Origin of the sequence: Pseudoxanthomonas daejeonensis (genome assembly GCF_010093205.1) — a bacterium.
Taxonomy (GTDB): Bacteria; Pseudomonadota; Gammaproteobacteria; order Xanthomonadales; family Xanthomonadaceae; genus Pseudoxanthomonas; species Pseudoxanthomonas daejeonensis.
Map to the genome: position 1 here is coordinate 56936 of NZ_PDWN01000001.1, position 56349 is coordinate 113284.

At 69.6% G+C, this 56349-nt stretch carries 52 protein-coding genes (2 of these 52 only partly in view); 29 read left to right on the top strand and 23 right to left on the bottom strand.

All coding sequences use genetic code 11. From position 1 onward, the window contains the following. On the bottom strand, positions 1-456 hold the 5' portion of the coding sequence (fmt, locus tag CSC65_RS00250) for a methionyl-tRNA formyltransferase (RefSeq protein WP_162407964.1). It extends 474 nt beyond the left edge of the window; the window shows 456 of its 930 coding nt (coding positions 1-456); it begins with the start codon at positions 454-456; its stop codon lies off the left edge, out of view. Positions 457-575: 119 nt separating this feature from the next. Then, on the bottom strand, positions 576-1088 hold the full coding sequence (gene def, locus CSC65_RS00255) for a peptide deformylase (protein WP_162407965.1): 513 nt from the start codon (positions 1086-1088) through the stop codon (positions 576-578). Positions 1089-1221: 133 nt separating this feature from the next. Here def and CSC65_RS00260 point away from each other — a divergent pair, with 133 nt between their 5' ends. The 9 genes from CSC65_RS00260 (at position 1222) to CSC65_RS00300 (ending at position 10990) form a co-directional block, all read left to right on the top strand. Continuing rightward, a complete protein-coding gene (locus CSC65_RS00260; RefSeq protein ID WP_162407966.1) occupies positions 1222-2343 on the top strand; it encodes a LysM peptidoglycan-binding domain-containing protein in 1122 nt (373 codons plus the stop codon). Between the two features lie 75 nt (positions 2344-2418). Then, positions 2419-3534 carry a DNA-processing protein DprA gene (gene dprA, locus CSC65_RS00265; protein WP_162407967.1) on the top strand — a complete coding sequence of 372 codons (1116 nt, stop codon included), beginning with the start codon at positions 2419-2421 and terminating at the stop codon, positions 3532-3534. 77 nt (positions 3535-3611) lie between these two features. Beyond that, complete coding sequence (locus tag CSC65_RS00270) at positions 3612-4085, top strand: DUF494 family protein (protein WP_162407968.1); 474 nt, start codon at positions 3612-3614, stop codon at positions 4083-4085. Between the two features lie 101 nt (positions 4086-4186). Continuing rightward, positions 4187-4864, top strand: a complete 678-nt coding sequence (locus CSC65_RS16285) for a pilin (protein WP_162407969.1) — start codon at positions 4187-4189, stop codon at positions 4862-4864. 39 nt (positions 4865-4903) lie between these two features. After that, positions 4904-5878, top strand: coding sequence for an RDD family protein (locus tag CSC65_RS00280; RefSeq protein ID WP_162407970.1), 975 nt, complete (start codon positions 4904-4906; stop codon positions 5876-5878). Positions 5879-6079: 201 nt separating this feature from the next. Next, on the top strand, positions 6080-8593 hold the full coding sequence (locus CSC65_RS00285; RefSeq protein WP_162407971.1) for a DNA topoisomerase I: 2514 nt from the start codon (positions 6080-6082) through the stop codon (positions 8591-8593). A gap of 61 nt (positions 8594-8654) precedes the next feature. Then, positions 8655-9218 (top strand): L-threonylcarbamoyladenylate synthase type 1 TsaC, encoded by a 564-nt coding sequence (tsaC, locus tag CSC65_RS00290; RefSeq protein WP_162407972.1) that lies wholly within the window; start codon positions 8655-8657, stop codon positions 9216-9218. Between the two features lie 130 nt (positions 9219-9348). Then, positions 9349-10071, top strand: a complete 723-nt coding sequence (locus tag CSC65_RS00295) for a DUF4124 domain-containing protein (RefSeq protein WP_162407973.1) — start codon at positions 9349-9351, stop codon at positions 10069-10071. 4 nt (positions 10072-10075) lie between these two features. After that, positions 10076-10990, top strand: coding sequence for a DUF4124 domain-containing protein (locus CSC65_RS00300; RefSeq protein ID WP_162407974.1), 915 nt, complete (start codon positions 10076-10078; stop codon positions 10988-10990). A 195-nt stretch (positions 10991-11185) separates the two neighbouring features. Here CSC65_RS00300 and CSC65_RS00305 read toward each other — a convergent pair whose 3' ends face one another. Beyond that, the gene (locus tag CSC65_RS00305) at positions 11186-11992 is read right to left on the bottom strand and encodes a sulfite exporter TauE/SafE family protein (protein WP_238390214.1); all 807 of its coding nucleotides are present in this window, start codon (positions 11990-11992) and stop codon (positions 11186-11188) included. Positions 11993-12086: 94 nt separating this feature from the next. Between CSC65_RS00305 and CSC65_RS00310 the strand changes: the two genes are divergently transcribed. The 3 genes from CSC65_RS00310 (at position 12087) to CSC65_RS00320 (ending at position 17072) form a co-directional block, all read left to right on the top strand. Then, a complete protein-coding gene (locus CSC65_RS00310) occupies positions 12087-14069 on the top strand; it encodes a transglycosylase SLT domain-containing protein (RefSeq protein WP_162407975.1) in 1983 nt (660 codons plus the stop codon). 31 nt (positions 14070-14100) lie between these two features. Further along, a complete protein-coding gene (locus tag CSC65_RS00315) occupies positions 14101-15354 on the top strand; it encodes a multifunctional CCA addition/repair protein (RefSeq protein ID WP_162407976.1) in 1254 nt (417 codons plus the stop codon). A gap of 77 nt (positions 15355-15431) precedes the next feature. Beyond that, on the top strand, positions 15432-17072 hold the full coding sequence (locus CSC65_RS00320; RefSeq protein WP_202922798.1) for a glycoside hydrolase family 43 protein: 1641 nt from the start codon (positions 15432-15434) through the stop codon (positions 17070-17072). A gap of 81 nt (positions 17073-17153) precedes the next feature. On the opposite strand, the gene CSC65_RS00325 is transcribed toward CSC65_RS00320, so the two are convergent. Continuing rightward, entirely contained in the window at positions 17154-17546 is a 393-nt protein-coding gene (locus CSC65_RS00325) for a DUF1801 domain-containing protein (protein ID WP_162407977.1), read from the bottom strand. 94 nt (positions 17547-17640) lie between these two features. Further along, positions 17641-17973: a hypothetical protein gene (locus CSC65_RS00330; RefSeq protein ID WP_338015080.1), complete on the bottom strand. Its 333-nt coding sequence runs from the start codon at positions 17971-17973 to the stop codon at positions 17641-17643. A gap of 297 nt (positions 17974-18270) precedes the next feature. Between CSC65_RS00330 and CSC65_RS00335 the strand changes: the two genes are divergently transcribed. From CSC65_RS00335 to CSC65_RS00350, 4 genes are read left to right on the top strand one after another with little or no spacing between them, the layout of a single operon-like run. Next, positions 18271-18696: a YciI family protein gene (locus tag CSC65_RS00335; protein ID WP_162407978.1), complete on the top strand. Its 426-nt coding sequence runs from the start codon at positions 18271-18273 to the stop codon at positions 18694-18696. Positions 18697-18721: 25 nt separating this feature from the next. Continuing rightward, positions 18722-19156 carry a VOC family protein gene (locus CSC65_RS00340; protein WP_162407979.1) on the top strand — a complete coding sequence of 145 codons (435 nt, stop codon included), beginning with the start codon at positions 18722-18724 and terminating at the stop codon, positions 19154-19156. Between the two features lie 36 nt (positions 19157-19192). Next, the gene (locus CSC65_RS00345; RefSeq protein WP_162407980.1) at positions 19193-19603 is read left to right on the top strand and encodes a VOC family protein; all 411 of its coding nucleotides are present in this window, start codon (positions 19193-19195) and stop codon (positions 19601-19603) included. A 49-nt stretch (positions 19604-19652) separates the two neighbouring features. Next, on the top strand, positions 19653-20927 hold the full coding sequence (locus tag CSC65_RS00350) for an RNA polymerase sigma factor (RefSeq protein ID WP_162407981.1): 1275 nt from the start codon (positions 19653-19655) through the stop codon (positions 20925-20927). A gap of 126 nt (positions 20928-21053) precedes the next feature. On the opposite strand, the gene CSC65_RS00355 is transcribed toward CSC65_RS00350, so the two are convergent. The 5 genes from CSC65_RS00355 to CSC65_RS00375 are packed head-to-tail and all read right to left on the bottom strand — an operon-like array spanning position 21054 to position 26780. After that, positions 21054-22166, bottom strand: coding sequence for an acyltransferase family protein (locus CSC65_RS00355; RefSeq protein ID WP_162407982.1), 1113 nt, complete (start codon positions 22164-22166; stop codon positions 21054-21056). Continuing rightward, positions 22156-23310 (bottom strand): N-acetylglucosamine-6-phosphate deacetylase, encoded by a 1155-nt coding sequence (gene nagA, locus CSC65_RS00360; RefSeq protein WP_162407983.1) that lies wholly within the window; start codon positions 23308-23310, stop codon positions 22156-22158. Before nagA ends, CSC65_RS00355 begins: the two co-directional genes overlap by 11 nt. After that, positions 23310-24377, bottom strand: coding sequence for an SIS domain-containing protein (locus CSC65_RS00365; protein WP_425501281.1), 1068 nt, complete (start codon positions 24375-24377; stop codon positions 23310-23312). Before CSC65_RS00365 ends, nagA begins: the two co-directional genes overlap by 1 nt. Beyond that, on the bottom strand, positions 24374-25447 hold the full coding sequence (locus CSC65_RS00370; protein ID WP_162407984.1) for a LacI family DNA-binding transcriptional regulator: 1074 nt from the start codon (positions 25445-25447) through the stop codon (positions 24374-24376). The genes CSC65_RS00365 and CSC65_RS00370 overlap by 4 nt, the downstream gene beginning before the upstream one ends. A gap of 46 nt (positions 25448-25493) precedes the next feature. Continuing rightward, positions 25494-26780, bottom strand: coding sequence for a sugar MFS transporter (locus CSC65_RS00375; RefSeq protein ID WP_162407985.1), 1287 nt, complete (start codon positions 26778-26780; stop codon positions 25494-25496). A gap of 396 nt (positions 26781-27176) precedes the next feature. Between CSC65_RS00375 and CSC65_RS00380 the strand changes: the two genes are divergently transcribed. The 3 genes from CSC65_RS00380 to CSC65_RS00390 all read left to right on the top strand — a co-directional run bounded on the left by CSC65_RS00380 (position 27177) and on the right by CSC65_RS00390 (position 33655). Next, positions 27177-28214 carry a glucokinase family protein gene (locus CSC65_RS00380; protein ID WP_162407986.1) on the top strand — a complete coding sequence of 346 codons (1038 nt, stop codon included), beginning with the start codon at positions 27177-27179 and terminating at the stop codon, positions 28212-28214. Between the two features lie 127 nt (positions 28215-28341). Continuing rightward, positions 28342-31164, top strand: a complete 2823-nt coding sequence (locus CSC65_RS00385) for a TonB-dependent receptor (RefSeq protein WP_162407987.1) — start codon at positions 28342-28344, stop codon at positions 31162-31164. Between the two features lie 118 nt (positions 31165-31282). Then, positions 31283-33655: a family 20 glycosylhydrolase gene (locus CSC65_RS00390; RefSeq protein ID WP_162407988.1), complete on the top strand. Its 2373-nt coding sequence runs from the start codon at positions 31283-31285 to the stop codon at positions 33653-33655. Positions 33656-33710: 55 nt separating this feature from the next. On the opposite strand, the gene CSC65_RS00395 is transcribed toward CSC65_RS00390, so the two are convergent. From CSC65_RS00395 to CSC65_RS00405, 3 genes are read right to left on the bottom strand one after another with little or no spacing between them, the layout of a single operon-like run. Next, entirely contained in the window at positions 33711-35501 is a 1791-nt protein-coding gene (locus CSC65_RS00395; protein WP_162407989.1) for an O-linked N-acetylglucosamine transferase, SPINDLY family protein, read from the bottom strand. Between the two features lie 42 nt (positions 35502-35543). After that, entirely contained in the window at positions 35544-35933 is a 390-nt protein-coding gene (locus CSC65_RS00400) for a VanZ family protein (protein ID WP_162407990.1), read from the bottom strand. Then, positions 35930-37114 (bottom strand): class I SAM-dependent methyltransferase, encoded by a 1185-nt coding sequence (locus CSC65_RS00405; protein WP_202922799.1) that lies wholly within the window; start codon positions 37112-37114, stop codon positions 35930-35932. Before CSC65_RS00405 ends, CSC65_RS00400 begins: the two co-directional genes overlap by 4 nt. Positions 37115-37164: 50 nt before the next feature. Between CSC65_RS00405 and CSC65_RS00410 the strand changes: the two genes are divergently transcribed. Continuing rightward, entirely contained in the window at positions 37165-37902 is a 738-nt protein-coding gene (locus CSC65_RS00410) for a pteridine reductase (RefSeq protein ID WP_162407992.1), read from the top strand. 195 nt (positions 37903-38097) lie between these two features. Here CSC65_RS00410 and folK read toward each other — a convergent pair whose 3' ends face one another. The 6 genes from folK to tsaD form a co-directional block, all read right to left on the bottom strand. Further along, complete coding sequence (gene folK, locus CSC65_RS00415; protein WP_162407993.1) at positions 38098-38601, bottom strand: 2-amino-4-hydroxy-6-hydroxymethyldihydropteridine diphosphokinase; 504 nt, start codon at positions 38599-38601, stop codon at positions 38098-38100. A 39-nt stretch (positions 38602-38640) separates the two neighbouring features. After that, the gene (locus CSC65_RS00420) at positions 38641-39471 is read right to left on the bottom strand and encodes a proteasome-type protease (protein WP_162407994.1); all 831 of its coding nucleotides are present in this window, start codon (positions 39469-39471) and stop codon (positions 38641-38643) included. 82 nt (positions 39472-39553) lie between these two features. After that, the gene (locus CSC65_RS00425) at positions 39554-40483 is read right to left on the bottom strand and encodes an alpha-E domain-containing protein (protein WP_162407995.1); all 930 of its coding nucleotides are present in this window, start codon (positions 40481-40483) and stop codon (positions 39554-39556) included. Continuing rightward, a complete protein-coding gene (locus CSC65_RS00430) occupies positions 40483-41928 on the bottom strand; it encodes a circularly permuted type 2 ATP-grasp protein (protein WP_162407996.1) in 1446 nt (481 codons plus the stop codon). Before CSC65_RS00430 ends, CSC65_RS00425 begins: the two co-directional genes overlap by 1 nt. A 110-nt stretch (positions 41929-42038) precedes the next feature. Then, positions 42039-42392, bottom strand: coding sequence for a dihydroneopterin aldolase (gene folB, locus CSC65_RS00435; RefSeq protein WP_162407997.1), 354 nt, complete (start codon positions 42390-42392; stop codon positions 42039-42041). Between the two features lie 7 nt (positions 42393-42399). After that, positions 42400-43437: a tRNA (adenosine(37)-N6)-threonylcarbamoyltransferase complex transferase subunit TsaD gene (gene tsaD, locus CSC65_RS00440; protein WP_162407998.1), complete on the bottom strand. Its 1038-nt coding sequence runs from the start codon at positions 43435-43437 to the stop codon at positions 42400-42402. Between the two features lie 126 nt (positions 43438-43563). Here tsaD and rpsU point away from each other — a divergent pair, with 126 nt between their 5' ends. The 9 genes from rpsU to CSC65_RS00485 all read left to right on the top strand — a co-directional run bounded on the left by rpsU (position 43564) and on the right by CSC65_RS00485 (position 53041). Further along, positions 43564-43779, top strand: a complete 216-nt coding sequence (rpsU, locus tag CSC65_RS00445; protein WP_052631395.1) for a 30S ribosomal protein S21 — start codon at positions 43564-43566, stop codon at positions 43777-43779. Positions 43780-43951: 172 nt separating this feature from the next. Further along, on the top strand, positions 43952-44398 hold the full coding sequence (locus CSC65_RS00450) for a GatB/YqeY domain-containing protein (RefSeq protein WP_162407999.1): 447 nt from the start codon (positions 43952-43954) through the stop codon (positions 44396-44398). Between the two features lie 112 nt (positions 44399-44510). Next, positions 44511-45896, top strand: a complete 1386-nt coding sequence (locus CSC65_RS00455) for a PQQ-dependent sugar dehydrogenase (protein WP_162408000.1) — start codon at positions 44511-44513, stop codon at positions 45894-45896. Positions 45897-45960: 64 nt separating this feature from the next. Further along, positions 45961-46461, top strand: a complete 501-nt coding sequence (locus CSC65_RS00460; RefSeq protein ID WP_162408001.1) for a GNAT family N-acetyltransferase — start codon at positions 45961-45963, stop codon at positions 46459-46461. A gap of 78 nt (positions 46462-46539) precedes the next feature. Next, positions 46540-47472, top strand: a complete 933-nt coding sequence (locus tag CSC65_RS00465; RefSeq protein WP_162408002.1) for a YihY/virulence factor BrkB family protein — start codon at positions 46540-46542, stop codon at positions 47470-47472. A 59-nt stretch (positions 47473-47531) separates the two neighbouring features. Continuing rightward, the gene (dnaG, locus tag CSC65_RS00470) at positions 47532-49253 is read left to right on the top strand and encodes a DNA primase (RefSeq protein WP_162408003.1); all 1722 of its coding nucleotides are present in this window, start codon (positions 47532-47534) and stop codon (positions 49251-49253) included. A gap of 39 nt (positions 49254-49292) precedes the next feature. After that, entirely contained in the window at positions 49293-51719 is a 2427-nt protein-coding gene (locus tag CSC65_RS00475; protein WP_162408004.1) for a prolyl oligopeptidase family serine peptidase, read from the top strand. Between the two features lie 211 nt (positions 51720-51930). After that, a complete protein-coding gene (locus CSC65_RS00480) occupies positions 51931-52203 on the top strand; it encodes a TFIIB-type zinc ribbon-containing protein (protein ID WP_162408005.1) in 273 nt (90 codons plus the stop codon). 91 nt (positions 52204-52294) lie between these two features. Then, on the top strand, positions 52295-53041 hold the full coding sequence (locus CSC65_RS00485) for a TerC family protein (RefSeq protein WP_162408006.1): 747 nt from the start codon (positions 52295-52297) through the stop codon (positions 53039-53041). Between the two features lie 141 nt (positions 53042-53182). Here CSC65_RS00485 and CSC65_RS00490 read toward each other — a convergent pair whose 3' ends face one another. The 4 genes in view from CSC65_RS00490 to CSC65_RS00505 are tightly spaced (at most 49 nt apart) and all read right to left on the bottom strand, a layout consistent with a single transcriptional unit that may run on beyond the window. Continuing rightward, positions 53183-54079 carry a heme o synthase gene (locus tag CSC65_RS00490; RefSeq protein ID WP_162408007.1) on the bottom strand — a complete coding sequence of 299 codons (897 nt, stop codon included), beginning with the start codon at positions 54077-54079 and terminating at the stop codon, positions 53183-53185. Next, positions 54076-55263 (bottom strand): COX15/CtaA family protein, encoded by a 1188-nt coding sequence (locus CSC65_RS00495; protein WP_162408008.1) that lies wholly within the window; start codon positions 55261-55263, stop codon positions 54076-54078. The genes CSC65_RS00490 and CSC65_RS00495 overlap by 4 nt, the downstream gene beginning before the upstream one ends. A 13-nt stretch (positions 55264-55276) precedes the next feature. Further along, positions 55277-55849: a hypothetical protein gene (locus CSC65_RS00500; protein ID WP_162408009.1), complete on the bottom strand. Its 573-nt coding sequence runs from the start codon at positions 55847-55849 to the stop codon at positions 55277-55279. Positions 55850-55898: 49 nt separating this feature from the next. Then, positions 55899-56349, bottom strand: partial view of an SURF1 family cytochrome oxidase biogenesis protein gene (locus tag CSC65_RS00505; RefSeq protein ID WP_162408010.1) — the 3' portion only. It continues 275 nt past the right edge of the window; only the last 451 of its 726 coding nucleotides appear in the window; its start codon lies beyond the right edge, outside the window — the gene reads right to left on this strand; its stop codon occupies positions 55899-55901.

A 56349-nucleotide genomic window follows, 5' to 3' on the forward strand; every position in this document is an offset into this window, starting at 1 on the left:
GGTGGACTGGTCGAGGAGCACAGGACCGGTATCCAGCCCGGCGTCCATCTGCATGAGGCATACGCCGGTGAGCGCGTCCCCGGCCTGGATGGCACGCTGGATCGGCGCGGCGCCGCGCCAGCGCGGCAACAGCGAGGCGTGGACGTTCCAGCAGCCGGCGACAGGAATATCGAGCACCGCCTGCGGCAGGATCAGACCATAGGCCACCACCACCATCAGATCCGGTGCGAGCTCGCGCAGGGCAGCCTGGGCGGAGCGCCGGCGCAGGCTCTCCGGCTGCAGCACCGGGATGCCGCGGGCGATCGCCTCCAGCTTGACCGGCGAAGCGGACAGGCCGCGGCCACGGCCGGCCGGCCGGTCCGGCTGGGTATAGACGGCTACCACCTCGTGGTGCCTGGCGGCGGCACGCAGCGAGGGCACGGCGAAATCCGGCGTGCCGGCGAAGACGATTTTCATGCGGAAGGGGTTCGAGGGAGCGGGAAGGAGGGGACGGAGCTGCGGACGAACGTCACCGGCCTGGGCCAGGACCCGGCCCGCACCCGATGCCGTCGCGGACGGCGCCGCACCCTTCGGTCTCAGGCCGCGTGCTTGCGCGCCTTCGCCAGCTTCTTGCGCACCATCTCGCGCTTGAGCGGCGAGAGGTAGTCGACGAACAGCTTGCCTTCCAGGTGGTCCATCTCGTGCTGGATGCACACCGCCAGCAGGCCATCGGTACTGAGCTCCTGCTCGCGGCCCTGGCGATCCAGGTGGCGCACGGTAATGGCATTGGCGCGGGTCACGTCGGCGAAAATCCCGGGTACCGACAGGCAGCCTTCCTGGTAGACCTGTTCGCCATCGCGGACGGTGATCTGCGGGTTGATGAAGACCATCGGCTGGTCCTTGCCCTCGCTGACGTCGATGACCATGAAACGCAGGTGGGTATCGACCTGGCTGGCGGCCAGGCCGATGCCTGGCGCGGCATACATGGTCTCGAACATGTCGTCGAGCAGGGTCTGGAACTCCGGCGTGGTCACCTGCGCCGGGTCGACCGGCGCGGCCCGGGTACGCAGGCGCGGATCGGGAAACTCGAGGATGGGCAGCAAGGCCATGGGGGAACTCCGAGGGGGATGACCGGGACAAACCGGCCCGCCGTCGCAATTCTAGCGCGGAAGCTTGCGCAACGGCCTGAATTCTGGACTATAGTCGCCTGACCTGTTGGGGAAATCAGGCGAGAACGCAACCATGCTCACACGCCTTCGGACGGTACTTGCCGTCGCGATGATGACCGTCGCCACCTATGCTGCCGCCGTCGAGTCGCGGGGCAGTCATCCGGACACGTACGTCGTGGTCCGGGGCGACACGCTCTGGGATATTGCCGGACGCTTCCTCGGCAAGCCGTGGCTGTGGCCGGAAATCTGGCAGGCCAATCCACAGGTCGCCAATCCACACCTGATCTTTCCGGGCGACGTCCTGAGCCTGGCCTACCTGGACCGCGTCGCGGTACAGGCCGGCCCGCGCGAAGAGGCCCCGATCGGCGCGGTTCCGCTGTCGGAAATCGAGCCGTTCCTCAAGGACCTGCGCGTCACCGACGCCTTCGAGCACCTGCCCTACGTGGTCGGGTTCGAAGACAACCGCCTGCGCGGCAGCGCCGGCCAGATCGCCTACGTGAAGGGACTCGACGGCGTACAGGCCGGCCAGCGCTATATGGTGCTGCGCCCGACCGTGCGTTACGCCCTGCCGCGGCCGTTCCAGCACCTGGAGGCCGACGGCCGCCCGATGCCGCTGGACGGCGTGCTGTGGAGCCAGTACGTACCGCCGACCACCCGCAACGAAGCCCTCGGCTACGAGCTGTCCAAGGTCAATGTCGGCACGGTCACCCGCGCCTCGGGCACCGGCGGCGTCGAAGTGGCCACGTTGAGCCTGGAGGACAGTGGTCACGAGGTCCGTGCCGGCGACCGCGTGGTCCCGGTCGAGGCGCAGGCCTACGACCTGCAGTTCTTCCCGCATCCGCCGGCTTCGCAACCGGCCGATGTCAGCGTGCTGGCCGTTGCCGTCAGCGCCACCGCCGGTGGCCCGCGTGACGTCATCGCGATCTCCGCCGGCCGTCTGGACGGCATCGACAACGGCACCGTCTTCTCGCTGTGGCGGCCGGGCCGCCACATCAACGACCGCGTGAACGGTGCCCGCACCTCGCGCATGGACGACCAGTTCACCGGCAACGGCAGCACGGTCGCCCTGCCGGAGGAGTACGCCGCCCATGCGATGGTGTTCCGCACCTTCGACAAGGTGAGCTATGCGCTGGTGATGGACGGGACCAAGCCGGTCCGGGTCGGTTTCCAGGCACGGCATCCCGACGCGCAGTAAGCGCCGGAGAATTCCTACAGCACGCGACGACGGCGCCCGAGGGCGCCGTCGTCGTTTCCGGGTAACGATCCTGCGATGCCCGCGCCCTGCCCACCCGATCCCTTGCCGCTGCTGCGACGGCTGCTGGCAGGGGAGCGTCGTGCACCGCATCGTGCGCTGCCACCCCCTGGCGGACCGGGCGATCCGGAACTGCACGCGGGGAAGGAGGCCATCCCTGCCACCGCCCTCGATCGCGCGCTGGCCTGGCTGGCGCATCCGGGCCACCACCTGATCGGCAACGACGATCCGCGCTATCCGCCGCTGCTGCGGCAGGCGCCGGATCCGCCGCTGGCCCTGTTTGTCGACGGCGACCCGGACATGCTGTGGCGACCGTCTATCGCCGTGGTCGGCAGCCGCAGCGCCAGCCCGGGCGGACGCGATACCGCCCGGCTGTTCGCCGATGCGCTGTGCCGGGCCGGGCTGGCCGTCACCAGCGGCCTGGCCGCGGGCATCGACGCCGCTGCGCACGACGCGGCGCTGGCCGCCGGCGGACTCACCGTGGCCGTGCTCGGCACCGGAGCGGACGTGCCCTACCCGCCCCGCCATGACCGCCTGCGCGATCGCATCGCCATCTCCGGTGCGGTGGTAAGCGAACACCTGCCCGGTACCCCGCCCCGCGCCTGGCACTTCCCCGGCCGCAACCGGATCATCGCCGGACTTTCGCTGGGCACCCTGGTAGTCGAGGCGGCCGTGCGCTCGGGGGCGCTGATCACCGCCCGCCTGGCCGCAGAGGCCGGGCGCGAGGTCTTCGCCATCCCCGGCTCGATCCACCTCCCCCAGGCCCGTGGCTGCCATCGCCTGATCCGCGACGGGGCCCAACTGGTCGAGCACCCGGACGAAGTTCTGGCTGGAATCGCAGCGCTGGCCGGGCGCCTGGCCACCTCCCTTGGGCCGCACGCCAGGTCCACGGACGCCCCGACGACGCGCTCCGCGAGGCCTTCATGCGCCCCCCGCGGCGACACTGTCGACCACGACAGATTGTGGGCCGCCCTCGGCTACGACCCAACCCCTATGGATCTGCTGGTCGAGCGCACCGGATTGACGACCGCCGCCCTGTCCTCCATGCTGCTGGCCATGGAACTGGATGGGCGGGTCGCGGTCGAACATGGCCGCTACGCACGCAGGTCCACCGGCGGCGACGCGATCGCCTGACCGGGGTGGCAGGCGTGGGCACTTTGCCCGTGGTTCCCCACCCCACGGCGTCCCGAACGGGGCGCAGGCCGAGGGCAATGAAAGAAAGCATTCTGGACGTTCTGCTTTATCTCTTCGAACACTACATCGGTGACGATGCGGACACCCTCCGCGACCGCGATCCGCTGCAGGAAGGGCTGATCGAAGCCGGCTTCAGTCCAAGCGAAATCAGCAAGGCCTTCGACTGGCTCGACGGGCTGGCGGAGCAGCGCCCGGCCGCAGGCGATGCGCGCGTCGACGGCCCGGTGCGGGTCTACCACGGACCCGAGCTGGACAAGCTCGACGTGGAATGCCGCGGCTTCCTGCTGTTCCTGGAACAGCAGCGCGTGCTCGATGCGGACCAGCGCGAGCTGGTGCTGGACCGGGCCATGGCCCTGGACCAGGACGAGCTGGACCTGGATGACCTCAAGTGGGTGATCCTGATGGTGCTGTTCAACCAGCCCGGCGCCGAAGCGGCGTACGCGTGGATGGAAACGCAGATGTTCGGCGAGGAAGCCGAACCGGTGCACTGATCGGCATCCGCGTGCCACGATGACCCCGGAAGCCGGCGCAAGCCGGCTTCCGCGCATCCGGGGCATGGGGTAACGTGGACGCGCACGCTACGGGGAATCACATGAGCGACTGGTATTACGCCACTGCCGACGGGCAGCGGCACGGCCCTTTGCAGGCCGCGGATTTGCGCGCACTCGCCGCCAGTGGCGCGATCGGTGCGCAGACACTGGTGTGGCGCGACGGCCAGGCGCAGTGGCGTCCATTGCAGGATTTCACCGCCGAGCTGGAACTGGCGGCACTGCCGCCGCCCTTGCCCGCGGCGTCGATTGCGCCCGTGGCTTCCGCGCCGCGGCCCTCCGGCCTGTCCGGTTGCGCGATCGCCGCGTTGATCGGTGTTGCGGGCGTGTTCTTGATCGCCGTCGTCGGCATCCTCGCCGCGATCGCCCTGCCCGCGTACCAGGACTACACCCTGCGCGCGCACACGTCCGCCACCATCGCGCAGGCCCAGGCATTGCAGTCGGCGGTTACCGAGTTCATGGCCGCCAACGACCGCTGCCCTCGCAACGGCGATGAAGGCTTCGGCGATGCGGACAGCTACGCGCAGGCGAACCTGGGCCCGGTGACGTTCGGCGAATTCGAAGGCAGCGACCTGTGCGGGCTGGAAGCGACCATCGCGGCCCCCGGCAAGCCCGCGCTGGACGGCAACGCGATCTGGCTGGAATACGACCCCAACGGTGCCGGCTGGCAGTGCAGCTCGGAAGTCGAGGACAAGTACCTGCCGGTCTCCTGCCGTGGCTGAGACGCGCCCCACCGATCCATCCAGCAAGGAACGCACCGCATGACCGAGTGGTACTACGCCGATCGCCAGCGCAGGCAGATCGGCCCGCAGCCGGCAGAAGCCCTCGTCCAGCGCTTCCGCGCCGGCGAGATCGATGCGGCGACCCTGGTCTGGCGGGACGGGTTGCCAGCCTGGCAGCCGCTGGGTTCGCTGCGGGCCGAGTTGGGCCTGGAGGACGCGGCGGCGACCCTGGACTTCCGCATCGAACCGGTCCTGGCCGCCTCCGTGCCGCCGGCCGATGCAACGCCAGCGGCCGCCCCGGGCGGCGGCGGCGTGGCGCCTGCCTCCGCGGGGGCCTACAGCCCCTACTCCGCACCGGTGGCAATGATGGATGTCCGTGCCGGCGCCGACCCGGTCCACGGCGGCGACGTGGTCATGGCAGGCCTGTGGCGCCGCTTCGCCGCCAGTGTCGTCGACGGCCTGGTCACCGGCGTGCTCAGTTACGCCCTGCTGATCCCGCTGATGCTGGTATTCGGCATGAGCCTGTCGAGCCTGGCCCAGAACGAGCTCGCGGGGGCAGGGGCCAGCGTGACCTTCCTGTTCCTGAACTACGCGATCAGCTTCGGCGTGCCGATGCTGTATTTCGCGTGGATGCACTCGTCCGGCACCCAGGCCAGCCTGGGCAAGATGGCGGTCGGGGCCAAGGTCGTGCGCACCAACGGCGAGCCGATCGGCTTCGGCCGGGCCCTCCTGCGCTACCTGGCCTACCTGCTGTTCGTGCTCTTCACCTGCGGCCTGGGCGTGCTGATCTCGGGCCTGATGGTCGCCTTCACCGAGCGCAAGCAGGCCCTGCACGACATGCTGTGCGACACCCTGGTGGTGGACAAGTGGGCCTACACTGACCGCCCGGAATGGCAGGAACGCGGGCTCGGCACGGTCACCGTGGTGATCCTGGTGCTGTTCGCCCTGATGTTCGTGGCGATGGCGGTGGCGGCGATCGCGATGATCGGACTGTTGTCGTCGATGAAGTGGTAAAAGGGCTCCCCATCGGGCCGGGCGGCGGAACGCCCGGCTTGACACGGCCGGCCACGGCGTGATTCACGTATAAAAAGGACAGCGACCACGCCCGGGGGGCCCCTCCCGGGCGTCGGCTTCTCTGGCGACAGCGTTCTTCACGTGACGCTAACCGCCCGCATCCGGTCCCGGAAGGACCGCCGCCGCACCCAGACTATTGCCATGCCCAAGCATCTCCTCATCGTCGAATCGCCCGCCAAGGCCAAGACGATCAACAAATATCTCGGCAAGGACTTCACCGTCCTGGCCTCCTATGGGCACGTGCGCGACCTGGTGCCCAAGGAGGGAGCGGTCGATCCCGAGCGCGGCTTCGCCATGCGCTACGACCTGATCGAGAAGAACGAGAAGCACGTCGAGGCGATCGCCAGGGCGGCAAAGGCGGCCGACGACATCTGGCTGGCGACCGACCCGGACCGCGAAGGCGAGGCGATCAGCTGGCACATCGCCGAGATCCTCAAGGAACGCGGCCTGCTCGGCAACAAGCCGCTGCACCGGGTGGTGTTCACCGAGATCACCCCGCGTGCGATCAAGGAGGCGATGACCCAGCCGCGCGCGATCGCCGTGGACCTGGTCGATGCACAGCAGGCGCGCAGGGCGCTCGACTACCTGGTCGGCTTCAACCTCTCGCCGGTGCTGTGGCGCAAGGTGCAGCCGGGCCTGTCGGCCGGCCGCGTGCAGTCGCCCGCGCTGCGGATGATCGTCGAACGCGAGGAGGAGATCGAAGCGTTCCGGGCGCGCGAGTACTGGAGCATCGGTGCCGAGCTGGCCCACGCCTCGCAGCCGTTCACCGCCAAGCTCATCAAGCTCGACGGGCAGAAGTTCGAACAGTTCACCATCACCGATGGCGACACCGCCGAAGCGGCGCGCCTGCGCCTGCAGCAGGCAGCCGCCGGTGCGCTGCATGTCACCGACGTGGCCAGCAAGGAGCGCAAGCGCCGCCCGGCGCCGCCGTTCACCACCTCGACCCTGCAGCAGGAAGCATCGCGCAAGCTCGGCTTCACCACGCGCAAGACCATGCAGGTCGCGCAGAAGCTGTATGAAGGCGTGGCCCTGGGCGACGAAGGCACGGTCGGCCTGATCAGCTACATGCGTACCGACTCGGTGAGCCTGTCGCAGGAAGCCCTGGCCGAGATCCGGGACGTGATCGCGCGCGACTACGGCACCGCTTCGGTACCCGACAAGCCCAACGTCTACCAGACCAAGTCCAAGAACGCGCAGGAAGCGCACGAGGCCGTGCGCCCGACCGCCGCGTTGCGCACGCCTTCGCAGGTGGCGCGCTTCCTCACCGACGACGAGCGCAAGCTCTACGAACTGGTGTGGAAGCGCGCGGTCGCCAGCCAGATGGTGCCGGCCACGCTCAACACCGTCTCGGTCGACCTGGCCGCCGGCAGCGAGCACGTGTTCCGCGCCAGCGGCACCACGGTGGTGTTCGCCGGCTTCCTGGCGGTGTACGAGGAAGGCAAGGACAGCAAGGCCGCCGAGGACGAGGACGAAGGCCGCAAGCTGCCGGCGATGAAGACCGGCGACCGCGTGCCGCTGGATCGCATCCACGCCGACCAGCACTTCACCCAGCCGCCGCCGCGCTTCACCGAAGCGGCGCTGGTCAAGGCGCTGGAGGAATACGGGATCGGCCGGCCGTCCACCTACGCCTCGATCATCCAGACCCTGCTGTTCCGCAAGTACACCGAGATGGAAGGCCGCGCGTTCAAACCCACCGACGTGGGTCGCGCGGTCAGCAAGTTCCTGTCCGTTCATTTCACCCGCTACGTGGACTACGACTTCACCGCGAACCTGGAAGACGAGCTCGATGCCGTCTCCCGCGGAGAGGAACAGTGGGTGCCGTTGATGGCGAAGTTCTGGGCCCCGTTCAAGGAACTGGTCGAGGACAAGAAGGAATCGCTGGACCGCACCGACGCCGGCAGCTCGCGCGCGTTGGGCACCGATCCGAAGAGCGGCAAGGAAGTCAGCGCGCGCATCGGCCGCTTCGGGCCGATGGTGCAGATCGGTACGGTCGAGGACGAGGAAAAGCCCAAGTTCGCTTCGCTGCAGCCGGGCCAGAGCATCTATTCGATCTCGCTCGACGATGCCCTGAAGCTGTTCGACATGCCGCGCAACCTCGGCGAGAACAACGGCGAGCAGGTCAGCGTCGGCATCGGCCGCTTCGGCCCCTTCGCCAAGCGTGGCAGCGTCTATGCCTCGCTCAAGAAGGAAGACGACCCGTTCAAGATCGACCTGGCCCGCGCGGTGTTCCTGATCGAGGAGAAGGAAGAGATCGCGCGCAACCGGATCATCAAGGAATTCCCGGGCAGCGAGATCCAGGTGCTCAACGGCCGCTTCGGTCCGTACCTGAGCGACGGCAAGCTCAACGGCAAGATCCCCAAGGACCGCGAACCCGCCTCGCTGACCCTGGCGGAGGTGCAGAAGTTGATGGAGGAGACCGGCAAGCCGGCCCGCCGCGGCTTCGGCGCCAAGAAGACGGCTGCTAAGAAGGTCGTCGCGAAGAAGGCCCTTGCCAAGGAAGCCGCTGCGCCGAAGAAGGCCGCGACGAAGAAGGCACCGGCGAAAAAGACCGCGAAGAAGGCGGCGAAGAAGAAGCCCGCTAGTAAGGCCGCAATGAAGAAGGCGCCGCCGAAGAAAGCGGCGCGGTCGGCCGCGGACGACGCCCCCCCGTTCTGAGAACCCGGTCACCCCGGACCTTCATCCCGCGCCATCAATCGCGCGACTAACATCGCCCGCCATGGCCCGCACCCTCGCCATCGACGAAGCCTCCGCGCTGCTCCAGCGCGGAGGCGTGCTCGCCTACCCGACCGAGGCGGTTTGGGGGCTGGGCTGCGATCCGGACAACGAGGCCGCCGTCCTGCGCCTGCTGGAACTCAAGCAGCGCCCGGTCGAGAAGGGCCTGATCCTGGTCACCGCGCACCTGGATCCGCTGCGCCGCTGGCTCGACCTTCCCGCGCTGCCGGCCGAACGCCTGGCGCGCGTGCTGGCCAGCTGGCCCGGGCCGCACACATGGGTGATGCCGGCCGCCGCCGACGCGCCGGCATGGATCACCGGTGGGCGCGACAGCATCGCGGTGCGGATCAGCGACCACCCGGTCGTCATTGCCCTGTGCGAGGCGTTCGGGGGCGCGCTCGTTTCCACCAGCGCCAACCGCGGCGGTGAACCCCCGGCGCGCAGCCGATCCGAACTGGATCCGGTGCTGGACGAGGCCATCGACGGGATCGTCGCCGGCGATACCGGGGAGCTGGCGCAACCCACGCCGATCCGCGTCGCCCGCGACGGCAGCCTCCTGCGATCCTGATTGCAAGCTGGCATCCACGCGCGTCGCGCTAGGATGGCGACATGTACTGCCTTCCGCTCCGGCGCACCTGCATCGCCCTCGCCGTAGCGACTGCTCCGGCGCAACGCGGCGGCAATCCGACGGACTGACCATGCGCGGCCACGCGACACTCCTGCTCCTGCCGCTTTTTGCCATCCTGCCGGCCCCGCCTGCTGGCGCGCAGCAGGCGGCCACGGGCGGCGTGACCATCTATCGCTGCGTCGACAGCCGCGGCCAGCTGGTCGCGCTGCGCGATTCGCCCTGCCGCGACGGCGAACGCCAGGAAACGGTGCAGATGCAGCGCCCGCAGGATCCGCCGGCGCGGGCCGCTTCCACCGCTACGCCGGTAGCGGCCAGCGCACCGGTCGCGCCCGATCGCGAAGTCCGCATCATCACCGTGGCAGAGCCGGCACCGGTGTACGAGTGCACCGCACCGGACGGCACGACCTACACCAGCGCCTCCGGCGAAGGCCAGTCGCGCTGGGTGCCGTTGTGGACGATGGGCTACCCGGTGGGACCGGGGCCACGGCCGCGACCGCCGCAGCCCGGCCTGCCGCCGGTCAGGCCCGCCGGTCCCGCTCCGGTTGCCGCCGGTGCGGGCCGGCCTCACGGCGGCGGGCACAGGCCATCGCCCGGGGTGATCGTGCCCGGCGGCACCTGGGTGCGTGACTCGTGCGTGCGCCTGTCGCGGGAGGAGGTGTGCGGAGCGCTCTCGGACCGGCGCTACGAGATCCTGCGCGTCTACCATGCCGGCATGCCGAGCGAACGTGCGGCGCTGGATCGCGAACAGCGCGAAATCGATGCACGCATGGCCAACGAATGCAGGACGCCCTGAACGCATGTTCCGCCTGAACCGACGCTTCTTTTTCCGCCCGATGCACGTATCGCTGGTACTCCTGCTGTGCACCCTTGCGGGTACGGCCGCCGCACAAGGCACCACGATCTACCGCTGCACCGACGCAGCCGGCGAACTCACCGTGCAGAACCGGCCCTGCCCGGCGGGCAGCACCCAGCGCCAACAACAGGTGCAGGGCGTCTCCAGTGCGCCGGCCGGCGCCACGCCCACGGCGGCTCCCCTACCGGCTCCAGCCGCCATGCCGCCCCCGGCTCCCGTGCCGGCTGCGACGGCGCAGGTGCTGACGGACGCCGCGCCCACGGCGCTCCAGACGATCTACCGCTGCACTGACGCCGCCGGCAACCTGACCGTGCAGAACCTGCCCTGTCCTTCCGGAACGACCCAGCGCCAGCAGCAGGTTCAGGGCGTGTCGAACACACCGGCGCGCGCACCGACCGCATCCCCGACGCCCCCTGCCCCGGCGACCACCGACAGCGGTGGATTCGTCAGCACGTCCACCGGTCCCGAGCCGCGCATCCTCGACAGTGCCAACCTGCCACGGACCCCGCCGCCGCAAGCACCCGAACCCGACCCCGGGCGTCTGCCGCCTCCGCCGCTGTTCCGCTGCACCACCTACGACAACGACGCCTATCTGAGCGAAGAACAGGAGCAGCCGCCGCGCTGCCTGGCGTTGCGTACCGTCGGCCTGGACGGCAATCCGGCCGGTGGCGCCGGCAGGGCCTGCGAAGTGGTACGCGACCGGTGCGCGCGCGTCCCCGATGGCTCGGCCTGCGAAGCGTGGCATCGCTATGCACGCGAAGCCGAATCACGCTTCCGCTTCGCCCACCCGGACAACGTCGAACGACGTCGCATCGAATACGAGCGCCTGGCGAAGATCGTCGGCGAAAGCTGCGGTTGAGCGGCAGCATCCTGCCCGGACACCCGGCGCCTTCGCGAGCCCGCCTCCGCTGATCCCTGCAAAATCCCGTCGCAGCCCCACCCTTGCAGGAGGGGGTGCGACCGCGATCCCGATTCCCCTACCCCGGGCGTCACGCCCCCTGTGGTGTGCCGCGCGAGCCGGAACCACGTGTCGCCGGTGGCACGTCGCGTCGACTCAGCCCGACCAGGGCACGCTCAGTCCGACTGCCAGCAGGAACAGCGCGAATACCCGCCGCAATGCCTCGCCGCTGAGCCGGTGTGCCAGCCGCGTGCCCCAGGGCGCGGCCACGACCGAAGCCACTGCCACGCCCACGGCAGCGGGCAGGTAGACGTACCCCCACCCGTGCGCAGGCAGCGCGCCGGCCGGTGCATGCATCGCGTAGCCCAGCGCGCTGGACAGTCCGATCGCCACGCCGCAAGCGCTTGAGGTGCCGACGGCGCGCACTGGCCTGACCCCGCGCCAGACCAGGAGCGGCACGGTCATGCTGCCGCCACCGATCCCGACCACCGCCGACAACGCGCCGATGCCGCCACCGGCCACGCTCATCGGCCAGCCGCGCGGAGCCTGCACTTCGCTGCCATCGCCCGGGGCGCGGGTGCGTCCGAAGCCGATCTGCCACGCCGCCACCAGGCAATAGACCGCGACGATCCAGCGTAGCGCACCATCATCCAGCGCCACGGCCACGCCACTGCCCAGCCAGCCTCCCAGCAGCAGGCCCGGCACCATCCACGCGACCGTGGGCCATAGCACGCTGCCGCGCCGGGCATGCGCACGCGCGGACGAGGCGGCGGTGAGCACGATGCTGGCGAGGGAGCTGGCCAGCGCGGCGTGCATCGCCGCCTCCTGCGGCACGCCGAACAGCGGCAACAGCCAGGCCAGTGCCGCGACCAGCACCAGGCCGCCGCCGATCCCGAGCAGGCCGGCGAGGACGCCGGCCACCAGGCCCAGCAGCGGGAACAGCAGGAATATCAGCGGTGACAAGATGACGCCTCCGGTGCGGGCCCCGTCGTGACGCGGAACGGCGCGAAAGCCGCATTGTCACGGCCATTCAGGCGCGTTGGGTATATTCGAGCGCATGTCGCCGCCCGCCACCACCCTTTCGCTCCAATACCTCCACCGTTCCGCACTGGCACTGCTGCTGGCCGTGCCCTCGCTCGCCCTCGCCCAGGCCTCCGCTTCCGGGGCGGACAACGATGCGGCGATGAAGGCCGCCATTGGCGCCGCACAGCGCGGCCAGCTGGCGGCAGGACAGGCCGAATCCCTGCGCAACGATCCGCGCCGGCCGTGGCTGGAATACGCCCAGCTGTCGCGCAACCTCGACACGGCCGATGCCGCGCAGGTCCGTGCCTTCCTGCAACGATACGACGGCCAGGCATCCGCCAACGCGCTGCGCCCGCTGTGGCTGGCCTCGCTTTCGCGGCGCCAGCAGTGGAACGATTTCCTCGCAGACTGGCGCCCCAGTGACGATGCCGCGCTGCGCTGCGCGCGGCTCAACGCGCAGCAGGCGCTCGGTCGCACCGAAGCGGACTGGAACAGCGACGCGCAGGCCCTGTGGCGAAGCGGCAAGTCGCTGCCCGATGCCTGCGACACGACCTTCGCCACCCTGGCCGCGCGTGGCGGCCTGGACGATGCACTGCGCTGGGAACGCTTCGACCTGGCCGTGGCCGAGGGCGATCCGGGCGTGATGCGCAGCGCGGCGCGCGGCCTTGCGGCCGATGCGCTCGCGCTGGCCCAGGACTATGCCGCCTTCGTGCAGGCCCCGCATGCACGCGCCGCGCAATGGCCGCGCGACGCGCGCAGCCGGCAGGTCGCCGCCGCCGGCCTTGCGAAGCTGGCCAGGAACGACCCCGATGGCGCCGAGCGCCAGCTTGCGCAGCTGGCGCCGGTACTGGGCATGGATGAAGCGCAGCGTGGCCAGGTGCAGTACCAGGTCGCGCTGTGGACCGTGGCCTCTTACCTGCCCGATTCGGCGCGGCGGCTGGCCGCGGTGCCCGAACCGGCCTATGACGAACGCCTGCACGAGTGGCGCGCGCGCGAAGCGATGGCCCGCAGCGACTGGAAGGCCGCGCTCGACGCGATCCGCAGGATGCCGACGAAGCAACGCGAGGACTCGCGCTGGCGCTGGTTCGAAGGCCGCATGCTGGAAAAGACCGGTCGCGGCGCCGAAGCACAGGCGCTGTTCCGCAGCGCGGCCGCTTCGCCGACCTTCCATGGATTCCTCGCCGCCGACCGGCTCAAGTTGCCCTATGCCTTGTGCCCGTGGGACCCGGCCGACCCGCCGGCGCTGCGCAAGGAAGTCGCGCGCGATCCTGCACTGGTCCGTGCGCTGGCGCTGCAGCGGATCGACCAGCCGGGCTGGGCGGTGCGCGAGTGGAACGATGCGCTGACCCGCTTCGACGACGCCCGCCGCCGCACTGCGGTAGCGCTGGCGCAGGAACAAGGCTGGTTCGACCGCGCGGTGTTCTCGCTGGGCAAGCAGCCCGACGAGCAGCGCCTGTACAAGCTGCGCTTCCCGCTGCACCACGACGCCGACATCCGCGCGGCCGCCAGGCGCAACGACCTGGATCCGGCCTGGATCGCCGCCGAGATCCGCGCCGAGAGCACTTTCAATCCCAATGCGCGCTCGCCGGCCAACGCGCGCGGCCTGATGCAGTTGCTGCCGGGCACCGCCGCCGGCGTGGCCCAGCGCACCGGGCTGCCGTATGCCGGCGCCGAAAGCCTGTACGACTCGTCCACCAACATCGCCCTGGGCAGCGCCTACCTGCGCGAGATGGAGGACAAGTACGGCCAGACCTACCAGGCCATCGCCGCCTACAACGCCGGGCCGACGCCAACTGCACGCTGGCTGTCGCAGCGGCCCTCGCACGATCCGGACCTGTGGATCGAGACGATCAGCTACAAGGAAACCCGCGACTACGTGGCCCGCGTGCTGGCCTTCAGCGCGATCTACGACTGGCTGCTCAACAAGGACGCGCTCCCGGTCAGCGAACGCCTGCTCGGCCACAACGCGGGCGCGCGCAAGCGCTTCGCCTGCCCGACTCCGGCATTGGCGATCTGAGCCGGAGGGGCCGCACGCTACGATGGGCGCCATGGATACCTATCTTGTCGGCGGCGCGGTACGCGATGAACTGCTGGGACTGGCGCCCGGGGACCGCGACTGGGTCGTGGTCGGCGCCACGCCGCAACGGATGCTCGATGCCGGCTTCAAGCCGGTAGGCAGCGACTTCCCGGTGTTCCTGCACCCGCGCACCGGCGAGGAACACGCGTTGGCCCGGACCGAGCGCAAGAGCGGGCGTGGCCATCGTGGATTCGTGGTCGACGCCGATCCGGCGGTGACCCTGGAAGAAGACCTGCAACGCCGCGACTTCACCATCAACGCGATCGCCCGCGACGCGCAGGGCGACCTGGTCGATCCCTATGGCGGCGTGGACGACATCGATGCGCGCGTGCTGCGCCATGTGGGGCCTGCCTTCGCCGAGGATCCGCTGCGCGTGCTGCGTGCGGGCCGCTTCATGGCCCGCTTCGCACCGCTGGGTTTCACCGTCGCGCCGGAAACCCTGTTGCTGATGCGGCAGATGGTCGCCAGCGGCGAACTCGATGCGCTGGTGCCCGAGCGCGTCTGGCAGGAACTGCGCAAGGCGCTGGCCGCGCCGCAGCCCTCGGCGTTCCTCGCCACGATGCATGCCTGCGGCGCGCTGGCGGCGATCCTGCCCGAGGTCGATGCGCTGTACGGCGTGCCGCAGCGCGCGGAGTACCACCCCGAAATCGACACCGGCGTGCACCAGCAGATGGTCAGCGACATGGCCGCGCGCCTGGCTCCCGGCGATGACCTGGCCGGCTTCGCCGCGCTCACCCACGACCTGGGCAAGGCACTGACGCCGGGCGACGTCTTGCCCAAGCACATCGGCCACGAACATGCCGGCCTCAAGCCACTGGCCGCGCTGTGCGAACGGCTGAAGGTGCCGCTCGAACACCGCCGCCTGGCCGAAGCGGTGTGCCGCGAACACCTCAACGTCCACCGCCTGGCCGAACTGCGCGATGCGACCGTGCTCGAACTGCTCGAGCGCTGCGATGCCCTCCGCCGGCCCGAACGCGTGGCGCGTATCGCGCTGACCTGCGAGGCCGACGCGCGTGGCCGCCTCGGCAGCGAGGATGCCGACTACCCGCAGGGCCCCGAGTTGCGCCGGGTGCACGCGGCCGCGCTGGCGGTGAACGCGCGCGATCTGGACGGCGGCGGAGGCCTCAGTGGGCCGCAGGTCGGGGAAGCCGTGCGCCGTGCGCGCGTGGCCGCGATCGGACAGGCCCGCACGCTGCGCCGGTCGCAGGAATCCGGCGGCGCCTGACGTCGCGGCCCACCGGCTTTCGCCTGCAGGTACCCTTGCGTTGCGCGGGCATTGCCGCGATGCCAGGGAAGTAGTTCGTGCACGACGCCACTGCTCCCCTTCCCACCGTGCTGCGACCGCTCCTGCTTGCGCTGGCGCTGGCATGCCCGCCGGCAATGGCCGCCGAGCCGCCGCCTCGCGACTACGCCAACCCCATCCTGTTCGCCGACTACTCCGATCCCGACGTGATCCGGGTCGGCGACGACTACATCATGGTCGCCTCGACCTTCCACTTCTCGCCGGGCCTGCCGGTGCTGACATCGAAGGATCTCGTGCACTGGACCATCGCCGGCCATGCCCTGCCGCGGCTGCCGTTCGGACCCGCCTACGACCTGCCCGGCCCGCTCGACTTCGACGACAGCTCCGCGCGCGCGCGCCTGGACCCGGCGATGGGCCACCGCTACAGCGCCGGCGTGTGGGCACCGTCGATCCGCCACCACGACGGCCGCTTCTTCATCTTCTTCGCCACGCCGACCGACGGCATCTTCATGGTTTCCGCGGAGAAACCCCAGGGCCCGTGGAGTTCGCCGGTCGCGCTGGTCGCGCAGGCCGGTTTCGAGGATCCATCCCCGCTGTGGGACGACGACGGCAGCGCCTGGCTGGTCCACTCGAAGGTCGGCGCCGGTCCGCTGATCCTGCGGCGGATGACGCCCGATGGCACCCGCGTGCTCGACGCCGGTACCGTGATCGTCGAAGACCCGGTGAACCTGCCGGTCCTGGAAGGCCCCAAGCTGCTCAAGCGCAATGGCTGGTACTACATCTTCGCGCCCTACGGCGGCGTGGAGAAAGGCCCGCAGGCGGTGCTGCGCGCGCGCGACATCCGCGGTCCCTACGAATGGCGCACCGTGCTCGCCCAGGGCGATACCGATGTGCAGGCGCCGCACCAGGGCGGTTACGTGGAGACGCCGTCGGGCGAAGGCTGGTTTGCCCACTTCAACAGCACCGGCGCCTACGGGCGCATCGTCCACCTGCAACCGGTGCGGTGGATCGACGACTGGCCGCTGATCGGCGAGCCCGTCTCCGCCACCACCGGCCAGCCGGTCGCCACGCATCGCATGCCCGACGTCGGCCGCGTGCATCCACCCGTCTATCCGCAGGCCTCCGACACATTCGACACCACCACCCTCGGCCCGCAGTGGGAGTGGAACCACAATCCAGTCGATACGCACTGGAGCCTGGTCGCGCGCACGGGCTACCTGCGCCTGACGGCGATGTACGCGCCCGGCTTCCTGGCCGCGCGCAACACGCTCACCCAGGTCCACCAGGGCAGTGCCTCGCGTACCACCGTGCGCTTGGACGTATCGGCGCTGCAGGACGGCGAACGCGCCGGGCTGGCGATGCTGCAGGTGCAGCCGAACTGGGTCGGCGTGGCGCGGCACGACGGCGTACGCCACCTGGTGTTCGCTTCGGCCGGCGTGGAAACCCGCGGCCCGCGCGTGGACGGCACCACCGTACAGCTGCGCCAGCACGTCGCCGACCAGGGCGTGCGCTACGAATACAGCCTCGACGACGGCCGCAGCTTCGTCGCGCTCGGCGAGGCCAGGCCCATGCGCTTCAGCTGGTGGAAGGGCGCGCGGCCGGCGCTTTTCAACTGGTCGACCCTGGACAACTCGACCGCGCGCGGGCACGTGGACATTGACCGGGTGCGGGTGGAGACGCTGGCACCGGTACGGCGCTGAACCGGCGACCGGATCCGTCGTGACAAGCCCCCGCAGCGGCGATGCGTGGAAGCGGCGCCGGACAGCCAGGCGGGCTCCGGACTAGGGCAGCCGCTCCAGTCGTCCCTTCCGGCGGACGATGTTCTTGTAGTCCCACTGGATCGTCCGCGACTTGCCGACCCAGCGCTGCAGGTCGGCGATGTCGATCTCCGACACCTCGTTGTAGAACACCGAGGCGTCCTTGAACTTCTTGCCGACGACGGCCAGCCCGGCCTCGTCGAAGTCGGCGCCGCTCCAGAACATCAGGCGAATGCCCGGCTTCTGCAGGCTGTAGCCGGCGATCGGATTGCCGTCCAGGAACCACACCGGATGCGCGTGCCAGATCTTGTTTTCGGCACCCGGCAGGTGGGCGTCGATCTCATGGGCGAGCAACTCGCAGACCGCGCGATGGGCCGGCTTCTGGCGTGCGTTGTAGGCCTGGATCTCGGGGTGCATGGCATCACTCCAGCGACAGGGCGGTGACGGAAATGGAGATGGATGGATGCACGCACTGCAGCAGCATCCGGCCCGCGCGTCATCTCCGACCGCCTCAGGGACCCGCCTTGATCGCGTAAGCGGCGGCGCCGAGTCCGGCGACCAGCACGAGCAGGACCACGAAGCCGAAACGCAGGCGCAGCGGAATCGGAATGCGACCGAGCTCGCGTTCGGTCAGGCGGGTGTCGAGGAGCCAGCCGTGATTGCATTGCGTGCAGGCCAGCTGGTAGCGCTTGTCGTAGACGAACCCGAAGAGCAGGTCGAACTCGCCGAACTTGTATCTGAGCTGCGGCTCGAACGGCCTGACCTCGTCGCAGCGTGGGCAATGGTGGTCCTCGTGCGGGCCGATGGCCAACACCCGCTCTCCCTGGCCGACCATGAACATCATGCTTGCATCCTCTCCGACACGTGCACGCCTGGAACCGGGTTCCGTTCCGGTGGATCGAAGGCCAGCAGGACTGCTGCCCCGCGAAGCCCGACCGCCGCTGCCCGACTGGACGGGGACTGTCGCACGCCGCGGTCTACCCGGCGACAAGCCGGTCACGGAATGGGCCGCCCGAACTCCTGGACGCGATCCGCTGCGGCCCGTGTCGATTCCGGCGCCGGCCGGCCGTCGTACCCCGAAGCCCGCGTGGACGGCCGCACGCCGCCTGGCAGGTCGTTACCCACTGACGAGGACACGGACATGCGCGTGATGGTGATAGTGAAGGCCTCGCCCGGCTCCGAGGCCGGCACGATGCCGGACGAACGACTGCTGGCCGACATGGGCCGGTTCAACGAGGAGCTGGTCAGGGCCGGCGTGATGCTGGCCGGCGAAGGCCTGCATCCGACCTCGCGCGGCGTGCGCGTCCAGTTCTCCGGCAGCGGGCGCACGGTGGTCGATGGCCCGTTCGCCGAGACCAAGGAACTGGTCGCCGGATTCTGGCTGTGGCAGGTGCGCTCGATGGACGAGGCCATCGAATGGGTCAAGCGCTGCCCGAACCCGCACATGGAAGACAGCGAGATCGAAATCCGGCCGGTGTTCGAGGAAGACGACTTCGGCGCCGAGTTCACCCCCGAGCTGCGGGAGCAGGAACGCCGCCTGCGCGACGAGATCGCCGCGCGCAATTGAACGCCCACTCCTGGAGGACATGCACATGCCACTGAACACCTACCTGAGCTTCGACGGCGACTGCCGCCAGGCGCTGGAGTCGTACGCGGAACTGCTGGGCGGCACGGTCATGGGGATGATGACCTTCGGCGAGATGCCACCGCAGGAAGGCTGCGGCGAAATGCCGGCTTCGGTGAAGGACCGGATCATGCACGGCTGCGTCGAGATCGGCGGGCACCTGCTGATGGGCACCGATGCCACGCCGGACCATCCCTACCGGGGGATCACCGGTTCCTACATCACCTTCCAGACCGCGGACGTCGCCGAGTCGGAGCGGGTGTTCGCCGCGCTATCCCAGGATGCCCGGCGGACCGAGATGCCCCTGCAGCAGACGTTCTGGGCCAAGCGTTACGGCAGCCTGGTGGACCGCCATGGGGTGCCGTGGATGGTCAACTGCTCCGATCCCTGCCCCGAGGGCTGAACCCCATCTCCCGCCACGCGCAACGGAAGCCCGCCCATGCCCCGCAAGCTCTTCGTCAACCTGCCGGTGAAGGACCTCGATCGTTCCGTCGCGTTCTTCACCGCGCTGGGGTTCAATTTCAACCCCCAATTCACCGATGCGAACGCCACCTGCATGATCGTCTCCGACGACAGCTTCGTGATGCTGCTGGTGGAGCCGTTCTTCCAGGGCTTCACCGCCAAGCCGCTCGGCGACGCCCGCCAGCAGACCGAAGTGCTGCTGGCGTTCTCGCTGGACAGCCGCGAGGAGGTGGACGAACTGGTCGGCAAGGCGGTGGCCGCGGGCGCGACCATCACCCAGCCGGCGCGCGACCATGGATTCATGTACCAGCAGAGCTTCGCCGACCTCGACGGCCACCAGTGGGAGCCCTTCTTCATGGACCCGGACGCGGTGCCGCCTTCGACATGATGGAGCGGGCACTTGTCCGGCTCGCGTGGCGATGGTGTGATCGCCACGCATGAGCGACCACCGGCCCCACCACGACATCCATCGCACCATCGACGCCGTCTGGCGGATGGAGTCGGCGCGCGTCATCGCCGGGCTGGTGCGCATGGTCCGCGACGTCGGCCTGGCCGAGGAACTGGCGCAGGACGCGCTGGTCGCGGCGCTGGAGAAATGGCCCGAGAGCGGCGTGCCGGACAACCCGGCCGCGTGGCTGACCACTACCGCGCGCAATCGTGCGATCGACCGCCTGCGCCACCTCAAGCTGCGCGACCAGAAGCATGTGGAGATCGCCTACGAGCTGGAGCAGTGGCAGGCCGAAGTCGACCAGCACAACGGGGAGCTGCTCGACGATCCGGTCGGCGACGACCTGCTGCGGCTGATGTTCATCAGCTGCCATCCGGTGCTGCCGCCGGAATCGCGCGTTGCGTTGACCCTGCGGCTGCTTGGCGGCCTGGAGACGGGAGAGATCGCACGCGCATTCCTCGCCGCCGAAGCCACCGTGGCCCAGCGCATCGTCCGCGCCAAGCGCACGCTGGCCGAGGCGAACGTGCCGTTCGAGATCCCGCGCCGCGAGGAGCTGCCCGAGCGCCTGTCGGCCGTGCTCGGGGTGATCTACCTGGTCTTCAACGAAGGCTATGCGGCCAGCAGCGGCGACCACTGGATCCGCCCGGGGCTGTGCGAGGAAGCGCTGCGCCTGGGACGCGTGCTGGCCGGACTGATGCCGGACGAATCGGAAGTGCTGGGACTGGTCGCGCTGATGGAAATCCAGGCCTCGCGCCTGCACGCACGCATCGGCGCGGATGGCGAACCGGTGCTGCTGCTTGACCAGGACCGCTCGCGCTGGGACCGGCTGCTGGTCGGCCGCGGCCTGGCCGCGCTGGAGCGCGCGCAAAGACTGGGCGGTGCGCTTGGGCCCTATGCATTGCAGGCAGCGATCGCGGCCTGCCACGCGCGCGCGGTCACCGCCGCCGATACCGACTGGGTGCGCATCGTCGCCTTGTACGATGCGCTCGCGCAGCTTTCGCCATCGCCCGTGGTCGAACTCAACCGCGCGGTGGCAGTCTCGATGGCGTTCGGCCCCGAGGCCGCGCTTGGGCGCGTGGACGCACTGCGTGACGAACCAAAGCTGGCGAGCTACCACCTGTTGCCGAGCGTACGTGGCGACCTGCTGTTCCGCCTCGGCCGCCTCGGCGAGGCACGCGGCGAATTCGAGCGTGCCGCGGCGATGACCGGCAACACCCGCGAACGCGACCTGCTCCTGGCGCGGGCGGCGGAATGCCAGCCCTGACATCCCTGCCTTGCAGGAGCGGGCACGACCGCGACACCCAGGCCGTCGAAAGCGGCCGGAACATCGCCCGTACCGACGCGCCGGCTTCGCGACAAGAAGCCGGTCCCGCCAAGACTGTCCCCGGAATCAGACCTTGATATGCCAGCCGCGCCGGTCCATCGCACGCACGACCAGCCACCAGAACCCGACGAACGCCAGCGCGAACGCGAGTGACGGCAGGTAGGGACCGAAGCGCGGCGTCATCCAGCCTGCGAATCCGATCCGGTAGACAGGCTCCCACCAGCCCAACGCCGCGAACAGGTACACCATCACCGCCGAACCCGCGTAGGCGGCGATTGCATTGACGCCGAAGCTGCGACCCAGCGCCGGCCAGCGCCGCCGATCGACCAGCACATGGGCCGCGGCCAGCGCGAGCATCGCCCAGCCCCCGCTCCACAGCACATAGGACGACGTCCACAGGTTCTTGTTCCATGGCAGCAGCTGCGCCCAGAGCAGGCCCAGCAGCAGCGCGGCAACGCCACCGATGCAGAGCGCGCGCGGCCGGCCGTGCCGCAGCCAGTCACCTGCACGCAGGCCCAGCAATGTGGTCGCCAAGGCCCCGAGCGTGCTCGGCAGGCCTTCGGGATCGTGACCCCGCCCCGTCATCGGATCGAACTGGTACAGCCACGGCCCCAGCAATGCGGTATCGACGCGACTGGCAAGGTTGACCCACGGCTCCAGGCTGCCACCCCAGGCCAGCAGCGCCCACCAGCCCAGCAGCAGCGCACCGGTCAGCAGCCACTGCGCGCGTGGCCGCAGCCACAACGCCACCGCGCCGGCGGCGAGGAAGCACAGGCCGATCCGCTGCAGCACGCCCCAGGGCCTGAAATGCGGCATTTCCATCCACCACCACGCCAGCACGTGCAGCAGCAGGCCGAGGCCGACGATGCGCAACGCACGCACGGCGACCGAGCGCATCAATGCGCCGCGATCGGCTCCGGCTTCCATGCGCGGCACCACGCCCAGTGCGATCGAGACACCGACGATGAACAGGAAGAACGGGAACACCAGGTCGGTCGGCGTGCAGCCGTGCCATTCGGCGTGCAGCAGCGGCGCGTACACATGACCCCAGTCGCCGGGATTGTTCACCAGCAGCATCGCCGCCACGGTCAGCCCGCGCAGCGCATCGACCGAAGCGAAGCGCGGCGCGCGCGGGCTGGCGGTCACGCCCGCCACGCCGGGAATGCGGTCACGCGACATCCTCGCGCGCGCCGGCGATCCAGGTCGAGCGCACCTGCAGCGCGTCGTCCAGCAGGACCAGGTCGGCCTGGAAGCCGGGCGCGATGCGTCCATGGCGCCGGCCCAGGCCGAGGAATTCGGCCGGGTAGGTCGCGGCCATGCGCGCGGCCTCGTCCAGTGGCAACCCCAGCAGCTGCACGCAGTTGCGCACGGCGGTCGCCATGTCCAGCGCCGAGCCCGCCAGCGCGCCGGCGGCGTTGCGCACGACGCCATCCACGGCGGTGATCACTTCGCCATACAGCGCGAAGGCCGGATCGTCCGAACCCACCATCGGCATCGCATCGGTGACCAGGAAGATCTTGCCGGGCGGCTTGGCCGCCAGGGCCACCCGCAGGCTGGCCGGATGCACGTGCACGCCGTCGACGATGACGCCGCACCAGCTGTCGCGATCTTCCAGCGCGGCACCGACCGCGCCGGGCTCGCGCCCCTGCAGCGGCGTCATCGCGTTGTACAGGTGGGTGAAGCCGCGCAGGCCCGCATCCAGTCCTGCGCGCGTCTGCTCGTAAGTGGCGGCGGTGTGGCCGGCGACGACGATGGCGCCACGGGCGACCATCATCCGGATCGTGTCCAGCGGCACCTGCTCCGGCGCCAGGGTGATCAGGGTGACGCCGTTGTCCAGCGAGGTCGCCATTGTCGCTTCGACGGCATCCGGTACGCGGAACTTCGCCGCATCGTGGGTGCCCTTGCGTGCCGGCGCGATGTACGGGCCTTCCAGGTGCACGCCGAGCACGCCGGGCACGCCCGCCGTGATCGCGTCGCGGGTCGCGTCGACCGCACGCGCCATGACCGCGGCATCGTCGCTGATCAGGGTCGGCAGGAAACCGGTGGTGCCGAACCTGCGGTGCGCGCGCCCGATCGCGGCGATCGCTTCGACACGCGTGTCGTTGTTGAACAGCACGCCACCGCCGCCGTTGACCTGCGCATCGATGAAGCCGGGCAGCAGCCAGCCGCCCTCGAGGTCGTGCACTTCACTGGCCTGCACTCGCGCCTGTCCCGCCGGCACGAGTGCGGCGATGCCGCCTGCATCATCGAGAAGCACCGCGAGATCGTCGGAGAATCCTTCACCGACCAGGATCTTCGCGTTGACCAGCGCGCGCAGCGCCATCAGACCGTCTCCGTGACCTTGTTGAGGTGCGGCGGCAGGTCGGGATTGTGGCCGCGCCGCAGCGCCAGCGCGTTGATCGCGCGATAGAAGCTCTGCACGGTGAGCAGCGGAGCCAGCGCGGGATGCGCGGCCTGCGCCAGTGGCAACTGGACGCTGGAAGGCGCCGTCGACGACGCCCCCCGTGCCGAGGCCACCCAGACCTCCGCACCGCGCGCGTGGAACTCGTCGGCCACGGCGAGCGCGCCGGCGCCGGTTTCATCCGGCTGCGCGAACACCAGCACCGGGAATCCGGCCCCGACCAGTGCCATGGGCCCATGCTTGACCTCGGCCGAGCTGTAGGCCTCGGCATGCAGGCCGCAGGTTTCCTTGAACTTCAATGCCGCTTCCTGGGCCGCGCCCAGGCCCAGGCCACGGCCGAGCACGAACAGGTTGCGTGCATCGACCAGCCCGTCGGTAAGCGTCGACCAGTCCTGGTTCCATGCTTCGCCCAGCGACTGCGGCAGGGTATCCAGTGCGGCAAGCAGTCCGGGCTCGTCCTTCCAGTGCGCGACCAGCTGGGCGATGGCCGCCAGCGAAGCCAGGTAGCTCTTGGTCGCGGCGACGCTCTTCTCCGGGCCGGCGCCCAGCGGGATCACCGTGTCGGCCAGTTGCGCCAGCGGCGAGTCCTCGACGTTGACCAGCGCCACCACGCGTGCGCCTGCGGCCTTGGCGGCTTCGGCGTTGCGCAGCAGGTCAGGGCTCTTGCCCGACTGCGAGATGGCGATGAACAGCGCACCTTCCAGTCGCAGCGGCGCGGCGTACACCGAGCCGATCGACGGCGACAGCGACGCAGTGACGATCCCCAGCTGGGTTTCGATCAGGTACTTGGCGTAAGTGGCGGCATGATCGGAGCTGCCGCGCGCGCAGGTGGCCACGAACGGTGGCGGCGATGCCCGCAGTTGCGATGCCAGCGCGGCGACGGTTTCTCGGTTGCGCGCGAACTGCCCGGCGACCAGGGCCGCGGTTTCCGCTGCCTCGTTGAACATCAGGGTCTGGTGTGCTGCGGGCAGCGCGATCGGCATGTTCATGCTTCTGAGGAAGGGGTCGGAGGTCGCGGGCGCGCCTGCAGCGGCGCCGGCGCGGTGGAGCCGCGGACCACCAGCTGCGGCACGAAGCCCTGGTTGGTCACGGCCAGCGGGTGGTCGTCGTAGGCGTCCTGGCGCAGGCTGCCGATCAGCAGGCGCGCCGCGTGCCGGGCAATGTCCTCGGTGGCCTGCTTGGCGGTGGTCAGCGCGGGCCACGACTGGCGCGAGAACGGGCTGTCCTCGAATCCGGCGATGGACAGGTCGTAGGGCACGTTCAACCCCACCGATTTCGCCGCGGCCAGCACGCCGGCGGCGATCTCGTCGTTGCTGCCGAAGATCGCGGTCGGCGGCTCGCGCAGCGCGAGCAGGCGACGCGCACCGCGGAACCCGTCGTCGAAGGTGTAGTCGCCCGGGACCACCAGGTGCTTGTCCAGGACGATGCCGTAGTCCTTGAGCGCCGCTTCGTAGCCGGCGTAGCGCTCGCCGGAGGAGTGGTGCTGCGCCCCGCCCCAGAGGAAACCGATGCGCTGGTGGCCGAGCTGGATCAGGTGCTCGGTGACTTCGTACGCGGCGTCGCGGTCGTCGATGTAGACGCAGGGACCGTCGCCGGGATCCTCGGTGGCGGCGATGATCCGCACCACGCGGATGCCCTTCGCGACCAGCGCGGCGACCAGGTCCGGCCGCTCGGACATCGGCGCGGTCAGCACCAGCCCGGCCAGGCGCGAGCGCTGCACCAGCTCGGCCAGTTCCTCGGCCAGCAGTGGCGAGGTGGAATCGCAGGGCTGGATCTGCAGGCCGAATCCGGTCTCGCGACAGGCGGCGAGTACGCCGTTCTGCACGCCGATGATGTGGTACGCGTTGGGGTTGTCGTACACCAGGCCGATCACGAACGGCGTGCCGCTGCGCAGGTTGCGCGCCGTGGCGTCGGGCTCGTAGTCGAGGTCGGCGATGGCGGCCAGCACGCGCGAGCGCGTGGCCTGCATCACCGACGGTTCGTTGTTGATTACCCGCGACACCGTCTTGAGCGAGACTTTCGCCCGCTCGGCGACGTCCTTGATGGTCGGCCTGCGCATGCCTTCAGCTGCCTTTTTAATCGATCCGCCGTCCATGATGCGGCAATCAGCGCGCCGCCGGCAGTCCGGCACGGTGGCCGCGCAGGGCGTAGTAGAGGATGTACAGGTAGCAGGGAACCATCAGCCCGGCGAAGACCCACTGGAAGTCGGCGTGCTGCTTCAGCACGGCGAACGCCTGCGGAATGATCGCGCCACCGGCGATACCCATGATCAGCAATGCCGAACCGATTTCGGTGAAGCGGCCCAGGCCGCGGATCGCCAGCGGGAAGATCGCCGGCCACATCATCGCGTTGGCGAAGCCCAGCGCGGCGACGAAGCCCACCGATACGTAGCCCTGGGTCAACAGCGCGCCCAGCGAAAGCAGTACGCCCAGCACCGCCGACACGCTGAGCCAGCGCTCCTGCGAGACGAAGCGCGGGATCAACGCCAGGCCGGCCAGGTACCCCAGCAGCATCGCGGCCAGGGTGAAGGAGGTGAAGAACTTGGTCTGGTCCAGCGGCAGGCCGAAGGCGTGGCCGTAGGTGCCGATCGCATCACCGGCCATCACTTCCACGCCGACGTAGACGAACAGGCACAGCACGCCCAGCCACAGGTGCGGGAACTGGAAGATGCTGGTGCGCCCGCGGGCACCACCGGCAGCCGGCGTCGCATTGGCCTCCGCCGGGCTGATTTCCGGCAGCGGCGAGAACAGCACCGCAACGGCCAGCAGCAACAGGATCCCGGCCATGACCAGGTACGGCGTGTGGATCTTGGCGGCGAACTCGTTGAGCAGCTGGGCCTTGGTCGCCGCGTCGGCCACCTCGACCTGGCCGGCCAGGTCGCCGATGCCGTGCAGCACCAGCGAACCGATCAGGATCGGCGCGAGGATGCCGGCGATCTTGTTGCAGATGCCCATCAGCGCGATGCGCCGGGCCGCGCTCTCGATCGGGCCCAGGATGGAAATGTAGGGATTGACCGCGGTCTGCAGCAGCGCCAGGCCACCGCCGATCACGAACAGGCCGCCCAGCGCACCGCCGAACCAGCGCCGCGTGGCGAACTCGCCGAACATCATCGCGCCGACCGCCATCACCGCCAGGCTCAGCGCCAGGCCCTTCTTCATGCCGGTGCCCTTGAGGATCCACGACGAAGGCAGCGCGAGGAAGAAGTAGGAAAGGTAGAACACCATCAGCACCAGGAACGCCGAGATCTCGCTGACGTCGAAGGCGAGCTTGACGAAGGTGATCAGCGGCCCGTTGATCCAGGTGAAGAACCCGATGATGAAAAACAGGCCGCCCACGATCGCGATGGACGTGGCCAGGCCGGTGCGCGCGGGCGCGGTGGTGGTAGCGGACATGGATTGCGGTGCCTCCCCGGCAGGTGGTCGTTTCGCCCCGGGCGCCGTCGCCGGCGCAGGTCAGGAGCGGGAACAACGTTGTCACATTCTTTCCGCCGGCGCGCCCTCCTTGTCAACCGCGTGTCGCCTTCCTTGACCACGGGACGTGCTGCTTCGCAGCATGGATTCGCACTGGGCATTAAAGATGAATACGTCGTATGTGCCTGATTTAGCACCATGAATGTACTCAATAGGAGATGACAGCGCTGACGAAATGACGATTTTGGTGCGAGACGACACAAGCCCCAAGCAATTTGTCGTGATGTGTTGACATCGTTGTCAGACCACTTCCACACTCCGTCGCATTCGTGCCACCGGCCAGGGAAATCCGGCGCACGCCAGCTACGGGGAATCCGCGTGCCAGCAGCCGCAAATGCAACACCCCTGCCGGGCCGACAATCTCAGCCGTTCATCGCGGCCGACGTCGGCGGCACCCATGTCCGCATCGGCCTGGTCCAGGCCGGTGGCGAAGCCGGTGCGCCCCTCCAGGTGCTCGCCTATAGCAAGTTCCGTTGCGCCGACTACGCGGGACTGGCCGACATCCTGCGCGACTTCATCGCCAGCCTTCCCGGCGCCCGCGGGGCAACGGTGCGCGTGGCGGTGATCGCCAGCGCCGGCTATCCACTGGCCGACGGCACGGTGATCACGGCCAACCTCCCCTGGCGCCTGTCGCCCGTGGAGATCCGCGACAGCCTGGGCCTGGACGCGGTGCACCTGGCCAACGATTTCGAAGCCGTGGCCCACGCCGTGGCCCACCTGGGCGCCAACGAAGTGCTGCAGCTCGCCGGCCCCGAACGCACCGCGTCCGGTCCACTGCTCGTGCTCGGCCCCGGTACCGGCCTGGGCGCGGCGGTGTGGATCCCGACCTCCACGCGTCCGGTCGTGCTGGCCACGGAAGCCGGCCAGGCCGCGCTTGCGGTCGGGACCGAGCTGGAGATGTCGCTGTTGCGGCAGATGCTCGGCCAGCGCAGCCACGTCCCGGTCGAGCACGCGCTGTCCGGTCCGGGCCTGATGAACCTCTACAACGCGCTGTGCGCATTGCGCGGGGTGACTCCGGTCTTCGCGCGGCCCGGCGAAGTGACCGCCGCCGCCCTGGACGGCAGCGACGCGCTCGCGCGCGAAAGCCTGGAAGTGTTCTGCGGCCTGCTCGGCAGCACCGTGGGCGACATGGCGCTGCTGTACGGCGTGCAGGGCGTCTACCTGGCCGGCGGAATCCTGCCGCACATACGCGAGTTCCTGGTCCGCAGCGACTTCGTCGCCCGGTTCCTCAACAAGGGGCCGATGCGCGAGGCGCTTGAGCGGGTGTCGGTAAGGCTGGTCGAGCACGGGCAGCTGGGCGTCATCGGCGCCGCCAGCTGGTACCTGGGCTCCGGTTTTTCAGAAGAAGTGCGGTGACGGCGTCAGAACGAGCCGGGGGAAGTGCCACGGGTCAGACATCGATCGCTCCACGCCGTTGCACCTGAAGCAGTCGTCGCCGGAGGTGGGTCTCCGGTGGAACTCAAACAATGATGGGAGAGACATCATGAAGCACCGCAAGTCCGTACTTTCCGCCGCCGTCGCCACCTGTCTTGGCTTCGCCGTGCAGGTCCATGCGCAGGAAGCCGCCACGCCGGCCACCCCTGCCGCACCGGCCACCGACCAGGCCAGTGCAACCGAACTCGACGGCATCGTCGTCGTCGGCATCCGCGGCAGCCTCAAGCAGGCGCTCGACGCCAAGCGCGACGCCGACAACATCGTCGACGTGATCACCGCCGAGGACGTGGGCAAGTTCCCGGCGACCAACGTCGCCGAAGCGATCACGATCATCCCGGGCGTGACCATCGACCGGGCCTTCGGCCAGGGCGAGAAGGTCTCGATCCTGGGCACCGACCCGGCGTTGAACCGCACCCTGCTCAACGGCCAGACCGTGGCCTCGGCCGACTGGTTCATCACCGACCAGCCGGGTCGTACCTTCAACTACTCCCTGCTGGCACCGCAGATCGTCGGTCGCGTCGAGGTGTTCAAGTCGCCGGAAGCCCACATCGACGAAGGTTCGATCGGCGGCACCGTCAACATCGTCACCCGCAAGCCGCTTGACCTGAGCAAGACCACCGTCTCCGGGCAGATCGGCTACCTGTACAACGACCGCGTCGAGAGCGGCGACCCGCAGGTCTCGGTCCTGCTGGGCTGGAAGAACGACGCCGACAACTTCGGCGTGATCGTCGCCGCGCAGCGCGCCGACGAAACCATCCGCCGCGACGGCATCGAGTCCTACGGCACCGTGACCGGCCGCGACTATGCCTACGGCGCCGGCGGTGGCGGCTCGATCTACAACCTGCCGACCGACTGGTCGGTGCCGCCGAATCCGGACGGCAGCCAGCCGACCAAGCCGGCCACCTGCGTGGGCGCATGCGCCACGACCCTGCTCGCCAACCAGGATGCCGTCGGCCCGAACTCGATCAGCGCGCATTATTTCGAACAGGAGCGCAACCGCGACACGATCTCGGTGGCCCTGCAGTTCAAGCCGGTCGAGCAGCTGGACATCGAGTTCAACGCGCTCAACGTCAAGGCCGACTTCGACAACATGAGCCATTCCATGTTCGCCTTCCAGGGCAACGCGTGGAACGGCCTGATGAAGATGACCGACCTGACCGTCGATGGCGGCGTGATCACCAAGGCTACGTTCGACAACGCGCTGGTCGTGTACGACCTGATCAACCGCGAGGCCACCGTCGATACCGATTCCTACGACCTGAAGGCGACCTGGAACGACGAGCGCTGGTTCGCCTCGACCCACCTGGGCAGCTCCAAGGCCACCGGCGGCACCGGCCGCCAGGTCTACGGCGAGTTCCTGAACTGGTCCGACTACAGCTACGACATCAGCGGCGACCGCAGCCTGACCTTCCACGGCGCCAACCCGTTCCTGGATCCGAATGCATTCCAGATCGACGGCGGCTGGGGCGCGGACCCGAGCAGCGCCGCCACCTGGAACCCGGGCTGGGGCGGCAACATCGTGTTCAAGCCGACCTGGGACGAGGAGAAGTACGGCCAGGTCGACTTCGGCCTGCGCCTGGACTCGCCGGTCTACCAGGTCCGCTTCGGCTTCAAGCGCCGCGAGCACGAGACCGGGCAGCGGATGGGTGGCGTTTCGCTGGCCACCGTCGCCGGCTACGGCAACGCGCTGGCGTCGGAGTTCAGCCCGCGCCCGCTGCCGGACAACTACCTCAGCGGCTTCAGCAACGTCGGCGACCTCAACGAGCGCTTCACCATCGACGGCTGGGCGCTGGCCGACTGGATCCTCAGCGGCGACTGGCTGGCTCCGTGGCAGACGATGCCGGAACCGAGCACGTTCAACGACCCGTCGTTCGCGGCCAACACCTGGACCATCACCGAGGACATCAACGCGTTCTACGTGCAGGGTGACTTCAGCTGGAACAGCTTCCGCGGCAACTTCGGCGTGCGCTACGTGGAAACCGAGTCCGACAGCATGGGCTGGGCGTGCACGGTCAACGTGAGCCCCTGCCCGGCGACCGCCTATGCGCCGACCAGCGTCAAGAAGAAGTACGACAACCTGCTGCCCAACGTGAACGTCGCCTACGAGGCCACCGACGACGTGGTGCTGCGCTTCTCGGCGGCCCAGGTGATGTCGCGCCCGAACTACGGCGACATGTCCAGCTACCTGTGGCTGGGCGACCAGACCCTGACCGGCGGCGGCGGCAACCCGGACCTGGATCCGTACCAGTCCACCAACTGGGACTTCTCGGCCGAGTGGTACTTCAGCGAGAACTCGATCCTGGCCGGCACGCTGTTCTACAAGGACGTGTCCGACTACGTCCTGGTCACCACCCAGGAAGAGACCCACTTCAACCAGAACCAGGGTCGCGACACGATCTACGACGTCTCGCGCCCGAACAACGCCGGCGACGCCAGCATCCAGGGCTTCTCGGCCGCGTTCCAGCAGTCGTTCGACAACGGCCTGGGCCTGCTGGCCAACTACACCTACGCCAATGCCGAAGCCGACAACGGCGACCCGCTGCCGTACAACTCGAAGAACCAGATCAACGTCAGCCCGTTCTTCGAGAACGACGACTGGAGCGCGCGCGTCACCTACTCCTGGCGCTCGAAGTACTACACGCAGGTCGATCGCGGCAACTTCCTGGTCACCGACGACTACGACTCGCTGGACGCGAACCTCACGTACAAGATCAACGACTTCCTGAGCGTGAGCGTCGACGGCATGAACCTGCTCGATTCCAACTACTACACGTACGCGGAAGTCGACGGAATCGCCAACACCGAGAAGCTGGTCCGCGGCGATTACCGCACCGGCCGCCGCTACATGGCGACCCTGCGCGTGCAGTTCTGATCGAAGCAACATGACGGCAGCGCAGGCTGACCGTTACGGGCGGGCCTGGAGAAATCCGGGCCCGTTCCGTTTTTCGGGCACGTCCGGCAATGCCTCACCGCACCACAAGGGAGTGACGATGAACCGATCCACTTTTTCCCGGTCCGCGCAGCTGCTGTGCGTGGCAGGCCTGGCCGCCGCGCTGGCTGCCTGTTCCGGCCAGCCGCAATCACCCGCGGATGCGACGCCTGCACAGGCACCGGCCGCCGAGGCACCCGCGATCTCGCTGATCCCGCTGCCTGCCATCGCCGTTCCCGGCGAAGGCCGCTTCGTACTGTCCCCCGCCACGCCGTTGCTGGCCGACGGGGATGCCGCGCGCACGGTCGCCGGCCAGTTCGCCGCGCTCGTGGCCAAGGGCCTGGCGGTGGAACCCCGGCTCCTGGACGGCACCGATGCCGATGGCGCCGAAGCGAAGGGTGCGATCCGCTTCTCGATCGACCCGTCCCGCGCAGGCGCCGGTGCCGAGTCCTACTTGCTGGAGGTGACGCCCGCGGGCGTGATCGTCAGCGCCGGCGATGCCGCCGGCCTGTTCTACGGCGCCATGAGCCTGGCGCAGCTGGCGACCGTGGACGACGCCGGCGCGGTCTCGGTGCCCGCGGTACGCATCGAAGACGCGCCGCGCTTCGCCTGGCGCGGTTTCATGATGGATCCGTCGCGCCATTTCTGGAGCGTGGACCAGGTCAGGCAGGTCATCGACGCGATGGCCATGCACAAGCTCAACACGCTGCACTGGCACCTGACCGACGATCAGGGCTGGCGCGTGGAGATCAAGCAGTATCCGAAGCTGACAGAGATTGGTGGTTGCCGCATTCCGGCTGGCGATGGCGGCATCGAGCCGTCCACCGGCAAGCCGCGCCAGTACTGCGGCTTCTACACCCAGGACCAGGTCCGCGAGATCGTCGCCTACGCGGCGGCCCGGCATATCACGGTGGTCCCGGAGCTCAACCAGCCCGGCCACGCCACCGCCGCGATCGCCGCCTATCCGGAACTGGGCACGACCGACCAGAAGCTGGTGCCGTCCAGCGAGTGGGGCGTGTTCCCGAACCTGTTCAACACCGAGGAAAGCACGATCACGTTCCTGGAGAACGTGATGGACGAACTGATCCCGCTGTTCCCCGGCACCTATCTCCACGTCGGTGGCGACGAAGCGGTCAAGGACCAGTGGGAGGCTTCGGCGCGCGTGCAGGAGCGCATGCGCGAAGTCGGTGCCAAGACCGAGATGGAGATGCAGAGCCATATCGTGGCCCGGCTGCAGAAGTACCTGGCCGCGCACGGCAAGCGCCTGATCGGCTGGGACGAGATCCTCGAAGGCCCGATGCCCGCCGAGGCCACGGTGATGTCCTGGCGCGGCATCGAAGGCGGGCTGAAGGCCGCGCGCGAAGGCCACGACGTGGTGATGACGCCGTCGAGCGACCTGTACCTGGACTACCTGCAGACCCACTCGCCGGATGAACCCCCGGGTCGCCCGGCCACGATCCCGATGCGGCAGGTCTACGACTTCGAACCGGTGCCGAAGGAGCTCGAGGAAAGCCAGCGCCACCACATCCTCGGCCTGCAGGCGAACATGTGGACCGAGCACACCCGCACCTTCGAGCGCCTGCAGCACAACGTCTTCCCGCGCCTGGCCGCGGTCGCCGAGACCGGCTGGACGCCCAAGGAACGCAAGGACTACGCCGGCTTCCTGCGTCGCCTGCCCGACCAGCTCGAACGCTACCGGCACTGGGGCGTGGGCTACGCGCAGACGCCGTTCCAGGTCGATGCCACCGCCGAGCACGACCGCAAGGCCGGCACGGCGACGGTCACGCTGGAGAGTCCGCTCGCCTACGAAGTGCGTTACACGACCGATGGCAGCGAGCCGACCGCCTCTTCGACGCTGTACAAAGCACCGGTGCCGGTCACCTTGCCGGCGCAGTTGCGTGCGGCTGCATTCGCCGACGGCCATGCGCTGGCGACTGCACGCACCCACACGTACGACGCCACCTCGCTGCTCACCCGGACCGACGAGCAGCTCGCCACCTGTCCCGACGCAGGTCGCCTGCTGCTGCGCCTGGAAGACGATGGCCCGGCCGATGGCGAGCGTGCGATCTTCAACACCACGATCTTCTATCCGTGCTGGCAGTGGAACGGCGCCGACCTGGACGGCGTAGCTTCGATGAAGGTGCGCGCGGGCAAGATCCCGTATTACTTCCAGCTCGCGCACGACGAACCGGCGCGCCGCTTCGAACCGGCCCGCTCCGCGCACGGTGAACTGGACATCCACGCCGACGGCTGCGGCGGCGAGCGCATCGCCAGCGTGCCTTTGCCGGCCAAGCCTGGCGCGGATGGTTTCGTCGATATCGTCGCGGAACTGCCGCAGGGCGTGGCGGGCAAGCGCGACCTGTGCCTGCGCTTCACCGGCGATACGCGACCGACCATGTGGGTGCTGGATCGGGCGACGCTGCAGCTGCGCTGAGGGCCGCACCCGGGTCGCGCACGACGGGGAATACTCCGCCGTGCGCGGCCTTTTTTTATAGCCGGATCGTGGCGTGCCGGCCGGCAAGCGCATTCGCGTGCATGGCCCGGTAAAGCTGCTCCAGGTCGACGGCCATCGCGTCCGGATCGAACAGGCGCGCTGCGGGCAGCAGCGTAGCCAGGCGCGCGCGCAGGTCGCCGCGGGCCGCGGCGTCGTTGCCGAGCCGCACCGCCAGTTCCACCAGCGAGTTCCGGTCGGCCGCGATGCATCCGGGCAGTCCCAGCGCGGTCAGCAGGCTGGTCGCCATGCGCCCGGCGAACGTCGTGCCGGGGAACGTCAGCAGCGGCACGCCCATCCGCAACGCGTCGCTGGCCGTCGTGCCGGAGTTGTAGGGCCAGGTGTCCAGGGCGACGTCGGCCAGCGCGAGCCGGGCCAGGTGCTGCTCGCGTGGCACCTGCGGGGCGAACACGATGCGTTCGGGTGCGATCCCGCGTGCCGCGGCTTCGCGGCGCAGGTTGTCGCGGGCGATGTCGTCGCGCGGCGGCGCCAGCCACAGCAGCGACCCGGGTACGCGCGCGAGGATCGCGCACCAGTCGTCCCACAGCGATGGATGCAGCTTGTAGGCCTGGTTGAAGCTGCAGAACACGACGGCATCTTCCGGAAGTCCGGCCATGTCACGGCGCATCGCGGGCACGGGATGGTGCGCGGCGTTGGGCTGGAAACAGTGCGGCAGCAGGGCCAGCGCCTCGCTGAAGCCGTCCGCCATCGCTTCGGGCGTGGCGACCGCATCGCCGATGACGTAATCGGCCAGGCGCGCATCCCCGAGCGTACCGATGTATCCAAGCCAGGATGCGATGACCGGCGCCGGCCGCAGCGCGACGATGCCCATCCGCGATTGCGAGGTGTAGCCGTTGAGATCCACCAGCACGTCGAGCCGGTCCGCGGCGATCCGCTGCGCGGCGCTGCGGTCGTCGGCTTCGATCTCCACGAAACGGTCCGCCGCGCTCCTCGCCCGCTCCCGCCACGCGTCGTCAGTCGGCGGACCGTGCGCGTACAGCACGACCTCGCAGCGCTCGCGATCGTGCGCGGCGATGGCGTCGAGTGCGAGGAACGAAACGGCATGCGCACGGAAATCGGATGACAGGTAGCCCACGCGCAGGCGCCGGCCCGGCAGCGGCGCGGGCGGCGCCGAAAGGGCCGGCTGCGTGGACAGCGATCCCCATTGGGTGGCGGCGAACCGGGCCGCGGCCGAACGCTGCACGTGGGCGTCGGCCTCGGGCAGGGCCAGCAGCAGCAGCGGTGCGAAATCGCTGCGCTCCGCATGCGCACAGGCCGCCAGCAGGTCCTGCGGATGCGGCCCGGATGCCGGATCCCAATCGGCCATGTAACGGCGCAGCAGCAGTGCATCGCCGACGCTGCGCAGGTTGCCCGGCTCCAGCGCCAGGGCACTGCGGTAGGCCGCAAGCGCCTCCTCGCGCCGGCCGGTTTCCTCCAGCAATCCGCCCAGCTTCTGCCAGGCGATGACGAGCGTGCCGTCCATGCGCAGTGCCTTCCGGTAGGCGGCCTCCGCTTCGTCGTGGGACAGGCGCCTCTGTTCGGCCAGGCCGAGGTTGACCCAGGTACCGGCGCCGGCACCCAGGGCTACGGCACGCCGGTAGCAGGCGGCCGCCTGGGCCACCTCCTGCCGCGCGCTGTGGATCACCCCGGCAAGGTTCCATCCATCCGCATGCCGGGGCACCTGGCGCAGCAGCAGCTGCAGCATGCCCAGCGCCTGCTGCGACTGGCCCTGGCGGAAGGCGGCAAAGGCGCGCGCATACAGCTCCGACGCTGGAATCGTCGTACTCACCACCGGCGGCCAATGCAGTTCGGGGCGGGGCGCGTTCGAACGTCAGCCATGGCCACGCTCGTACCGCAGCAGCGCATCGCGCCAGGGTGTCAGCGCGGTCAACATGCCCAGCCCGACCCCCACCCCGTTGGCCAGCGCGTCGGCCGGATCGGCCATGCGCGTGCTGGTGAGCGCACCCTGCGCCAGCTCCAGCGCAATGCCCATCAGTACCAGCCCCGCCGCGACCGACAGCAGGTACCTGCCATGTGCGAACACCTGCACGGCGGCTGCGGCCAGCAGCGCGTAGGCCAGCAGGTGCTCGAGCTTGTCGCCATGCCGGGGCAGCTCGACCGGCGGGGGCGGCGTCAGGCTGAACACGATCACCAGCAACACCGCGAACGACCATAGGCCCAGCCACAGCCAGGGGCGCCGGAACCGCTTGAGCGGACTCACAGCCGCCAGCTCAGGTCGCCCAGCAGGAAGGCCGCACCCAGGTCGATGTCGCGCGCGAAGGCCATGGCCTGGAAGCGTTCGCCCATGTGTGCCGGCAAGGTGAGGCGCTTGACCTCCTGGCGCAGTCTCATCACCCCGGCCTCGTCGCTGCGCGCTTCGGCATCGGCCAGCAGGCGGTCGATGCCATTGCCAAGCAGGAAGCTGGCCTGGCTGCAGTAACCGGCCAGGTCGAATCCGGCGCCCGTGCCGGCCTCGGCCAGCGCGGTGAAATCCACCGAAGCGGTGAGGTCCTGCAAACCCGGCCGGCCGAGCACGTCGGCGTGGACGTGCTGGCGGTAGAACGCACGCAGGGTGCCTTCGTCGCGCTCCGGCAGGTAGTACTCGCTGCGCGGATAGCCATAGTCGAAGAACAGCATCGCCCCGGAACGCAGCCCGCCGGCCACCGCCTGCAACCAGTACGGCAGTTGCGGCAGCAGTTCGGAACGGTACCCGTCCGCGAACGGCGTGCCGAGGCCATGCTCGACGTGGCGCACGGCCGCCGCCAGCAGCGCATCGGCGGGACGGTCGCTCGTCATGAACCGACCTTCGCCATCGAGGGTCACGTGTTCCTCGAACACCTCGCCGTCGCGCAGGGTGAAGCGCGGCGTCGGCAAGGCATCGATGACTTCGTTGGCGAACAGCACGCCATCCCAGTCATCCTCGAACGGACGATCCAGCCACTCCACCAGGTCGAACACGGATGGGGTCAGCGTGCGCTGCAGGCGTTCGCGCTGGCGTTCGCGCAGGTCCGCGCTGGGTTCGAGGATCGAGTAGCGGTCCGGCAGTGCGTCGAGCTGCAGCAGGCGCTTGAGCGCCACCTCGGCGAAAGCGCCGCTGCCGCCGCCGACCTCAAGCACCCGCGCGCGCGGATCCAGCGCCTGCAGGGCGATGGCCAGTACACCGGACACGGTGGCTGCGAACAGCCGGCCCTGCTCCGGCGCGGTCACGAAATCGCCGCCACCGCCGAACTTGGTGCTGCCGGCGCTGTAGTACCCCAGCCCGGGCGCGTACAGGCACAGCTCCATGAAGCGCGAGAACGGGATCGTGCCGCCCGACGCGGCGATCTCGGCACGGATGTGCGCGGCCAGCGTATCGCTGTGCTGGAGCGCCAGCGGGTCGGGAGGCGGCAGGTCGGCGTGCATCGGCATCGTCAGGCAGGGACAATGGCCAGCATAGCCGAGCGAGGTTGCTGATGAATTCCGATCGCCCCGTCGCCCTCGTCACTGGCGCAGCCCGCCGGATCGGCGCTTCGATCGCGCGCAGGCTGCATGCGGGCGGCTACGACCTTGCACTGCACCACCTGCACTCCGGCGCAGACATGGCCGCGCTGGTCGCGGAGCTGGACGGGCTTCGCCCGGGCAGCGTGCGCGTGCTGCAGGCCGACCTGCGCCAGTTCGACCGCCTGCCCGAGCTGGTCGCATCGGCCGTGGGCCACTTCGGCCGGCTCGATGCACTGGTGAACAACGCCTCCAACTTCCATCCGACGCCCCTGGGCACGCTGACGCCGCAGCACTGGGACGACCTGTTCGCGGTCAACGCGCGCGCGCCCCTGTTCCTGGCGCAGGCGGCCATGCCGCACCTGCGCGCAAGCCGGGGCGCGATCGTGAACCTGGCCGACGTCTACGCCGGGCGGCCGTTGCGTGACCATGCGGTCTACTCGGCCGCCAAGGCCGCCCTGGTTTCGCTCACCCGTGCGCTTGCCCAGGAAATGGCACCCCAGGTCCGCGTGAACGCAGTCGCGCCCGGCGCGATCCTGTGGCCCGAGAGCGGCCAACCCGCGGAAGCGCAACAGGCGATCCTCGCCGCCACCGCACTCGGGCGCGCCGGCTTCCCGGGGGACGTCGCCGCCGCCGTGGCGTGGCTGCTCTCCGCCGAGGCCGCCTACGTCACCGGCCAGGTGCTGCATGTGGATGGCGGACGGGAACGCTGAGCGCGGCTTCCGCGCGTCGGGACCACAACAATGTCGCCTGTGCCGACGCCGTCGGCTTCGCGGCCTGAAGTCCGCTCCTACAAAAGCCGGGGGTACTTGCTTCCTGTAGGAGCGGGCATGACCGCGATCGGGCGCCGGAATCACGATGGCGTCGCCTGTGCCGACCACGCCGGCTTCGCGGCCTGGCGACCGCGCCTACAACGGCACCACCTCGAAGGCGACGCCGTACTGCCGATGCGCGCGCCACAGGTCGGCGAGCGCGCGTCCGCCAAGCGGATCGACGAACGCGGGTGCGATGTCCGCCAGCGGCTTGAGCACGAACGCATGCTTGAGCTCCGGGCGCGGCACCCGCACCCGCTCGCCATCGCGGACCACCTGGTCGCCGTAGAACACAACGTCCACGTCCAGGGTCCGGTCCGACAGGCGCGGTCCGCTGCGGTCGCGGCCATGCCGGTCTTCCAGCGCGTGCAGCCAGTCTTCCAGCGCCGGCAGCGGCATGGCGGTTCGCAGCGCGACTGCGGCATTGACGAATGGCGCGCCTTCGAATCCCACCGCCGCGGTGCGATACGCGGGCGAGACCCGCAATGCGCCAAACGCCGCCTGCAATTCCGCCAGCGCCGCGCGCAGGTGGCGTTCGGGCGCGATGTTGCTGCCCAGGCTCAGCAGCACTTCCGCCGGCGCGTGCGTGGTCGCGGGCATTGCGGGTTCCATGTCTGGCGTTCGCGGAGGGGGCAGTGGCTACTGCTGCGCGGACTGGTCACCCGGGTCCTGCCGTGACGGTCCGCGCCGCGGGGGCAGCTGCGGCAGCGGCGCGGCTTCCTCGGTCGTGGCCAGCGCCGGCTCCCACGGGAAGCGCGGCAGGGTCCGCACCGCGTTTTCCAGCTTGCGCGACCAGTTGTCGTGGATGTCGGCGTACAGCGGCGTGTCGCCTTCAAGGCGCACCTGCTGGCTGATGCGCAGGTCGCCGGCGCGGATCAGCGCGATGTCGATCGGCAGGCCGACCGACAGGTTGGAGCGGATGGTCGAATCCAGCGACACCAGCGCACAGCGCGCGGCGTCCTCCAGCGCGGTCTCCGGCCGGATGATCCGGTCCAGGATCGGCTTGCCGTACTTGGATTCGCCGATCTGCAGGTACGGCGTCTCCGGCGAAGCGGCGATGCAGTTGCCGAGCGGATAGACCAGGTACAGGCCCGGCCGCTCGCCGGCGACCTGTCCGCCCAGGATCAGCGTGGCCTGGGTGCTGACCCCGCCGTGCTGGCCGCTGTCGTAGGCCTGCACCTGGCTGGCGACCAGGACCTCGCCCACGTACTCGGCCACTTCGAACAGGTGCCTGAACGTGCGCAGGCTGCGCGTGGCGGAGGGGTCCTCGGCATCGCGTCGCAACCGCGAGACCGCCAGCTGGGTCGTGGCCAGGTTGCCCGAACTCATCACCACGAACACGCGCTCGCCCGGATAGTCGAACACGTGCAGCTTGCGGTGCACGCGCACGTCGTCGAGCGAGGCGTTGGTGCGGGTGTCCGCGGCGAAGACCAGGCCTTCGTCCACTTCGATGCCGACGCAGTAGGTCATGTCCGGATCTTGTTCCTGTGCACGGCGATTCTACACGCTGGCCAGCGGCGGACCGTCGCACGCGGCGACGCCTCCGTGCCTGTCAGCCCATGAAATAGCCTTCGGCGATGGCCTCGTGGAGTCCCCCGAGGTAGATCTGCGCCTCGTCCATGAAGCGTGCCGGGTCGCCGGCGGCCAGCACTGCCGGATCGGCCTGGCGGACCAGCCCGCTGGCCCGCGTGAGCGCACGCTCGACCAGCGGCCGCGGCGGCATCGCCGGCAGGATCCGCTGCACCCGGGTCAGGCAGAACTGCACGCTGCGCGGGAACTCGGCGTTGTGCAGCAGGAACCGCAAGGCATGCGCGGCCGAAACACGCTGGCGCACGTGGCGCCGGTACATCTGGTAGGCGGCCAGCGCGCGCAGCACCGCCATCCACTGCATGTTCTGGTAGGCCTCGCGATCGTCCACGTTGCGCGGCGTGACCAGGCCCGACGCCCCGGCATCGATGATGCGCGTGGTCATGTCGGCCTGCTCGATCGCCGTGCCCAGGCGCAGGAAGTGGAAACCGATGTCGCGGCTGACATTGGCGGCGAGCAGGCCGGACACCTTCAGGCAGCCGTCGGTGATGCGGTTGATGAAGTCCAGCCGGTAGCGCCGGGTCAGCACGCGCTCGCCATCGGCGTCGATGTACAGGTGCAGGTCGTTGACCGCCTCCCATACCTCCTGCGGCAGCGCATCGCGGATGCCGCGAAGGATCTCGCGCGCGCTGTCCACCGTGGCGCGCAGCGACGACGGATTGCGCGGATCGAGCAGCAGGAAATCGAGCACGTCGGCGTCTTCCGGATCCGCATGCACGTCCAGGAACAGTGCTTCGGCACCGACCGTGGCGATCATCGGCCGCCAGGTGAAGCGCACCGAACGCGGCAGGTCCAGCTGCACCAGGCTGCCCACGCCGACCAGGCGTGCGGTGTTCTCGGTACGGCGCAGGTAGCGGCTGAACCAGTACAGCTGGTCGGCGACGCGGGCCAGCATCAGGCGTCGTCCTCCACGTCGACCACCCAGGTGTCCTTGGCGCCGCCGCCCTGCGAGGAATTGACCACCAGCGATCCCTCGGTCATCGCCACGCGGGTGAGCCCGCCGGTGGTCACGTAGGTGTCCTCGCGGGAAAGGATGAACGGGCGCAGGTCGATGTGCCGGGCCGACGGTCCCTCCGCCGTCACGATCGGCGCGGTGGACAGCGCCAGGGTGGGCTGGGCCATGTAGTTGCGCGGATCGGCCTCGATCAGCGCGTGGAATTTCTCGCGCTCCTTCCTGCTGGCGCGCGGCCCGATCAGCATGCCGTAGCCGCCCGATTCGTTGGCCGGCTTGACCACCAGGCTCTCGAGGTTGTCCAGCACGTAGCGGCGGTCCTTGGCCTTGTGGCACAGGTAGCTGGGCACGTTGGGCAGGATCGGCTCCTGGTCCAGGTAGTAGCGGATCATCTTCGGCACGTAGGCGAACACCACCTTGTCATCGGCGACGCCGGCGCCGGGCGCATTGGCCAGCGCCACCTTGCCGGCACGCCAGCTGCGGATCAGCCCGGGCACGCCGAGCATCGAGTCGGGATGGAAGACTTCCGGGTCGAGGAACAGGTCGTCCACGCGGCGATACACCACGTCCACCCGCTGTGGGCCGTACACGGTGCGCATGTAGGTGCAGTCGTCGTCGGCGACGAACAGGTCGCCGCCCTCCACCAGCTCGATGCCCATCGCCTGGGCCAGGTAGGCGTGCTCGAAGTAGGCGCTGTTGAACACGCCCGGCGTCAGCAGGGCGATGGCCGGGGTATCGCCCGGTCGCGGCGACAGCGCGGCCAGGGTGTCGTAGAGCTGGGCCGGGTAGTCGTCCACCGGCAGGATCGCGCTGGTCCCGAACAGTTCCGGGAAAACGCGCTTGGCGACCATCCTGTTCTCGAGCATGTAGGACACGCCCGAGGGAATGCGCAGGTTGTCCTCCAGCGCATACAGCGTGCCGTCGCCATCGCGGACCAGGTCCGATCCGCAGATGTGCGCCCATACGTCCAGCGGCGGGCGCACGCCGATGCACTGTTCGCGGAAGTTGACCGACTTCTTCAGCAGCATCGCCGGGAACACCTTGTCCCTGACGATCTTCTGCTCGCCGTAGACATCGCCGATGAACAGGTTCAACGCCTGCATGCGCTGCTTCAGGCCGGCCTCGGTGCGCTGCCATTCGCGGCGGTCGAGGATGCGCGGGATCAGGTCGAACGGCAGCGTGCGGTCGACGTTGCGGCCATCGGTGTAGACGGTGAAGGTAATGCCCATGACCCGCGCGGCGACGTCGGCGGCGAGCTGGCGCTCGGCCAGTTCACGGCCGGACAGTCCTGCAAGGTATTCGACCAGGTGGCGTGCGGCGGGACGCGGCCGGCCGGCCGAATCGATCAGCTCGTCATACGAAGGGGTCCGGTACTTCGCCCAATCCATCGCGCCTGCCTGCCGGGAACCCGGCGTCCCCGCGCCGGTGATGCACTGCAACATGCACCCGGCCCGCGCAGGCCGTCAAGCGCTTCCGGGCCTCGGCCCCGCACGGGAACTCAGGCGCGCGTGCGCTCGATCACCACGCCCACCGCCTGCGCGCCGCGCACCGCGCCAGGCTTGCTCAGCTTCAGTCGCAGCCACGGCACGCCAAACTCCTCGAGCACGATCGCCGCGCAACGCTCGGCCAGGGTCTCGACCAGGCCGAAGTCCGACTGGCCGACGAACTCGATCAGCCGCTTGCTGACTTCCTTGTAGTTGAGCGTAAGGGCGATGTCGTCGCTGGCCGCAGGCACGCGGTTGTCGAACGCCATCTCCAGGTCGAAGCGCAGGGTCTGGCGGATCCGCCGCTCCCAGTCGTAGATGCCGATCAGCGCCTCGATCTCGAGGCCTTCGATGAATACCTTGTCCATCGCCGGATTATCGCGCCCCCGCCACGGCCGGCAAGCTGGCCATGTCCCAGCGCGGGGTCACCTTCACTTCGGTGCCGTCGTGCTGCCCGGCCTGCAGGCGCAAGGCGCCGGCGAAGGCGATCATCGCGCCGTTGTCGGTGCACAGCGCCGGTCGCGGGAAGCAGGCGCGCCCGCCCCGCTGCGCGCACATCGCCTGCAGCCTGGCGCGCAGCCGCTTGTTGGCGCCGACACCCCCTGCGACCACAAGCGTGTCGCACCCGGCCGCGTCCAGCGCGCGCTGGCACTTGATCGCCAGGGTGTCGACCACCGCATCCTCGAAGCCGCGGGCGATGTCGGCGCGGGTCTGGGTAGCCTGGTCGGACTGCTGCCAGGCCAGCAGGACCTGGGTCTTCAGGCCGCTGAAGCTGAAATCCAGCCCGGGCCGGTCGGTCATCGGCCGGGCGAAGCGGAACGCGCCGGGGACGCCCTGTTCGGCCAGCGCGGCCAGCTGCGGGCCGCCCGGATACGGCAGGCCCATCATCTTGGCGGTCTTGTCGAAGGCTTCGCCGGCGGCGTCGTCCAGGGTTTCGCCCAGCAGGCGGTAGCGGCCGATCGCATCCACCGCGACCAGCTGGGTGTGCCCCCCGGAAACCAGCAGGGCAACGAACGGGGGCTCGGGCGGGTCGTCCTCCATCAGCGGGGCCAGCAGGTGGCCCTCCATGTGATGGACGCCGACGGCCGGCACGTCCAGCGCCCAGGCCAGGGCCCGGGCGGTGCCTGCCCCGACCAGCAGGGCCCCGACCAGGCCCGGGCCGGCGGTATAGGCCACCCCGTCCAGGTCGGAGGTCGCCAGGCCCGCTTCGGCCAGGGTCTGGCGGACCAGCGGCACCAGCTTGCGCACGTGGTCCCGGCTGGCCAGTTCCGGCACCACCCCGCCGTACTCGGCGTGCAGGGCGATCTGGCTGTAGACCGCATGGGCGCGCAGGCCCGCCGCCCCGCCGATCGCCGTGTCGTACACGGCTACGCCGGTTTCATCGCAGGAGGTTTCGATGCCAAGGACGCGCATGGGGTTCGGGGACCGGAACGGGGGCTGGAAAGATGTTCCGGACCCGGCTTGCAGCCGCCCCCGGAGCCCGGCTATCATACGCGGCTCTCACCGGGGCCGACCCGGTAATTTGTGTCCGGAGATTCCATGCCCAGCGTCAAAGTCCGCGAGAACGAGCCCTTCGAGTTTGCGCTGCGTCGCTTCAAGCGCACCTGCGAAAAGGCCGGTGTTCTGGCCGAAACCCGCAAGCGCGAGTTCTACGAGAAGCCGACCCAGGAGCGCAAGCGCAAGGCCGCCGCGGCGGTGAAGCGCCAGGTGCGCCGGATGTCGCGCGACGTCACCAAGCGCCAGCGCCTGTACTGACGTACCGGCCGGGCAAGGCGCGGCCGCCCCTGGGCACCGCCGCCGACCCGGCTACGAGGCTGATCCGAAAGCCGGCACGCCCACGCGTCGCCGGCTTTTTGTGTTTCCCGTCCACGCCTGCCCGACGGCCTCCCGGCCGTCGCGCAAGCCCGCCAGACCCAGAGGTGTTGCCATGAGCCTGAAGCAGCGACTGACCGACGACATGAAGGCCGCCATGAAGAGCGGCGACAAGGATTCGCTGGGCGTGATCCGGTTGATCAACGCCGCGATCAAGCAGCGGGAAGTGGACGAGCGCATCGAGCTGGACGATGCCGCGGTGGTGGGCGTGCTCGACAAGATGGTCAAGCAGCGCCGCGACTCGGTGTCGCAGTACGAAGCGGCCAACCGCGAGGACCTGGCTGCGATCGAGCGCGCCGAAATCGTCGTCATCGACCGCTACGTGCCGGCCAAGATGGACGAGGCGGCGATCATGGCCGCGATCGATGCCGCGATCGCGCAGACCGGCGCGGCCAGCGCGGCGGACATGGGCAAGCTCATGGGCGTGCTCAAGCCGCAGCTGGCCGGGCAGGCCGACATGGGCCAGGTTTCGACGCTGGTGAAGCGCCGGCTCGCAGGCTGAATACCCGCGGCCGCTCCTTGCGGCCGTCGCGTACGCCCAGTTCCGAAGGCGCAGACCACGCCGTCACGCCTGCGCTGCTGCAATGCGGCCCCACCTCCCCGAGGCCGTGGCGATGACACCCGATCCGCTTGGCCGGTCGCGTCGCCGATCCCCGCTCGCATTCTTCGCGCCATGCCTGTTGCGGGCGGGTTGCATCAGCAGCCATCCCCCGCCAGTCAACGAGTCCGGAAAGCCGGGGGTCGCCACCCCCGCGGCGTCCTACGCCGCTGGCACGGGCCCCTCCCCGGCGCTGCCGCCTCCTGAAGCCTCGATGCTGCCCGTGGTCGAGATCGCTCCCGCGGTGGGCTGGGCGGGCAACGATGCGCCGCGACCGGCGAACGGCTTCGCGGTGACGGCTTTCGCGCGCGGACTCGACCATCCACGCACGCTGCTGGTGTTGCCCAATGGCGACGTCCTGGTCGCCGAACCCAACCGCCCCGAGCCCACGCGGCCGCCGGAGGGATTGCGGCCCAGGGCGATGGCCGCCGTGCAGAAGCGCGCCGGCGCCGGTGTCCCCAGCGCCGACCGCATCACCCTGCTGCGCGACGGGGATGGCGACGGCGTGGCCGAGCAGCAGCATGCATTCCTCACCGGCCTGCATTCGCCGTTCGGCATGGCGCTGGCCGGCGACACGCTGTACGTCGCCAATGCCGATGCGCTGGTCGCGGCGCCCTACAGGGCCGGTGCGACGACGATCAGCGCCACGCCACGCAAGGTGGCGGACCTGCCGGCAGGCCGCAACCACCACTGGACCAAGTCCCTGGTCGCCAGCGCCGACGGTCGCCGGCTGTACGTGGGCGTCGGCTCCAACAGCAACATCGCCGAGCACGGCATGGACGAGGAAGTCGACCGCGCGGCGGTACTGGAGGTCGACCCCGCCACCGGCAGCGTGCGCAACTACGCTTCGGGGCTGCGCAACCCCACCGCGCTGGCGATCCATCCCCACGACCGCACGCTGTGGGCGGTGGTCAACGAGCGCGACGAGATCGGCAACGACCTGGTTCCGGATTACCTCACCGCGGTGCGGGAAGGCGCGTTCTACGGCTGGCCCTGGAGCTACTTCGGCCAGCACGTGGATGCGCGCGTGCAGCCGCAGGATCCGGTGCAGGTCGCCCGTGCCATCGCACCCGACTACGCGCTGGGCTCGCACGTCGCCCCGCTGGGCCTGGCGTTCCAATCCGGTGGAGGCATGCCGCCCCGCTATCGCGAAGGCGCGTTCATCGGCTTGCACGGCTCCTGGAACCGCCAGCCCAAGGTCGGCTACCGGGTGGTCTTCGTCCCGTTCGTGGACGGACGCCCGGCGGGTCCGATCGAGCCGGTGCTGGAGGGCTTCGTCAACGAAGGTGGCGACGCGCAGGGTCGCCCGGTGGGCGTGGCGGTCGACCGGCGCGGCGGCGTCCTCGTCGCCGACGATGTCGGCAACGCGGTCTGGCGGGTGACTGCGACGGGCGCACCCTGATCCTTGCGGCATGGCCATGCGCAGGCGCGACAATGCGTGCCTGCCCGACCCCGGATGCACGCCCATGGCCGATGCCGCCTCCACCCTCCTGCTCCGCGCCGCGCGCCGCGACGACGTCCCACTGATCCTGTCGCTGATCGGCGAGCTGGCCGAATACGAACGGCTGGCGCACGAGGCCGTCGCCGAACCGGCGGCAATGGAGGAAGCATTGTTCGGCCCGGTACCGGCCGCCGAGGTCGTGATCGCGGAGGTCGACGGGCAAGGCGCGGGGTTCGCCCTGTTCTTCACCAACTTCTCGACCTTCCTGGGGCGGCGCGGCCTGCACCTGGAAGACCTGTTCGTGCGCCCCGCCTTCCGCGGACGCGGCATCGGGAAACGGCTGATGCTGCACCTGGCCCGGCTGGCGGTCGAACGCGGCCATGGTCGCTTCGAATGGTCGGTGCTGGACTGGAACACGCCGGCGATCGATTTCTACCGCAGCCTTGGCGCCGCTCCCCTGGACGGATGGACGACGCAGCGCGTGAGCGGCGATGCGTTGCAGGCACTCGCCCGCAGGCAGCCATAAGCCGCAGCTGCGCCGCTCACGCACCCGCCACGCGGTCCCGGCCAAGCTGCGACCTCCGCACCGACCCGCGCCGATGCGATGAAACCCCTGTCGCCCGCCAAGCTGCGCCGCCATCTCGACCGCCTGGAACAGAGCCTGCCCGCGGCGCTGCTCAAGCGTTTCGTCGAGGCCGACCTGGTGACCCAGGCCGCGTCGCTGTCGTTCTACACGCTGCTGTCGCTGGCACCCCTGCTGGTCCTGCTGCTCTGGCTCACCGCCTCGCTCTACCCGCCGGCGCAGGAATCGTTGGTGGCGCAGATCGACGGCCTCGCCGGGGCCAACGCCGCCGCGGTCGCCCAGACCGTGATCCAGAATGCCGACGCGCGGCCCGATACCGGCTCGCTGGCCGGCCTGTGGAGCCTGGCCCTCCTGTTCATCGGCTCGACCGTGGTCTTCGCCCAGCTCCAGGGTGCGCTCAACCTGATCTTCCGCACCGGCGGCGAACAGCTGGGCGGACTGCGCGCCTGGCTGCGCAAGCGGGTGTTCTCGCTGGGCGTGGTGCTGGCGCTGGGGTTCCTGCTGATCGTGTCGATGATCGCCACCACCGCGCTGCAGGTGGTGTTCGCCCAGCTGCCCTCGGTGCTGCCGGCGATCGGTTACGCAACCACGCTGCTGCTGTACGCGCTGGCGTTCGCCTTCCTCTACCACTACCTGCCCGACCGGCGCGTGGCCTGGCGGCAGGCGTTCCTGGGCGGCGCGATCACCGCGCTGCTGTTCGCCCTGGGCCGCTACCTGATCGGCCTGTACCTGGCCCAGGCCGCGCCCGGCAGCGCCTACGGCTCGATGGGCGCGCTGGTCCTGCTGCTGGTCTGGATGTATTACGCCGCCGTGGTGTTCTTCGCCGGCGCGCTGATCACCGCGGTGATCGACGAGCGCATGCATTCCCGTTTGAAGCTGCGCGCGGCCGGGTTCGGCGCCGGAACCCGGGAAGACGCCGAACCTGCGGCGGACGGCGGCACTCCCGACGCCTAGAAGCCGGCCGTCTCGCTCTGCCGGTGCCTGGGACCGGAGCCGCGTGGCATCCTATTGCGATGGCCCGCCTGTCCGACGCGTTCATCGACGACCTGCTCGCACGCACCGACATCGTCGAGGTGGTGGGTTCGCGCGTGCCGCTCAAGCGCAAGGGCCGCGAATACAGTGCGCCCTGCCCGTTCCACGACGAGCGCACGCCCTCGTTCTACGTCTCCCCGACCAAGCAGTTCTACCACTGCTTCGGCTGCGGCGCGCACGGCACCGCGATCAGCTTCCTGATGAACTACGACCGGCTCGAATTCCTCGATGCGGTCGAGGAACTGGCGCGCAGGTCCGGCATCGAGGTGCCCAAGGAAACGCGGCAGAACAACCAGGACAGCGACCTGCGCGACCAGTACGCGGCCTTGGAGGCCGCGGCGAAGCTGTTCCAGCGCCAGCTGGCCGAAAGTCCGCGCGCGCGTGACTACCTGGATGGCCGTGGCGTGGATGCGGAGAACCGCGCACGCTTCGCCATCGGCTACGCCGCCGACGGCTATTCCACGCTCAAGGACGCGCTGGGCACCGACGAGCGCCGGCTGAAGCTGCTCGAGCGCACCGGCATGCTGTCCAAGAACGACCGCGGGCATGTCTACGACAAGTTCCGCGACCGGGTGATGTTCCCGATCCACGACCGCCGGGGCCGGGTGATCGCGTTCGGCGGCCGCGTCCTCGACAAGGACGCCAGCCCCAAGTACCTCAACTCGCCGGAGACGGCGCTGTTCCACAAGGGCCGCGAGCTGTACGGGCTTTGGCAGGCGCGCCAGGCCAACCAGAAGCTCGAGCGACTGATCGTGGTCGAGGGCTACATGGACGTGGTCGCGCTGTTCCAGCATGGCGTGACCCAGGCCGTGGCCACGCTCGGCACCGCCACCACCGCCGACCACGCCGAGCTGCTGTTCCGCAACGCGCCGGATGTGTACTTCTGCTTCGACGGCGACGCGGCAGGGCGGCGCGCGGGCTGGCGCGCGGTCGAATCGGTGCTGCCGCGGATGAAGGACGGCCGCCAGGCGTTCTTCCTGTTCCTGCCCGACGGCGAGGACCCGGACACGATCGTGCACAAGGAAGGCGCAGCCGGCTTCGACGCCCGCCTGGCCCAGGCCACCCCGCTGTCGCAGTTCTTCTTCGACGAGATCGGGCGCGACACCAACCGCGGCACGCTCGACGGCCGCGCGCGCCTGGCCGAGCGCGCGCGACCCCTGCTCGCCCAGCTGCCCGACGGCGCGTTTGCCGACCTGATGCGCCAGGAGCTGCAGCGGCAGACCGGCGTGGACACGAATCGTCCGGTCGCGGAGCCGGCACGGCCGGCATCGCGCGGCAGCGCTCCGGCGCAGAAGCGCAGCCTCGTGCGCAGCGTGATCGCGCTCCTGCTGCAGCAGCCGGGACTGGGCCTGCAACTCGAACAACCCTACCGTTTCGCCGAGCTGCGACTGCCGGGCCTTCCGTTGCTGCTGGAGATCCTCGGCGTGGTCCGCCAGCGCCCGGAAATCAGCACCGGGGCGCTGCTCGAACACTTCGCCGAGCACGAACAGGCCGAGGCGCTGCGCAAGCTCGCCGCGCAGGCATTGCCGGGCGAAGAAGCCAAGTGGGTCGACGAACTGCACGATGCGATCGCGCAGCTGGAAGAGCAGACGCTGCGGCAACGCATCGACGAGCTCAACCAGAAGCAGCGCGCGCAAGGCCTGGACGAAACCGACAAGTACGAGCAGCGCATGCTGCTGCAGGCACTGGTACGGCGCGGCTGAGGCGGCTTACCCTGCGGCCATACCGTCAGGGAATCCTCCATGCGCCCTCTGCTGCTCGCCGTCCTTCTCTCCGCGATACTTCCCGCGCATGCACTGGCCGCCGACGGCGGCAAGGTCGATCGCCAGACCACCGGCAACCGCACCACCGAAAACGTGCCCACGGTGCCGGCCGAACTGATGGAGCGGCTCAACCGCTACCAGAACACCCGCGCCGCCAGCCTGGCCGGATGGACACGCGAGGGCTGCCTGCTGGTCAGCACACGCTTCGCCGAAACCGCGCAGGCGCACCGCGTGTGCGAACCGCTGGGCATGCGCGAGCAGCTGACCTTCTATCCCGAGCCCGTCACCGGCCTGGTGCCGGCGCCGGCCCAGGCCTGGCGCGATGGTTTCGTCTTCGCCAAGGACCGCGGCGGCGACGAGTTCTCGCAGCTCTACTGGTTCGACGAGGCCAGCCGCGGCACCACCCTGCTGACCGACGGCAAGCGCAGCCAGAACAGCGGCGCGGTGGTCAGCCGCGATGGCGGCCTGCTGGCCTGGTCGAGCACCTCGCGCAACGGCACCGATCGCGACATCTGGGTCCGCGACACGCGCAGCGGCCAGGCGCGCGCCGTGCTCACCGAAGGCGGCAGCTGGGGCGCGAGCGATTTCTCGGCCGATGGCAAACGACTGCTGGTCAGCCGCTACGTCTCGGCCAACGAAAGCTATCCGGGCGAACTGGACCTGGCCAGCGGCAAGCTCACGATGTTCCCGGTCGATGGCGGCAAGGCCTCGATGGGCCAGTTCCAGTACGCGCCGGGCGGCAAGGGCGTGTTCTACATTTCCGACGAGGACATCGACGGCAAGCCGCAGCAGTTCCGCACGCTGCGCTGGCACGGACCGGGCATGGGCGCGCCGAAGCTGCTCAGTGCGCATATCCCCTGGGACGTGGACGAGGTGCGCATCGCCGGCGACGGCCGCCACCTGGCCTACAGCACCAACGAAGACGGCATCTCGCGCCTGCACGTGCTGCGCCTGCCCGGCCTGGAGCCGGTGCAGCTGCCCGCGCTGGACCGGCTGCCGGTCGGCGTGATCGGCAATTTCGATTTCTCCCCAGACGGCAAGCGCCTGGCGCTGGACCTCAACAGCGCCACCTCGCCCAGCGACGTGTATGTGCTAGACCTCGCGGGCACGGGACTGGCGCGCTGGACCCGCAGTGAAGTCGGCGGCCTGGATGCCTCCACGTTCGTCGCGCCCACGCTGGTGCGTTATCCGACCTTCGATGAAGTCGACGGCAAGCCGCGCACCATCCCGGCGTTCTACTACCGTCCGGCGAAGCCTGCGGCCTCGGGCAGGCATCCGGTGCTGATCAGCATCCATGGCGGTCCGGAGGGACAGTCGCAGCCGGTGTTCAATCCGTCGGTGCAGTTCATGCTCGCCGACCTGGGCGTGGCGGTACTGGTGCCGAACGTGCGCGGTTCCTCCGGCTACGGCAAGGACTACCTGCAGGCCGACAACGGGCCGCTGCGCGAGGATTCGGTCAAGGACATCGGCGCGTTGCTGGACTGGATCGCGCAACAGCCCGAGCTGGATCCGTCGCGCGTGGCGGTGATGGGCGGCAGCTACGGCGGCTACATGGTGCTGTCCTCGCTGATGCATTACAGCGAACGCCTCCGCGCCGGGATCGACGTGGTCGGCATCTCCGATTTCCGCACGTTCCTCAAGAACACCGAGGACTACCGCCGCGACCTGCGCCGCGCCGAGTACGGCGACGAGCGCAACCCGGCGATGGCCGCGTTCTTCGAGAAGATCGCCCCGCTCAACCACGCCGACCGCATCCGCGCGCCCCTGTTCGTCGCCCAGGGTCGCAACGATCCGCGCGTGCCGTGGACCGAGGCGGTGCAGATCGTCGAAGCGGTGCGCGGAAACGGCCAGCCGGTGTGGTACCTGGAGTTCGCCGACGAAGGCCACGGCTTCCGCAAGAAGGCCAACAGCGACTATTTCAGCGCCGCCTCGATGCTGTTCCTGCAGCAGCACCTGCTCGGCGCTCAGGGCGCGTTCGCCGAACCGCGCGCCGGCCTGCGCACCGGTGGCCAGCCCGACGCCGGGGACCTGGCGCGGCTGCAGGCGCAGGGCGTGCGCACGGTCATCGACCTGCGCGGTGCCGGCGAAGCGCGCGGCTTCGACGAGGCGGCCGAGACCGCCCGCCTGGGCATGGCGTACGTGACCCTGCCCATCGCCGGCAAGGACGACATCACCCCGGCCAATGCCGATGCGCTGCGGGCGCTGCTCGAGCGGCACGGCGATGCTGGCGTGCTGGTGCATTGCGCCTCCGGAAACCGCGTCGGCGCGCTGCTGGCGCTGGATGCCGCCCGCGCAGGCGCCCCGGCCGGTGAAGCACTCGCACTGGGCAGGAAGGCCGGCCTGAAGTCGCTGGAGCCGGTGGTGGCCGCCCAGCTCGGCGACCTCGCACCACGCGCCGCCGACTGAAGGGCGCCACCCTGGCGCTCAGGGTCCGCGTGCTAGGATCGCGCATCGAAGGGGAGTAGCCCCCCGCGCTGTTGCCGTCATTACGGACTCCGGTCCCGGCGCAGCGGCAGGCCTTGCGGCCTGTGGGCAAGACCTTCGCCGTCCCACGGCGAAGGTGCGTCCGTTTCCCGGTGCATGCCCGCTGTGGCCCTGGATTTTCCCGGAGCCCCCCATGCACTGCCCCGCCTGCAAGACCGTGACCCTGGCCATGACCGAACGCCAGGGCATCGAAATCGACTATTGCCCCGAGTGCCGCGGCGTCTGGCTCGACCGCGGCGAACTGGATCGCCTGCTGGCCCGCGCCGAGCCGGACACCCCGCCGCCGCCGCCGCGTCCCGCCTACCGCAACGACGACCGCCCGCGCCACGACCGGCACGATGCGTACGCGCACGGCCACAAGCCGCGCAAGCCCAAGTCGTTGCTCGGCGAGCTTTTCGACTTCTAGCCCCCCGTTCCGTATCGTCCGCTGACCCCACGACGCCGCGTGCACCCGCACGCTGGCAACCTCCGGCCGCACCTCCAAGACACCACATCCCATGGAATCCCTGTTCACCCCGGAAATCCTCATCGCCCTGGCCACCCTGACCGCGCTTGAACTGGTCCTGGGCATCGACAACATCATCTTCATCTCGATCCTGGCCGGTCGCCTGCCGCCCGAGCAGCGCGCCCGAGCGCGCCGCCTGGGCATCGCCGGCGCGGCCATCACCCGCCTGGCTTTGCTGTTCGCCATCGTCTGGATCACCCGCCTGACCTATCCGGTGTTCGAGGTCTTCGGCCAGGCGTTCTCATGGCGCGACATGATCCTGATCGGCGGCGGCCTGTTCCTGATCGCCAAGGCCACCCTCGAGATCCACCACAAGGTCGAGGGCGCCGGCGGCGACCCGTCGCTCAAGCGCGTCGCGACCTCGTTCGCCGGCGTGATCGCCCAGATCATGGTGCTGGACATCGTGTTCTCGCTGGACTCGATCATCACCGCGGTGGGCATGGTCGACGAGCGCTGGGTGATGGTCACCGCGATCGTGGTGTCGATCGCCTTCATGCTGGCCTTCGCCGGCCCGATCGGCGAGTTCGTCGAACGCCACCCGACGGTCAAGGTGCTCGCGCTGAGCTTCCTGATCATGATCGGCCTGGTGCTGATCGCCGACGGTTTCGGCATGCACATCCCGAAGGGCTACGTGTACACCGCCATGGCCTTCTCGGTGTTCGTGGAGGCGATCAACATGTGGATACGCAACCGCGAGAAGAAGACCGCGAATGCGGCCAAGGCCGAAGGCGGCGGCTGACGCGACGGGCCGCTCCGCGTGCGGGGCGGCCTGCGTGCATGGCGCATGCGATGCCGGCGGTTCGCGCCGTCGGCATCGGCGCCCGCGAAAGTTTCGAGGATGCCAGGCCGGTTGCGCCGCTCCGGCGCAACCGGCTCCCACTCAGCTGCCCAGCAGCAACGGGAGCCAGTGGTCGACCAGCAGGAAGGCGAACAGCGCCATCAGGTAGATGATCGAATAGTTGAACACGCGCATGGCGAAGAACTCGTCCGGCGGGTCCAGCAGTCGCCAGGCGTACCAGAGGAACACGCTACCCAGCACCAGCGCGCCACCCAGGTAGAAGAATCCGCTCATCGCGAACACCACCGGCAGGATGCTCACCTGCAGCAGCAGCACGGTGTAGAACAGGATCTGCCAGCGCGTGTAGGTGACGCCGTGGGTCACCGGCAGCATCGGGATCAGCGCGCGCGCATAGTCCTCGCGGCGGAAGATCGCCAGCGCCCAGAAATGCGGCGGCGTCCACACGAAGATGATCAGCACCAGCAACAGCGCGTGCTGCCAGTCCCACGGACCGTCCATGTTGGTGACCGCGGCCCAGCCCAGCAGCGGCGGTGCCGCGCCGGCGACGCCGCCGATCACGATGTTCTGCGGCGTGGCGCGCTTGAGGTAGCCGGTATAGACCACCGCGTAGCCGATCAGCGAGGCGAAGGTCAGCAACGCGGTGACCGTGTTCACCAGCGCGACCAGGATCGCCATCGACGCCACGCCCAGCACGACCGCGAACACCAGTACCTGCATCGGCCGCAGTGCGCCGGTGGCCAGGGGCCGGTGCGCCGTGCGTGCCATGACCTTGTCGATGCGCTGGTCGATCAGGTGGTTGATGGCCGCGGCCGACGAGGACGCCAGCCAGATGCCGATCAGGCCGAACACCGCTTCGCGCGCCGGTGGCAGCCCGGGCACGGCCAGGAACATGCCGACCAGCGCGGTGAACACCAGCAACGCGACCACGCGCGGCTTGGTCAGCTCCAGGTACTGGCGCCAGAGGGGAATGGCGCTCATGCGACCGACTCGGGTTCCTTCAGGCGCGCCAGAACGCTCACCAGAACGAACAGCAACGCCAGCGCGCCGGCGTTGTGCAGCACCGCGACCACCAGCGGCAAGGCCAGCTTCACGTTGAGCACGCCGAGGCTGACCTGCGCGACCACCAGCAGGCCCAGTGCCGCGGCCCAGCCGCGCATGCCGGGCGTGCGGTACAGGCGCAGCGCCAGCCACAACAGGTAGATCGCCACGACCACCGCCATCATCCGGTGCACCAGCTGTATGGCGATGCGCGAGGCGCCATCCAGCACGCCGCCTTCGTAGTCCACGCCGACGCCGCGCCAGAGCACGAAGCCCTCGCGGAAATCCGCAGGCGGCCACCACTGGCCCACGCACTTCGGGAAGTCCAGGTAATGGTGCTGCGCCGTGGTCCAGCCGCCGCCGCCGCAGGCCAGCGCCGCGTAGTTGGCACTGGTCCAGCCGCCGAGGGCGATCTGCACGCCCAGCACGATGATTCCGCCGATGACCCAGCGCCGCAGCACGCGCGCATCGGCCAGGCGGATCGGCAGGTCGGTGGCGCGCCAGGCCATCCACAGCAGCAGCGAGAACGTGGCCAGGCCACCGAGCAGGTGGCCCATCACGATGATCGGCTTGAGCAGCAGTGTCACCGTCCACTTGCCCAGCAACGCCTGGAAGACGATCACCGCCAGGGTCAGCACCGCAGCCCGCGCCAGGTCGATGTTCGACCAGCGCAACGCGGCCAGCAACAGGATCGCCTCGCCCGCGCCGGCCAGGGCGAATGCCAGGCCGATGTGTCCGTACATGTAGGCCGGGATCGCGCCAGCCACCAGCAAAGAGGCACCCACGATCTGGGCGATGCCAAACCGCCGCCGACGCGCGGCCAGCAACGCAAGCACCAGCACCAGCACGCCGAGCGAAGCGGCCAGGTGGCGGTGCACCTGTTCGCGCCAGGCCTTGTGCGTCTCGAACGGCCGGATCTCGCTGGCCACGTGCGCGGCGGCATCCTGCTGTGCCGAGGGCCAGGTGGCGCGGCCGTAGCAGGTCGGCCAGTCCGGGCAGCTCAGGCCCGCGTCGGACAGGCGCACGAAGGCACCGAACACCACCACGCAGGTGGTGAGCAGCACCGCCAGCCAGGCCAGGCGGTGGAAATGGCGGGCCAGCGCGGGACGGACGATCGCGTTCATCGGCGCACGGACCTCACTTCAGCTTCAGCAGCTTGGCGATATCGGCGCGCATGCCGACCGGATCGGCATGCGGCGGATAGCGCAGGATCACGAAGCCGTTCGGATCGACCACGTACAGCGGGACACCGGCCGGATCGTCCAGCTGCGGCAGTGCCGCGCGCAGCGCCGCGTCGTCGCGCAACGGGCGCAGTTCCGGCAGCGCCGGCGCACCTTCGGGCAACGGACCCAGCCACAGGATCTCGACCTTGTCGGCGTTGTGGCCGAACAGCTGCCAGACCTTGTCCAGTTCGGCGATCAGGCGCTCGCACTCCACCGCGCAGGCCGGCGGCGGGGCGACCACGATCCGCCACGTACGTGCTTCCGGATTCCAGTCGTAACGGCTTCCGTCGGCGAGCAGCGGCGCGGCCTGGCGCAGGTCGGCCGGAGGCTGCAGCAGTTCGCCGTGGTTCTTCAGGCCGGCTGGCATCCAGCCGCTCAGGCGCAGCAGCATGGCGCCGAAGGCGGTGCCGAAAAACAGGAGGAACAGTGCGATCAGCATCAGGCGCCCGCGGCGGGTGCGGGCGGCATCGGGAGTGGGAACGGTCATGGGGTGGGATTTTCGCACGAGAGGCGAGGTCGACGGCATGCCAGCGCGTTCAGCGCCGGCGACGCTCGCGCACGGTGAGCAGCAATGCGATCACCAGCACGGCCGCGGCCAGGGCGAACCACTGCACCGCATAGCCGAGGTGGCGCTCCGGCGGGAGGGTATTGGGCAGCAGCTCCAGGTCGCGGGCATAACCCAGCGACAGGGCCGGATCCAGCCGCAGCACGCGCGGCGCCAGCGTCGACAGGTTCAGGGCGGCGGCGAGCGACTGCGGTTCCAGCGCGACCACCAGCAGCGTGCCGTCGGCCTGCGCGGCGATGGCCGGCGCGACCAGGCCCGAGGACGGCGGCGGCAACAGCAGCCCTGACACGTGTGTCGCGTCCGGCACGGGCACGTCGGGGAGCCGACGGTCACCGGGCAGCGGCAGCCAGCCCAGCTCGAGCAGCAGCGGCGTCGCGCCTGCCACGGAGGGCTGGAACACGCGGTAGGCGCGCACGCCCGCG

Bases quoted from the DNA above. Each gene is read 5' to 3' on its own strand.
- def (WP_162407965.1), bottom strand. From the start codon at position 1,088: ATGGCCTTGCTGCCCATCCTCGAGTTTCCCGATCCGCGCCTGCGTACC.
- CSC65_RS00260 (WP_162407966.1), top strand. From the start codon at position 1,222: ATGCTCACACGCCTTCGGACGGTACTTGCCGTCGCGATGATGACCGTC.
- dprA (WP_162407967.1), top strand. From the start codon at position 2,419: ATGCCCGCGCCCTGCCCACCCGATCCCTTGCCGCTGCTGCGACGGCTG.
- CSC65_RS00270 (WP_162407968.1), top strand. From the start codon at position 3,612: ATGAAAGAAAGCATTCTGGACGTTCTGCTTTATCTCTTCGAACACTAC.
- CSC65_RS16285 (WP_162407969.1), top strand. From the start codon at position 4,187: ATGAGCGACTGGTATTACGCCACTGCCGACGGGCAGCGGCACGGCCCT.
- CSC65_RS00280 (WP_162407970.1), top strand. From the start codon at position 4,904: ATGACCGAGTGGTACTACGCCGATCGCCAGCGCAGGCAGATCGGCCCG.
- CSC65_RS00285 (WP_162407971.1), top strand. From the start codon at position 6,080: ATGCCCAAGCATCTCCTCATCGTCGAATCGCCCGCCAAGGCCAAGACG.
- tsaC (WP_162407972.1), top strand. From the start codon at position 8,655: ATGGCCCGCACCCTCGCCATCGACGAAGCCTCCGCGCTGCTCCAGCGC.
- CSC65_RS00295 (WP_162407973.1), top strand. From the start codon at position 9,349: ATGCGCGGCCACGCGACACTCCTGCTCCTGCCGCTTTTTGCCATCCTG.
- CSC65_RS00300 (WP_162407974.1), top strand. From the start codon at position 10,076: ATGTTCCGCCTGAACCGACGCTTCTTTTTCCGCCCGATGCACGTATCG.
- CSC65_RS00310 (WP_162407975.1), top strand. From the start codon at position 12,087: ATGTCGCCGCCCGCCACCACCCTTTCGCTCCAATACCTCCACCGTTCC.
- CSC65_RS00315 (WP_162407976.1), top strand. From the start codon at position 14,101: ATGGATACCTATCTTGTCGGCGGCGCGGTACGCGATGAACTGCTGGGA.
- CSC65_RS00325 (WP_162407977.1), bottom strand. From the start codon at position 17,546: ATGCACCCCGAGATCCAGGCCTACAACGCACGCCAGAAGCCGGCCCAT.
- CSC65_RS00330 (WP_338015080.1), bottom strand. From the start codon at position 17,973: ATGATGTTCATGGTCGGCCAGGGAGAGCGGGTGTTGGCCATCGGCCCG.
- CSC65_RS00335 (WP_162407978.1), top strand. From the start codon at position 18,271: ATGCGCGTGATGGTGATAGTGAAGGCCTCGCCCGGCTCCGAGGCCGGC.
- CSC65_RS00340 (WP_162407979.1), top strand. From the start codon at position 18,722: ATGCCACTGAACACCTACCTGAGCTTCGACGGCGACTGCCGCCAGGCG.
- CSC65_RS00345 (WP_162407980.1), top strand. From the start codon at position 19,193: ATGCCCCGCAAGCTCTTCGTCAACCTGCCGGTGAAGGACCTCGATCGT.
- CSC65_RS00350 (WP_162407981.1), top strand. From the start codon at position 19,653: ATGAGCGACCACCGGCCCCACCACGACATCCATCGCACCATCGACGCC.
- CSC65_RS00355 (WP_162407982.1), bottom strand. From the start codon at position 22,166: ATGTCGCGTGACCGCATTCCCGGCGTGGCGGGCGTGACCGCCAGCCCG.
- nagA (WP_162407983.1), bottom strand. From the start codon at position 23,310: ATGGCGCTGCGCGCGCTGGTCAACGCGAAGATCCTGGTCGGTGAAGGA.
- CSC65_RS00365 (WP_425501281.1), bottom strand. From the start codon at position 24,377: ATGAACATGCCGATCGCGCTGCCCGCAGCACACCAGACCCTGATGTTC.
- CSC65_RS00370 (WP_162407984.1), bottom strand. From the start codon at position 25,447: ATGCGCAGGCCGACCATCAAGGACGTCGCCGAGCGGGCGAAAGTCTCG.
- CSC65_RS00375 (WP_162407985.1), bottom strand. From the start codon at position 26,780: ATGTCCGCTACCACCACCGCGCCCGCGCGCACCGGCCTGGCCACGTCC.
- CSC65_RS00385 (WP_162407987.1), top strand. From the start codon at position 28,342: ATGAAGCACCGCAAGTCCGTACTTTCCGCCGCCGTCGCCACCTGTCTT.
- CSC65_RS00390 (WP_162407988.1), top strand. From the start codon at position 31,283: ATGAACCGATCCACTTTTTCCCGGTCCGCGCAGCTGCTGTGCGTGGCA.
- CSC65_RS00405 (WP_202922799.1), bottom strand. From the start codon at position 37,114: ATGCACGCCGACCTGCCGCCTCCCGACCCGCTGGCGCTCCAGCACAGC.
- CSC65_RS00410 (WP_162407992.1), top strand. From the start codon at position 37,165: ATGAATTCCGATCGCCCCGTCGCCCTCGTCACTGGCGCAGCCCGCCGG.
- folK (WP_162407993.1), bottom strand. From the start codon at position 38,601: ATGCCCGCGACCACGCACGCGCCGGCGGAAGTGCTGCTGAGCCTGGGC.
- CSC65_RS00420 (WP_162407994.1), bottom strand. From the start codon at position 39,471: ATGACCTACTGCGTCGGCATCGAAGTGGACGAAGGCCTGGTCTTCGCC.
- CSC65_RS00425 (WP_162407995.1), bottom strand. From the start codon at position 40,483: ATGCTGGCCCGCGTCGCCGACCAGCTGTACTGGTTCAGCCGCTACCTG.
- CSC65_RS00430 (WP_162407996.1), bottom strand. From the start codon at position 41,928: ATGGATTGGGCGAAGTACCGGACCCCTTCGTATGACGAGCTGATCGAT.
- folB (WP_162407997.1), bottom strand. From the start codon at position 42,392: ATGGACAAGGTATTCATCGAAGGCCTCGAGATCGAGGCGCTGATCGGC.
- tsaD (WP_162407998.1), bottom strand. From the start codon at position 43,437: ATGCGCGTCCTTGGCATCGAAACCTCCTGCGATGAAACCGGCGTAGCC.
- rpsU (WP_052631395.1), top strand. From the start codon at position 43,564: ATGCCCAGCGTCAAAGTCCGCGAGAACGAGCCCTTCGAGTTTGCGCTG.
- CSC65_RS00450 (WP_162407999.1), top strand. From the start codon at position 43,952: ATGAGCCTGAAGCAGCGACTGACCGACGACATGAAGGCCGCCATGAAG.
- CSC65_RS00455 (WP_162408000.1), top strand. From the start codon at position 44,511: ATGACACCCGATCCGCTTGGCCGGTCGCGTCGCCGATCCCCGCTCGCA.
- CSC65_RS00460 (WP_162408001.1), top strand. From the start codon at position 45,961: ATGGCCGATGCCGCCTCCACCCTCCTGCTCCGCGCCGCGCGCCGCGAC.
- CSC65_RS00465 (WP_162408002.1), top strand. From the start codon at position 46,540: ATGAAACCCCTGTCGCCCGCCAAGCTGCGCCGCCATCTCGACCGCCTG.
- dnaG (WP_162408003.1), top strand. From the start codon at position 47,532: ATGGCCCGCCTGTCCGACGCGTTCATCGACGACCTGCTCGCACGCACC.
- CSC65_RS00475 (WP_162408004.1), top strand. From the start codon at position 49,293: ATGCGCCCTCTGCTGCTCGCCGTCCTTCTCTCCGCGATACTTCCCGCG.
- CSC65_RS00480 (WP_162408005.1), top strand. From the start codon at position 51,931: ATGCACTGCCCCGCCTGCAAGACCGTGACCCTGGCCATGACCGAACGC.
- CSC65_RS00485 (WP_162408006.1), top strand. From the start codon at position 52,295: ATGGAATCCCTGTTCACCCCGGAAATCCTCATCGCCCTGGCCACCCTG.
- CSC65_RS00490 (WP_162408007.1), bottom strand. From the start codon at position 54,079: ATGAGCGCCATTCCCCTCTGGCGCCAGTACCTGGAGCTGACCAAGCCG.
- CSC65_RS00495 (WP_162408008.1), bottom strand. From the start codon at position 55,263: ATGAACGCGATCGTCCGTCCCGCGCTGGCCCGCCATTTCCACCGCCTG.
- CSC65_RS00500 (WP_162408009.1), bottom strand. From the start codon at position 55,849: ATGACCGTTCCCACTCCCGATGCCGCCCGCACCCGCCGCGGGCGCCTG.